The organism is Mesorhizobium sp. LMG 17147, from assembly GCF_024297145.1.
GTDB lineage: Bacteria > Pseudomonadota > Alphaproteobacteria > Rhizobiales > Rhizobiaceae > Mesorhizobium.
Window position 1 is genome coordinate 56,723 of sequence record NZ_JANCTC010000011.1, and the last position, 56,317, is coordinate 113,039.

Annotated in this window: 54 protein-coding genes, 1 tRNA gene and 7 pseudogenes (2 of these 62 cut by a window edge); 36 read left to right on the top strand and 26 right to left on the bottom strand. The window is 61.4% G+C overall.

Features of this window, described 5'->3' with window-relative positions; translation table 11 throughout:
- A protein-coding gene (locus NMG46_RS20020; RefSeq protein WP_254819320.1) for a DNA-3-methyladenine glycosylase I crosses the window boundary here: on the top strand, positions 1-24 show its end. Its footprint begins 612 nt before the window's first position; 24 of the gene's 636 nt are visible here — the last part of the coding sequence; its start codon lies off the left edge, out of view; it ends in the stop codon at positions 22-24.
- Positions 25-28: 4 nt separating this feature from the next.
- Here NMG46_RS20020 and NMG46_RS20025 read toward each other — a convergent pair whose 3' ends face one another.
- Complete coding sequence (locus NMG46_RS20025; protein ID WP_254819321.1) at positions 29-283, bottom strand: hypothetical protein; 255 nt, start codon at positions 281-283, stop codon at positions 29-31.
- 228 nt (positions 284-511) lie between these two features.
- On the opposite strand from NMG46_RS20025, the gene hisS reads away from it, so the two are divergent.
- The 6 genes from hisS (at position 512) to NMG46_RS20055 (ending at position 8,018) form a co-directional block, all read left to right on the top strand.
- Entirely contained in the window at positions 512-2,071 is a 1,560-nt protein-coding gene (gene hisS, locus NMG46_RS20030; RefSeq protein WP_254819322.1) for a histidine--tRNA ligase, read from the top strand.
- 171 nt (positions 2,072-2,242) lie between these two features.
- Positions 2,243-3,361, top strand: coding sequence for an ATP phosphoribosyltransferase regulatory subunit (locus NMG46_RS20035; protein WP_254819323.1), 1,119 nt, complete (start codon positions 2,243-2,245; stop codon positions 3,359-3,361).
- The gene (gene hisG / locus NMG46_RS20040) at positions 3,358-4,059 is read left to right on the top strand and encodes an ATP phosphoribosyltransferase (protein WP_254819324.1); all 702 of its coding nucleotides are present in this window, start codon (positions 3,358-3,360) and stop codon (positions 4,057-4,059) included. The genes NMG46_RS20035 and hisG overlap by 4 nt, the downstream gene beginning before the upstream one ends.
- 398 nt (positions 4,060-4,457) lie before the next feature.
- Entirely contained in the window at positions 4,458-6,224 is a 1,767-nt protein-coding gene (locus tag NMG46_RS20045; protein ID WP_254819325.1) for an AMP-binding protein, read from the top strand.
- 61 nt (positions 6,225-6,285) lie between these two features.
- Complete coding sequence (locus NMG46_RS20050; protein WP_254819326.1) at positions 6,286-6,507, top strand: cysteine rich repeat-containing protein; 222 nt, start codon at positions 6,286-6,288, stop codon at positions 6,505-6,507.
- 407 nt (positions 6,508-6,914) lie between these two features.
- On the top strand, positions 6,915-8,018 hold the full coding sequence (locus tag NMG46_RS20055; RefSeq protein WP_254819327.1) for a calcium:proton antiporter: 1,104 nt from the start codon (positions 6,915-6,917) through the stop codon (positions 8,016-8,018).
- Positions 8,019-8,114: 96 nt separating this feature from the next.
- Here NMG46_RS20055 and NMG46_RS20060 read toward each other — a convergent pair whose 3' ends face one another.
- Positions 8,115-8,819, bottom strand: a complete 705-nt coding sequence (locus NMG46_RS20060; RefSeq protein WP_254819328.1) for a hypothetical protein — start codon at positions 8,817-8,819, stop codon at positions 8,115-8,117.
- Positions 8,820-8,847: 28 nt separating this feature from the next.
- A complete protein-coding gene (locus NMG46_RS20065; RefSeq protein ID WP_254819329.1) occupies positions 8,848-9,984 on the bottom strand; it encodes a hypothetical protein in 1,137 nt (378 codons plus the stop codon).
- A gap of 613 nt (positions 9,985-10,597) precedes the next feature.
- Between NMG46_RS20065 and NMG46_RS20070 the strand changes: the two genes are divergently transcribed.
- Positions 10,598-11,200 (top strand): cupin domain-containing protein, encoded by a 603-nt coding sequence (locus NMG46_RS20070; protein ID WP_254819330.1) that lies wholly within the window; start codon positions 10,598-10,600, stop codon positions 11,198-11,200.
- Between the two features lie 64 nt (positions 11,201-11,264).
- Here the strand turns inward: NMG46_RS20070 and NMG46_RS20075 are convergent, their stop codons facing one another.
- A complete protein-coding gene (locus tag NMG46_RS20075; protein WP_254819331.1) occupies positions 11,265-12,173 on the bottom strand; it encodes a hydrogen peroxide-inducible genes activator in 909 nt (302 codons plus the stop codon).
- Between the two features lie 148 nt (positions 12,174-12,321).
- On the opposite strand from NMG46_RS20075, the gene katG reads away from it, so the two are divergent.
- Complete coding sequence (katG, locus tag NMG46_RS20080; RefSeq protein ID WP_254819332.1) at positions 12,322-14,520, top strand: catalase/peroxidase HPI; 2,199 nt, start codon at positions 12,322-12,324, stop codon at positions 14,518-14,520.
- An 80-nt stretch (positions 14,521-14,600) separates the two neighbouring features.
- On the opposite strand, the gene NMG46_RS20085 is transcribed toward katG, so the two are convergent.
- Positions 14,601-15,278 (bottom strand): MIP/aquaporin family protein, encoded by a 678-nt coding sequence (locus tag NMG46_RS20085; RefSeq protein ID WP_254819333.1) that lies wholly within the window; start codon positions 15,276-15,278, stop codon positions 14,601-14,603.
- A gap of 345 nt (positions 15,279-15,623) precedes the next feature.
- Between NMG46_RS20085 and NMG46_RS20090 the strand changes: the two genes are divergently transcribed.
- The 5 genes from NMG46_RS20090 (at position 15,624) to NMG46_RS20110 (ending at position 21,506) form a co-directional block, all read left to right on the top strand.
- Positions 15,624-16,913, top strand: coding sequence for an RsmB/NOP family class I SAM-dependent RNA methyltransferase (locus NMG46_RS20090; RefSeq protein ID WP_254819334.1), 1,290 nt, complete (start codon positions 15,624-15,626; stop codon positions 16,911-16,913).
- 126 nt (positions 16,914-17,039) lie between these two features.
- The gene (locus NMG46_RS20095) at positions 17,040-17,498 is read left to right on the top strand and encodes a PaaI family thioesterase (RefSeq protein WP_023677140.1); all 459 of its coding nucleotides are present in this window, start codon (positions 17,040-17,042) and stop codon (positions 17,496-17,498) included.
- A gap of 152 nt (positions 17,499-17,650) precedes the next feature.
- Positions 17,651-18,319: a 5'-methylthioadenosine/S-adenosylhomocysteine nucleosidase gene (locus NMG46_RS20100; RefSeq protein ID WP_254819335.1), complete on the top strand. Its 669-nt coding sequence runs from the start codon at positions 17,651-17,653 to the stop codon at positions 18,317-18,319.
- Positions 18,320-18,372: 53 nt separating this feature from the next.
- Positions 18,373-19,935 carry a glutamine-hydrolyzing GMP synthase gene (gene guaA / locus NMG46_RS20105; RefSeq protein ID WP_254819336.1) on the top strand — a complete coding sequence of 521 codons (1,563 nt, stop codon included), beginning with the start codon at positions 18,373-18,375 and terminating at the stop codon, positions 19,933-19,935.
- 317 nt (positions 19,936-20,252) lie between these two features.
- Positions 20,253-21,506, top strand: a complete 1,254-nt coding sequence (locus tag NMG46_RS20110) for a site-specific integrase (RefSeq protein WP_091595769.1) — start codon at positions 20,253-20,255, stop codon at positions 21,504-21,506.
- On the opposite strand, the gene NMG46_RS20115 is transcribed toward NMG46_RS20110, so the two are convergent.
- Complete coding sequence (locus NMG46_RS20115) at positions 21,487-21,741, bottom strand: AlpA family transcriptional regulator (RefSeq protein WP_091595894.1); 255 nt, start codon at positions 21,739-21,741, stop codon at positions 21,487-21,489. The genes NMG46_RS20110 and NMG46_RS20115 overlap by 20 nt on opposite strands.
- A 256-nt stretch (positions 21,742-21,997) precedes the next feature.
- On the opposite strand from NMG46_RS20115, the gene NMG46_RS20120 reads away from it, so the two are divergent.
- Positions 21,998-22,135 carry a hypothetical protein gene (locus tag NMG46_RS20120; RefSeq protein WP_164746654.1) on the top strand — a complete coding sequence of 46 codons (138 nt, stop codon included), beginning with the start codon at positions 21,998-22,000 and terminating at the stop codon, positions 22,133-22,135.
- A gap of 1,135 nt (positions 22,136-23,270) precedes the next feature.
- Here NMG46_RS20120 and NMG46_RS20125 read toward each other — a convergent pair.
- Positions 23,271-23,358: transfer RNA gene (locus tag NMG46_RS20125), tRNA-Ile, on the bottom strand.
- 22 nt (positions 23,359-23,380) lie between these two features.
- On the opposite strand from NMG46_RS20125, the pseudogene NMG46_RS20130 reads away from it, so the two are divergent.
- The 8 genes and pseudogenes from NMG46_RS20130 to NMG46_RS20165 all read left to right on the top strand — a co-directional run.
- Positions 23,381-23,575, top strand: a pseudogene (locus NMG46_RS20130) (transposase); the annotation flags it as partial.
- Positions 23,576-24,458: 883 nt separating this feature from the next.
- Complete coding sequence (locus NMG46_RS20135; RefSeq protein ID WP_254819337.1) at positions 24,459-25,019, top strand: hypothetical protein; 561 nt, start codon at positions 24,459-24,461, stop codon at positions 25,017-25,019.
- A gap of 457 nt (positions 25,020-25,476) precedes the next feature.
- Positions 25,477-26,505 (top strand): protein-L-isoaspartate O-methyltransferase, encoded by a 1,029-nt coding sequence (locus tag NMG46_RS20140; RefSeq protein WP_091595766.1) that lies wholly within the window; start codon positions 25,477-25,479, stop codon positions 26,503-26,505.
- Positions 26,506-26,762: 257 nt separating this feature from the next.
- The gene (locus tag NMG46_RS20145; RefSeq protein WP_254819338.1) at positions 26,763-27,440 is read left to right on the top strand and encodes a cupin-like domain-containing protein; all 678 of its coding nucleotides are present in this window, start codon (positions 26,763-26,765) and stop codon (positions 27,438-27,440) included.
- Positions 27,433-27,660, top strand: coding sequence for a hypothetical protein (locus tag NMG46_RS20150; RefSeq protein ID WP_091595762.1), 228 nt, complete (start codon positions 27,433-27,435; stop codon positions 27,658-27,660). Before NMG46_RS20145 ends, NMG46_RS20150 begins: the two co-directional genes overlap by 8 nt.
- 2 nt (positions 27,661-27,662) lie before the next feature.
- Positions 27,663-28,424: a hypothetical protein gene (locus NMG46_RS20155; RefSeq protein ID WP_091595760.1), complete on the top strand. Its 762-nt coding sequence runs from the start codon at positions 27,663-27,665 to the stop codon at positions 28,422-28,424.
- Positions 28,425-28,670: 246 nt separating this feature from the next.
- Positions 28,671-28,804: pseudogene (locus NMG46_RS20160) on the top strand (IS5/IS1182 family transposase); the annotation flags it as partial.
- A gap of 411 nt (positions 28,805-29,215) precedes the next feature.
- Positions 29,216-30,316 (top strand): DUF4238 domain-containing protein, encoded by a 1,101-nt coding sequence (locus NMG46_RS20165; RefSeq protein WP_091595756.1) that lies wholly within the window; start codon positions 29,216-29,218, stop codon positions 30,314-30,316.
- Positions 30,317-30,879: 563 nt separating this feature from the next.
- Here NMG46_RS20165 and NMG46_RS29725 read toward each other — a convergent pair.
- Positions 30,880-31,011: a hypothetical protein gene (locus NMG46_RS29725; protein WP_268929511.1), complete on the bottom strand. Its 132-nt coding sequence runs from the start codon at positions 31,009-31,011 to the stop codon at positions 30,880-30,882.
- Between the two features lie 297 nt (positions 31,012-31,308).
- Entirely contained in the window at positions 31,309-31,845 is a 537-nt protein-coding gene (locus NMG46_RS20170) for a hypothetical protein (protein WP_126043593.1), read from the bottom strand.
- A gap of 1,947 nt (positions 31,846-33,792) precedes the next feature.
- On the opposite strand from NMG46_RS20170, the pseudogene NMG46_RS20175 reads away from it, so the two are divergent.
- A pseudogene (locus NMG46_RS20175) lies at positions 33,793-33,954 on the top strand (LysR family transcriptional regulator); the annotation flags it as partial.
- On the opposite strand, the gene NMG46_RS20180 reads toward NMG46_RS20175, so the two are convergent.
- The gene (locus tag NMG46_RS20180) at positions 33,917-34,738 is read right to left on the bottom strand and encodes a helix-turn-helix transcriptional regulator (RefSeq protein ID WP_254819339.1); all 822 of its coding nucleotides are present in this window, start codon (positions 34,736-34,738) and stop codon (positions 33,917-33,919) included. The pseudogene NMG46_RS20175 and the gene NMG46_RS20180 sit on opposite strands and share 38 nt — an antisense overlap.
- Positions 34,739-34,842: 104 nt before the next feature.
- On the opposite strand from NMG46_RS20180, the gene NMG46_RS20185 reads away from it, so the two are divergent.
- From NMG46_RS20185 to NMG46_RS20215, 7 genes are all read left to right on the top strand, one after another.
- A complete protein-coding gene (locus tag NMG46_RS20185) occupies positions 34,843-36,405 on the top strand; it encodes an ABC transporter substrate-binding protein (RefSeq protein ID WP_254819340.1) in 1,563 nt (520 codons plus the stop codon).
- A 75-nt stretch (positions 36,406-36,480) separates the two neighbouring features.
- Positions 36,481-38,472, top strand: a complete 1,992-nt coding sequence (locus NMG46_RS20190; protein WP_254819341.1) for a CocE/NonD family hydrolase — start codon at positions 36,481-36,483, stop codon at positions 38,470-38,472.
- 3 nt (positions 38,473-38,475) lie between these two features.
- Complete coding sequence (locus NMG46_RS29945) at positions 38,476-38,559, top strand: AraC family transcriptional regulator (protein WP_254819395.1); 84 nt, start codon at positions 38,476-38,478, stop codon at positions 38,557-38,559.
- Positions 38,560-39,303: 744 nt separating this feature from the next.
- Complete coding sequence (locus NMG46_RS20200; protein ID WP_254819342.1) at positions 39,304-39,609, top strand: DUF982 domain-containing protein; 306 nt, start codon at positions 39,304-39,306, stop codon at positions 39,607-39,609.
- Positions 39,610-39,630: 21 nt separating this feature from the next.
- The gene (locus tag NMG46_RS20205; RefSeq protein WP_254819343.1) at positions 39,631-39,915 is read left to right on the top strand and encodes a DUF982 domain-containing protein; all 285 of its coding nucleotides are present in this window, start codon (positions 39,631-39,633) and stop codon (positions 39,913-39,915) included.
- A gap of 349 nt (positions 39,916-40,264) precedes the next feature.
- Positions 40,265-40,903 (top strand): DUF1326 domain-containing protein, encoded by a 639-nt coding sequence (locus tag NMG46_RS20210; protein WP_254819344.1) that lies wholly within the window; start codon positions 40,265-40,267, stop codon positions 40,901-40,903.
- Between the two features lie 4 nt (positions 40,904-40,907).
- Positions 40,908-41,780, top strand: coding sequence for a DUF2182 domain-containing protein (locus NMG46_RS20215; protein WP_254819345.1), 873 nt, complete (start codon positions 40,908-40,910; stop codon positions 41,778-41,780).
- On the opposite strand, the pseudogene NMG46_RS20220 reads toward NMG46_RS20215, so the two are convergent.
- The 3 genes and pseudogenes from NMG46_RS20220 to NMG46_RS29950 all read right to left on the bottom strand — a co-directional run.
- Positions 41,777-41,964 (bottom strand): annotated as a pseudogene (locus tag NMG46_RS20220) (multicopper oxidase domain-containing protein); the annotation flags it as partial. The gene NMG46_RS20215 and the pseudogene NMG46_RS20220 overlap by 4 nt on opposite strands.
- Before the next feature lie 124 nt (positions 41,965-42,088).
- A complete protein-coding gene (locus tag NMG46_RS20225) occupies positions 42,089-42,256 on the bottom strand; it encodes a TetR-like C-terminal domain-containing protein (protein WP_254819400.1) in 168 nt (55 codons plus the stop codon).
- A gap of 248 nt (positions 42,257-42,504) precedes the next feature.
- A pseudogene (locus NMG46_RS29950) lies at positions 42,505-42,843 on the bottom strand (TetR/AcrR family transcriptional regulator); the annotation flags it as partial.
- On the opposite strand from NMG46_RS29950, the gene NMG46_RS20230 reads away from it, so the two are divergent.
- Together NMG46_RS20230 and NMG46_RS20235 are read left to right on the top strand one after the other, a co-directional pair.
- The gene (locus NMG46_RS20230) at positions 42,812-42,988 is read left to right on the top strand and encodes a hypothetical protein (RefSeq protein ID WP_254819401.1); all 177 of its coding nucleotides are present in this window, start codon (positions 42,812-42,814) and stop codon (positions 42,986-42,988) included. The pseudogene NMG46_RS29950 and the gene NMG46_RS20230 overlap by 32 nt on opposite strands.
- Positions 42,989-43,717 carry a methyltransferase domain-containing protein gene (locus NMG46_RS20235; protein WP_254819346.1) on the top strand — a complete coding sequence of 243 codons (729 nt, stop codon included), beginning with the start codon at positions 42,989-42,991 and terminating at the stop codon, positions 43,715-43,717.
- 485 nt (positions 43,718-44,202) lie between these two features.
- Here the strand turns inward: NMG46_RS20235 and NMG46_RS20240 are convergent, their stop codons facing one another.
- The 8 genes and pseudogenes from NMG46_RS20240 to NMG46_RS20275 all read right to left on the bottom strand — a co-directional run bounded on the left by NMG46_RS20240 (position 44,203) and on the right by NMG46_RS20275 (position 50,120).
- Complete coding sequence (locus NMG46_RS20240) at positions 44,203-44,757, bottom strand: hypothetical protein (RefSeq protein ID WP_254819347.1); 555 nt, start codon at positions 44,755-44,757, stop codon at positions 44,203-44,205.
- Positions 44,754-45,542 carry a DsbA family protein gene (locus tag NMG46_RS20245; RefSeq protein ID WP_254819348.1) on the bottom strand — a complete coding sequence of 263 codons (789 nt, stop codon included), beginning with the start codon at positions 45,540-45,542 and terminating at the stop codon, positions 44,754-44,756. Before NMG46_RS20245 ends, NMG46_RS20240 begins: the two co-directional genes overlap by 4 nt.
- Positions 45,543-45,586: 44 nt before the next feature.
- On the bottom strand, positions 45,587-46,339 hold the full coding sequence (locus NMG46_RS20250; protein ID WP_254819349.1) for an SCO family protein: 753 nt from the start codon (positions 46,337-46,339) through the stop codon (positions 45,587-45,589).
- Complete coding sequence (locus NMG46_RS20255; protein WP_254819350.1) at positions 46,339-46,887, bottom strand: TlpA disulfide reductase family protein; 549 nt, start codon at positions 46,885-46,887, stop codon at positions 46,339-46,341. Before NMG46_RS20255 ends, NMG46_RS20250 begins: the two co-directional genes overlap by 1 nt.
- Before the next feature lie 7 nt (positions 46,888-46,894).
- Positions 46,895-47,335: a DUF411 domain-containing protein gene (locus tag NMG46_RS20260; RefSeq protein WP_254819351.1), complete on the bottom strand. Its 441-nt coding sequence runs from the start codon at positions 47,333-47,335 to the stop codon at positions 46,895-46,897.
- A gap of 27 nt (positions 47,336-47,362) precedes the next feature.
- Positions 47,363-48,788 (bottom strand): annotated as a pseudogene (locus NMG46_RS20265) (multicopper oxidase family protein).
- A gap of 139 nt (positions 48,789-48,927) precedes the next feature.
- Entirely contained in the window at positions 48,928-49,314 is a 387-nt protein-coding gene (locus NMG46_RS20270) for a hypothetical protein (protein WP_254819352.1), read from the bottom strand.
- Positions 49,315-49,451: 137 nt separating this feature from the next.
- Positions 49,452-50,120, bottom strand: a complete 669-nt coding sequence (locus NMG46_RS20275) for a metalloregulator ArsR/SmtB family transcription factor (protein ID WP_254819353.1) — start codon at positions 50,118-50,120, stop codon at positions 49,452-49,454.
- A gap of 70 nt (positions 50,121-50,190) precedes the next feature.
- On the opposite strand from NMG46_RS20275, the gene NMG46_RS20280 reads away from it, so the two are divergent.
- The gene (locus NMG46_RS20280; RefSeq protein WP_254819354.1) at positions 50,191-50,925 is read left to right on the top strand and encodes an MBL fold metallo-hydrolase; all 735 of its coding nucleotides are present in this window, start codon (positions 50,191-50,193) and stop codon (positions 50,923-50,925) included.
- A gap of 78 nt (positions 50,926-51,003) precedes the next feature.
- Positions 51,004-52,194, top strand: a complete 1,191-nt coding sequence (locus tag NMG46_RS20285; protein ID WP_254819355.1) for an MFS transporter — start codon at positions 51,004-51,006, stop codon at positions 52,192-52,194.
- Between the two features lie 56 nt (positions 52,195-52,250).
- Here the strand turns inward: NMG46_RS20285 and NMG46_RS20290 are convergent, their stop codons facing one another.
- A complete protein-coding gene (locus NMG46_RS20290; protein WP_254819356.1) occupies positions 52,251-52,445 on the bottom strand; it encodes a hypothetical protein in 195 nt (64 codons plus the stop codon).
- A gap of 161 nt (positions 52,446-52,606) precedes the next feature.
- Positions 52,607-52,863, bottom strand: a pseudogene (trkD, locus tag NMG46_RS20295) (potassium transporter Kup); the annotation flags it as partial.
- Between the two features lie 123 nt (positions 52,864-52,986).
- Between trkD and NMG46_RS20300 the strand changes: the two are divergent.
- The gene (locus NMG46_RS20300) at positions 52,987-53,631 is read left to right on the top strand and encodes a hypothetical protein (protein ID WP_254819357.1); all 645 of its coding nucleotides are present in this window, start codon (positions 52,987-52,989) and stop codon (positions 53,629-53,631) included.
- Positions 53,632-53,798: 167 nt separating this feature from the next.
- On the opposite strand, the gene NMG46_RS20305 is transcribed toward NMG46_RS20300, so the two are convergent.
- The 3 genes in view from NMG46_RS20305 to NMG46_RS20315 are tightly spaced (each overlapping or abutting the next) and all read right to left on the bottom strand, a layout consistent with a single transcriptional unit that may run on beyond the window.
- The gene (locus tag NMG46_RS20305) at positions 53,799-54,710 is read right to left on the bottom strand and encodes an ABC transporter permease (protein ID WP_254819358.1); all 912 of its coding nucleotides are present in this window, start codon (positions 54,708-54,710) and stop codon (positions 53,799-53,801) included.
- Positions 54,707-55,807, bottom strand: coding sequence for an ABC transporter permease (locus NMG46_RS20310; protein WP_254819359.1), 1,101 nt, complete (start codon positions 55,805-55,807; stop codon positions 54,707-54,709). The genes NMG46_RS20305 and NMG46_RS20310 overlap by 4 nt, the downstream gene beginning before the upstream one ends.
- Positions 55,804-56,317, bottom strand: the end of a protein-coding gene (locus NMG46_RS20315; protein ID WP_254819396.1) for an ABC transporter ATP-binding protein. The gene runs 1,010 nt beyond the window's last position; only the last 514 of its 1,524 coding nucleotides appear in the window; its start codon lies off the right edge, out of view; its stop codon occupies positions 55,804-55,806. The genes NMG46_RS20310 and NMG46_RS20315 overlap by 4 nt, the downstream gene beginning before the upstream one ends.

Below are 56,317 nucleotides of genomic sequence, written 5' to 3' on the forward strand. Positions count from 1 at the left end.
AAAGCCTTCAAGCGGCCGAAATAGCGGCTCAGGCGCCGCCGGCGCCGGCGAGGAAAAACCCGGCGAGGATGGCCGCCAGCGCGGCGAACACCGGATAGATCACCAGCAGGCCGGTTATCAGCACGTCGCGCATGGTCGGCCCGTTGCGCTGTTGCGCCGCGATCTCGAACGGTCCCGCGAATTGCTTCGTCGCCTTCGGCGAATGATTGTCGGCCGGCCGCAGCCGGACCGAGGCGTCGCGTGCGCCGCTATCGATGATGTCGAACTTCTGTAGCGTGGCCATGGGCCCGAACCCCTTGTTTCGGCGCGCTTATCGGCCCGGATTGTGTCTGCACGATGCCGCGCGCATGGCGCAATTGTTTCAGCTTCTTTTTCTTGCCTTCTCCCACAAGGGGGAAGGAGAAGTGCAAACCCTTGCCGCTCCCGGCTGCATCGGTTAGGACACCCGCGCCGTGGAAATCGGATATTTAACCGATCCCCGGAGCGCCACGAAACACCGAGTACCCATCCCATGGCCGACAAATCCGAAAAGATGAAAGCGCGGCTGCCGCGCGGCTTTGTCGACCGCAGCGCCGACGACCTGCGCGCCGTCGAGAAGATGATGGCGACGATCCGCTCGGTCTTCGAGCTCTACGGTTTCGAGCCGGTCGACCAGCCGCTCATCGAATATACCGACGCGCTCGGCAAATTTTTGCCAGACCAGGACCGGCCGAACGAGGGCGTGTTCTCGTTCCAGGACGACGACGACCAGTGGCTGTCGCTGCGCTACGATTTGACCGCGCCGATGGCGCGCTTCGTCGCCGAGAATTACGAGCGCCTGCCGAAACCCTATCGCAGCTATCGCTCCGGCTGGGTGTTCCGCAACGAGAAGCCCGGTCCCGGCCGCTTCCGCCAGTTCATGCAGTTCGACGCCGATACTGTGGGCACCCCGGGCGTTGCGGCCGATGCCGAGATGGCGATGATGATGGCGGACGTGATGGAGGCGCTCGGCATCAAGCGCGGCGACTACGTCATCCGTGTCAACAACCGAAAAGTGCTCGACGGCGTGCTGGAGGCGATCGGCCTCGGCGGTGACGAAAATGCCGGGCGCCGGTTGACGGTGCTGCGGGCGATCGACAAGCTGGACAAGCTCGGCGTCGAGGGCGTGCGCCTGCTTTTGGGCGCCGGGCGCAAGGACGAGAGCGGTGATTTCACCAAGGGCGCCGGGCTGGACAATACGCAAATCGACGTTGTCATCAGCTATTTCACAGTCATGGCGCAGCATGATCCCGAAAAAATTGTCCAGACACTGGGATCCATCAACCCCGGTGTCAGCAATCTTTTCGAGGAAAGGAAACTCGAACATCTGGGCATCACGAACGCCTCGTTTGTTGAGGGTCTTGCAGAGTTGGAGCAGATAAGAACCATGGTCGCACAAAGCGGCTACGGTGAGGATCGCATTCGCATCGACCCCTCCGTCGTGCGTGGCCTCGAATATTACACCGGCCCGGTCTACGAGGCCGAGCTGCTGGCCGAAATCCCCAATGAGGACGGCCAGATCGTGCGCTTCGGTTCGGTCGGCGGCGGCGGACGTTATGACGGTCTCGTCTCGCGCTTCCGTGGCGAGCCGGTGCCGGCGACAGGTTTTTCCATCGGCGTCTCACGGCTGATGACGGCGCTGAAGAACCTGGGCAAGCTCGATACTTCCGATGTCATCGCGCCGGTCGTCGTGCTGACCATGGACAAGGATACGGAAAGCCTCAGCCGCTACCAGAAGATGGTGGCCGAGCTGCGCGCCGCCGGCATCCGCTCGGAAATGTATCTCGGCGGCGCCGGCATGAAGGCGCAGCTGAAATACGCCGACCGCCGCGGCAGCCCCGTCGCTGTCATCCAGGGCGGCGACGAGCGCGCCAAGGGCGAGGTGCAGATCAAGGACCTGATCGAGGGCGCACGGATGTCGGCCGAGATCGCCGATAACGCCGAATGGCGCGCGGCACGGCCGGCGCAGGTGACGGTGGCGGAGAGTGAACTGGTTGCCGAAGTGAAGAAGATACTTGCGGCGCAGGCCGAGGAGCGGGCGCGTGGCAAGTAGGGCGCCACTCCCTTCTCCCCTTGTGGGAGAAGGTGGCCGAGCGAAGCTCGGTCGGATGAGGGGTGTTCCAGGGAACGCCGACGCCTCATTTCTTCCGGCACCCATCATCCGTCTTGGCGCTTCGCGCCAATCCACCTTCTCCCACAAGGGGAGAAGGGAAGGGCGCCTGCGATGACCTCCCGCCCCGCCATCGCATCCGACATCGCGACGCTCTTCGCCGCGCGCAACACCCATGCGGTCGAAGTCGCCGTGCTTCAGCCGGCCGACCCATTCCTCGACATGGCCGGCGAGGATTTGCGGCGTCGCATCTTTCTCACTGAAAGCGAGACCGGGCAGACGCTCTGCCTGCGGCCGGAATTCACCATTCCGGTCTGCCTCGACCATATTGCCAGCCAGGCCGGCACGCCGCGCCGCTATTCCTATCTCGGCGAGGTGTTTCGCCAGCGCCGCGAGGGCGGCAACGAATTCTTCCAGGCCGGTATAGAGGACCTCGGTGACCGCGACACGGCCGCCGCCGACGCCCGTTCGCTGGCCGATGCGCATGCGCTGCTCTCGTTGGTGCTGCCCGGCCGCGAGCTGGTGGTCACGCTCGGCGACCAGACCATTTTCGAGGCAGTGCTGGCAGCACTTGGCCTGCCGCGCGGCTGGCGCATGCGGCTGGCGCGCGCCTTCGGCTCGGCGGCGATGCTGGAGGCAGCCCTTGCCGACCTCGCCAATCCGCCGCGCAACAGCCAGCTCGCCGGCGCGGTCGCCGCCCTTGTCCTTGATGGCGATCTGGACGCTCTTTCGGCGCATATCGCCGGCGGCATGGAAGAGGCCGGCCTGTCGGCAACGGCCGGGCGTTCGCCCTCCGAAATCGCGCGGCGCCTGGTCGAGAAGGCCGAATTGCGCAGCGTGCGGCTGTCGAACGAGGCATTTGCGGCGCTGAAGGGGTTTCTGGCCATCGACGTGCCGCTCGATAGCGCCGCCGGGGCGCTCGAAAGCTTTGCCGCCGATGCCGGCCTTTCGCTGGGTGCCGCGCTGGACAATTTTGCCGCCCGCGCCGCGGCCATCGCAAGCCTCGGCCTGCCGATGTCTGAAATCCGCTACGACGCTGCCTTCGGCCGCCCGCTCGATTATTACACCGGCCTGGTCTTCGAGATCGCGGCGCAAGGCGGCGACCGGCCGCTCGCCGGTGGTGGCCGCTACGACCGGCTGCTGACGCTGCTCGGCGCAAAAACGCCGATCCCAGGCGTCGGTTTTTCCGTCTGGCTCGACCGCATCGAGGCGCTGCGGGAGAAGGCGCCATGATCACGCTGGCGCTGCCGTCGAAGGGCCGGCTCAAGGAGCAGGCGCTGGAGGTGCTGGCCAAGGCCGGGCTTGCCGTCAGCCTGCCCGGCGATGAGCGCAAATACCGCGCCCGTATCGATGGCATGGACGGCGTCGAGATAGCGTTCCTGTCGGCCTCCGAGATCGCGGGCGAAATCGGCCAGGGCTCGGTCGATCTCGGCATCACCGGCGAGGATCTGCTTCGCGAAAACCTTGCCGATTGCGAGGCGCGCGCCGAAATCATCGCCCGCCTCGGTTTCGGCAATGCCGATGTCGTCGTCGCCGTGCCCGACATCTGGCTCGATGTCGACACCATGGCGGACCTCGACGACGTCGCCGCCGACTTCCGCCAGCGCCATGGCCGGCGGCTCAGGATCGCCACCAAATACTGGCGCCTGACCCAGCAGTTCTTTTCGCAAAAGCACGGCATCCAGGTCTATCGCATCGTCGAAAGCCTGGGCGCCACCGAAGGCGCGCCGGCGGCCGGGTTGGCCGATATCGTCGTCGACATCACCACATCAGGCTCGACGCTGCGCGCCAACCATCTCAAGGTGCTGGCCGACGGTCTCATCCTGCGCTCGCAGGCCTGTCTCGTCGCATCGCGGAAGGCGCGGGCGGCGGCGGACGAGGCCGTGTTGCGCGATATTGCGGGCAGGATGGCGGCGGTGGAGACAGGCTGACGCCGCCGATCTCCCCCCTTGAGGGGGAGATGTCGCCGAAGGCGACAGAGGGGGTCGGTACGTCTTGACGCGACTCTCCTGACCGACAGAACAGGCTGGAGCTCCACGCGGGGCGACCCCTTCTGGCCTGCCGGGCATCTCCCCCTCGAGGGGGGAGATAGGCAGCTACGCCGACCCGAAGCAATTTCCTGACATACAGGAACTTTGTTCTTGCTTTGTGCCGGCAGCTATGCTACTAATCTCGCTATGGTGCTAATTGGCCCTGAAGACCCGCCCGCCAAGGCGGGTTTTTTGTTTTTGGCCCCGACAGGCGAGTTCCAGCGCAAGCCCCACCATCGACGGGATTTCCACCACCCCGCGGGGCTGATAGGCTCGGCTGGTCTGCGGAGGACACGGCGATGCCGATCAATCTCGACGAGTTGAAGAATGCCACCAGCCTGCGCGGCAAGCGCGACGGCGGCTCGTTCATTGCGCCGGTCGACGGCACGGCGCATGTCTCGGGCGAGCGCAGCGTGCCGCTGCTCAACCTGACGATCCCGGCGCTGTTTGCCGATACGGTCAGCAAATACGGCACGCTCGATGCCGCCGTCTTCGTCGAGCAGGACAAGCGCTTTACCTGGGAGGAACTCTCGGAGACCGTCGATGCGCTGGCCGCCGGCTTCCTGGCGCTCGGCCTCGAGAAAGGCGACCGCGTCGGCATCTGGTCGCCGAACCGCTGGGAATGGCTGGTGACGCAGTTCGCCACCGCCCGCATCGGCCTGATCCTGGTCAACATCAACCCGGCCTACCGGCTGGTCGAGCTGGAATATGCCTTGAACAAGGTGGCTTGCCGAGCGCTCGTCACCGCCGCCAAGTTCAAGAGCTCCGACTATCTCGGCATGATCGAAACGCTGGCGCCGGAGATCGCCACGGCCACCCCCGGCAAGCTCGACGCCAGCAAGCTGCCGGCGTTGAAGACCGTCATCCGCATGGACGAGGAGAGTTCGCCGGGCATGTTCAATTTCGCCGATGTGCTGGCGATGGCCGGGCGCGACGAGCATGACCGGCTCGACCGCATTTCCGACGGGCTGAAACCGGACGACGCCATCAATATCCAGTTTACCAGCGGCACGACCGGCGCGCCGAAGGGCGCGACGCTGACCCACAACAACATCGTCAACAACGGCAATTTCGTCACCGCGGCGATCCGGCTTACCGTCGACGACCTGCTGTGCATCCCGGTGCCGCTCTACCACTGCTTCGGCATGTCGATGGGCACGATGGGCTGCGTCACCAAGGGCGCGACCATGGTTTTCCCGAGCGAGGGGTTCGATGCCGGCGCTACGCTGAAGGCGGTGGCAACGGAACGCTGCACCGCGCTTTACGGGGTGCCGACAATGTTCGTCGGCCTGCTCGACCACCCGGAGTTCGCCTCCTTCGATCTCACCAGCCTGCGCACCGGCATCATGGCCGGCTCGCCATGCCCGATCGAGGTGATGAAGAAGGTGGTGTCGCTGATGCACATGGCTGAGGTGACTATTGCCTACGGCATGACCGAGACCAGCCCGGTGTCGTTCCAGAGCAGCGTCGACGACCCCTTGGAAAAGCGCGTCTCAACCGTCGGCCGCGTCCATCCGCATGTCGAGGTCAAGGCTATCGACGCCGAAGGCGCCACCGTCGCGGTCGGCGCGCCGGGCGAACTCTGCACGCGCGGCTATTCGGTGATGAAGGGCTATTGGGACGACGAGCAGAAGACCCGCGAGGCCATCGACGCAGAGGGCTGGATGCACACCGGCGACCTCGCCACCATCGACGCAGACGGCTATTGCAACATCGTCGGCCGGGTCAAGGACATGGTCATCCGCGGCGGCGAGAACGTCTATCCGCGCGAGGTCGAGGAGTTCCTCTATCGCCACCCCAAGGTCAAGGAGGTGCAGGTGTTCGGCATACCCGACCCGAAATATGGCGAGGAGCTGTGCGCCTGGATCGTGCTGAAGCCCGGCCAGATCACCACCGAGCAGGAGATCAAGGCCTTCTGCGCCGGCCAGATCGCCCATTTCAAGATCCCGCGCTACATCCGCTTCCGCACCGAATTGCCGATGACGGTGACCGGCAAGCCGCAGAAATTCCTGATGCGCCAGGCGATGATCGATGAACTGGGACTGGTGACGCAGAAGACGGCGTGAGAAGGCTTGCGTCTACGCGTGACGGAGGCGTTGTTTGGGCAACATATTGAGGGGGTGTTCCATGCGGATTGGGTTAGGCGTGCTTTTCCTGGCAACGCAGCTGGCAGCGACCGCGGCGCTGGCGCAGACGGCGGCCGAGCGTGAGGCCTGCCAGGCAGATTACCAGAGATTGTGCAAGGGCGTGCTGCCGGGCGGTGGCCGCGTCGTCAAATGCCTGGCCGGTCACATGAGCGAGCTGACGCCCGAATGCAGGAAGGTCGTCAAGGCCAACACGCCCGGCTAGCGTGTGAGCTTGCCTGCGGATGACATGATGTTTCGGACCAGGGGACAGGCGAGGTGTGCGGGGGCAGGAGGATTCTTGCGAAGAGGACCCCCACCCCTGACCCTCCCCACAAGGGGGAGGGGGACTTTCGGTGGCGCCGACCTTTGCAAAATTGCCTGCGTTTCGTCGCCAAAAGGAAAGCAAGGGCGCGCGGCAGCATTCCCGCCCCCTTGTGGGGAGAGGTTAGGGTGGGGGTCCATTTTCGCAAGACTCCAAATGCGATTGCCTTTCCCCCTTGAAGGGGTGGGGTACGCTGCGATTGAGCTCGTCATGACCTGTCATATGCGATTCCTCTGGATGGTCGCGGTGCGCAACAGTGGTTGCAAATCGCCCTTCCACGGGATTCGCGGGAAGGCAAAACGGTGACAATGAGTGGTTTCGCAAGATCGGCGATTTCCTACGGCATGCCGTTGGCCGCGCTGGCGATGGCTGTCGCGGTCAGGGTCAGCGGGGTGTCGGTGGACGAAGGGTCGCTGGGCACCAGGATATTTATCGGCGCGCTGTCGAGCGCGATCATGTTCATCACCATTTTCGTGGTGCTCGACCACGCCGAGGCGGTGGCCCGGCGGGTAGGCGAGCCGTACGGCACGTTGGTGCTGACCATCGCCGTGACGGCAATCGAAGTGTCGATCATCGTTTCCATCATGCTGCACGGCGCGAACAACCCGACGCTTGCACGCGAATCCGTGTTCTCGACGGTGATGATCACCTCCACCGGTGTTGTCGGCATGTGCCTGACGTTTGGCGGCTGGCGCCATCGCAAGCAGGCAATCGTGCGCCAAGGCACCAGCGCCTATCTAGCGGTTCTGGTCGCGCTCAGCGTCATGACGCTCATTCTGCCGACCTACACGCGAACCACCGATCCCGGCACGTTCTCGGCGGCTCAGCTTGGCTTCGTCAGCGTGCTTTCGGTGCTGCTGTATGCCGGTTTTCTGTTCGCGCAGACTGTCCGCCACCGCGACGATTTCATCGACGCACAAGCGCACGGCGCCGCAGTGCGAACCGAGGCCCACGAAAGCATCGCCGCCGGCGCTATTCTCCTGCTGATCGGGCTGATCGGCATTGTCATGCTGGCCGAACAAGTCGCGGCAAGCGTCGAAGATGCGCTCATTGCCTATGAGGTGCCGCAGGCCGATGCCATTATCGGCGCGATGATCGCCGGGCTGGTGTTGATGCCGGAGGCGATTTCGGCGGTCCGTGCCGCACTCAACAACGAGCTGCAGCGCGGCCTGAACGTCGCCATGGGTTCGGCCTGCGCGACGATCGGCCTGACAATACCGGGCATAGCCGCCGCCAGCCTGCTCACCGGAAGATGGCTGACCCTGGGGCTGCCGGCGACCGACACGGTGCTTTTGGTCCTGGCGCTTTTCATCTGCAATGTGAGCTTTAGCACGGAGAGAACGACGTTCCTGACCGGGCTGGTGCATCTGGTGGTGTTTTTTACCTGGGTGTTTTTGATATTTGTGCCGTGAAGGGTGGGAGGCGCAGATGGGCTAGAACGCCGCCTTGTAGATGGCGAAGCGGATCGTACCGCTGTCGGCGTGCAGCGCTGTCAATCAGGCTTGGTGCTATATTATTGCAGTGACCCTGCCCGACGCATCGAGGCGACAACTGACTTGCGCCTGCCGGACTTCGATGCCGCCTTCTCTTGCGTAGTCTATTCGCACCTCGATCGGCGCCGTGAGTGCGCCCCGACGTTGATGCAAGGCGCCTGCGCTTGCCGCGTGGACACGGACGGCGCCAAGCGGCGTCGCAGCGGCCGTGATCGCCGCGCGGCAGGCTCGCACGACCGCAATCGGCGTACCGGGTTTCGGTGTCAGTGGCCCCAGAGATCCAAACGGATACCCCTTGGTGAAGTCACCCTCACCGGCTTTGGAAGGCCTGAGGACGGGTGGCAGCACGATGGATTGCCTGACGGTCTTGGCAGAGGCAGGGGCCGTGGCTGCAATCGAACTGTCGGGTGCGGTAGCCGCCTCGTTTTCGGCGGACGGATCGTCGCCCACACTGGCACTTGTGCTTGTGTCACCAACGTTGCTGCTGGCACCAACGCCTGCGTCGACTGACCCGTCATCTGCACCGACCGAAGCTCCAACATTTGCTCCGCCGACGCCGTCAACGCTCGTGCCCGCCCCGACAGATACGCCTTGCGAACCGGCGCTCACTCCAGCACCGACTCCGACACCGCCGGCGCTACCGCCCACGCCTGCTTCAAGTGCCGAGGCAGGCCCAATTGTAGTCCCGATCGCCAATGCGGCTGCGACATACTTGTTCATAGTCGTCTCCCCTGCGGCCTTTCGCTCACTAGTCTTCACTCGCGCGGCTCGAGCTTTTTGATGGCCGTGTTGGAAGCAATGCTGCGGGAAGAGGTATGGTTGCCAGCAGAGCAGTTTGCGGCGACTTTTGGACCTTCACTCGCTGTTTTTCCGGCAAGCCCGGTTTACGGGCTGGTTTGGCGCCCGAACGCGATAACCTACTTGCAAGTGCACTCGCGGGGGTACGTGTTTTCGGCGCGCGCTCCACAGCCGCAGTCCGACGCTTACCCTTGACGGTATCAATTGCCTCACGCGCCGCACTGAGCCTGCGGGCTAGGCCGATAGCCCTTTCACGCTCTTGGTCGAGCGCCGCACTCAATGCTACCGAATTCTGCTTTAAAGCATCGCGTTCCTGGCGAACAATATCGAGGTCACGTACAGCTGAATCTGCTCGTTCGCGTCCCAGTTCGAGTCTTTCTCGAACCTGCTTTAGAGCGGCCTCGGCCACCTGTCGGTCCCTCATGGCGTTGGCCTGCTCGACGGCTGCCAGATTTGCGCCTGTCTTTAGCGCATCGATAGTTTGGCGAGCCGTGGCAAGTTCTTGTTCCAAGAGCTCAACCTTGTGCCGCTCGTCATCAAGCGCTCGCTTCGCAGCAAGCTGGGAGGCTTCCATAGAGGGGTGCGCGCCAAGCGCGGCGGCCTGCTCGCTGTTCCAGAGACTGGCTTCAGCCCTGTAGCTTTCGATAACGCGCTGCGCCGTCTCCAGATCGAGCGCGAGCGCTTCGTCTGTTCGCTGCTGCTCTTTTAGGGCTTGTGCTTGCTGAGCCACCGTGTCTGCCAGCACGTGTGCCTGGGCGCTTAGCTCACGTATGCTGCGCTGCATGACGTCTAGCTCCGCTCGTGCTGCGGCCAATTCGCGGCGTAAAGCCACTTCATGCTCGCCCAGGCGCGTTTGCGCACCCTCCTTGAGTGCCTGTGTTCCGCTGAGCACCAGCTCTCTAGATAGACAGGATCCGAGCGCGCTCGGTTGTGGCTTGCCCGGTTCTTTGTCGACCTTGGTATGTTCGGAAACCACGACCGACGAGCTGTCGTTAGCCATGGCAACCGCTGGCGCTTCGGGCGCCAACTGACCATTTGCCGGAGATGCCAACAGCAGAACGAGGCATAACGGAATGAGGGACGGCACGCCGTTACACCTCCTGCCGCTTATCTCGTGAGGTAAAATCAAGGGCCATCGTTTAATAAAGGGGAAGTCACAGCGGAGACATTTTGACCTGGTAGTCTGCACATGATTCATCACTGAACCTCAACGATCGCAGCCCTCACCGCTATTGTATTCTCCACTTACTGCACGCCGCGGCGCCGTGGATGCCGCACCAAAAAGATCAATGCTAGTGAATCACCCTCGGCAACGCCAAAGCACGGAATTGCGCGCAAAGGCTGTTTCCTATTTCCTTAGTTGTCATCATTCGAACAAACGGAACTTTCGGCTTTCGGGATGACCATCTTCTCTACCCAACGGCTGTGATGCGGCGCAAAGCAGCCATTCGGGCTGCGAAGGTCGACTTCGGGTCAACACCAAACCTTTCGCTGGATGGTACGGCGCGCCCGCCAGCACCGCCGCCTCCAACCCGCGGATGATCTTCGCCGGCTTGATACATTCGTCGTGCGGGACCTTGTCGCGACACGACGCTTGCAATGACCGCCGCACCGTTCGCAGCTCTCCGCCCCCGGCGGGAACCGACCGCCATCCAACCGGTTAATCGGCATGAAGCTTCCACCAACCCCAAGGGCGCACCATGAGCATTCTGCAAACCACGAAGAAAGCCGTCGAGCAGGTCACCGGTATCGCCAGACCGGACAGGCGAGAGGTTGCCGACCTCCTGAGGCCGCGCAAACCGAACGCGTTTCGGTTCAGCGATGATGGCCTGGTGCCCAACCATCCGTTCTGGCCGCTTGTCGTCTATCGCGGCGCTGTGAAGTTGCCCGAAGACTTCGATCCGGCGGCCGTCATGGAGGCGCTTTTCGAAGCAAATGGCTGGGGCGATAGCTGGCGCAATGGCATCTACGGCTACGTCCACTACCATTCGCGCATCCACGAGGTGCTGGGCGTTGCGCGCGGCACGGCCAAAGTCCGGTTTGGCGGCAGCAAGGGACGAACGCTGTCGCTGAAGGCCGGCGACGTCGCGGTGCTTCCGGCCGGCACCGGGCACCAGCGTCTTTCCGCATCCGACGATTTTCTGGTCGTCGGCGCCTATCCTCCATCCGGCACCTATGACCTGTGTACGACCGCTGCCGATCATGACAGGGCGGTCGTCACGATCCCCAGGGTCGGCCGGCCGCGCAAGGACCCTGTCCACGGAAGCAAAGGCCCGTTGCTCGCAGCCTGGCAAAAGGATTGAAGTCGTTTCACCCGAAGGGGCTGCGGGTTGGCTTCGGGGCTAACCGGACCCAACATGCGCCGCTCTACGCCGCCAGCACCGCCGCATCCAGCCCGCGGATGACCTTGGCCACTTCGACGCATTCGTCGTGGCGCACCTTGTTGCGCCGCCAAGCGAGGCAGATCGTGCGCTGCGGCATCGGCTCCTGGAACGGCACGATCTTCAGGTCGCGCATGGCGCTCGCCGGCCCTGCCGCCATTTCCGGGATGAGCGTGACGCCGAGCCCGTGCGCCACCATCTGTAAGAGCGTCGTCAGGCTGGTCGCGCCGTAGCTTGCCATCGCCACCGGCCGCACGCTGCCGCAGACGGCGAGCGCCTGTTCGCGCAGGCAATGGCCTTCCTCCAGCAGCATCAGCCTTTCCAGCGCGGGGCTTTCCGGCGGCACCGGCGGTGAGGCGAAGGCGGGGTCGCCGGCCGGCACGGCAAGGAAGAACCGGTCCGAGAAAAGTTCTTCGGTGACCAGGCCCGGGTAATCGAGGGGCAGTGCCGCGACGAAGGCGTCGAGCTTTCCCGAGCTGGTGTCGTCGACCAGCGACGCGGTAACCGCCTCGCGCAGTTCCAGCTGTAAGGCCGGGAAATGCCGTTTCAGCTCCGGCAGCACATGCGGCAGCAGATAGGGCGCCACCGTCGGGATGATGCCGAGCCGGAAGCGGCCTTCCAGCGCCGGGCGGCCGCGCCGGGCCGTCGCCTCGACGTCGCGGACGTCGGCAAGAATGCGCTCGATGCGCGGCAGCAAGCCCTGCGCCTCGTCGGTCATCCGTACCGCCTTGCCGCCGCGCTCGAACAGACGGCAATTCAGCCTCAGCTCCATCTCGGCGATCTGCGAAGACAGCGCCGGCTGGCTGACGCCGGCGAGCTTGGCGGCGCGGCCGAAATGCAGCGTCTGCGCCAGCGCCTCGAAATAATGCATCTGCCGGACGGTCAAACCGATCATAAGAAAAACCTATCAGAATAAACAGCAAAGGCAATTTGTCTTTATCGGCCGGGCAGGCTAGTCTGGAACCATTCCAGGATGGCGCGGCTCGCTGGCCCTGCCCGGAAAATCAACAAAATCCCGGAAAATCAACAAATCGGAGGCAAAGATGGACGCGAAAACCGATGACAACAGCGCCGGCAAATGCCCGGTCCCACATGGATCGGCCAGGAGGAGCAACCGTGACTGGTGGCCAAACCAGCTCGACCTTGGCGTCCTCCACCAGCAGTCCAGCCTCTCGGATCCGATGGACGAGGACTTCGACTACGCCAAGGAATTCAAGAGCCTCGATCTCGATGCGGTGATCAGGGATCTGCACCAGGTGATGACCGATTCGCAGGATTGGTGGCCGGCCGATTTCGGCCATTACGGCCCGCTCTTCATCCGCATGGCCTGGCACAGCGCCGGCACCTATCGCATCGGCGACGGCCGTGGCGGCGCCGGCGCCGGTCAGCAGCGTTTCGCGCCGCTCAACAGCTGGCCGGACAACGCCAATCTCGACAAGGCGCGCCGGCTGCTGTGGCCGGTCAAGCAGAAATACGGCAGGAAGATCTCCTGGGCCGACCTGTTGATCCTCACCGGCAACGTCGCGCTGGAATCGATGGGCTTCAAGACCTTCGGCTTCGCCGGCGGCCGCGCCGACGTCTGGGAGCCCGAGCAGGACGTGGACTGGGGATCGGAAACCAAGTGGCTCGCCGACGAGCGCTATTCCGGCGACCGCGAACTTCACGGTCATCTCGGCGCCGTGCAGATGGGGCTGATCTACGTCAACCCGGAAGGGCCGAACGGCACGCCCGATCCATTGGCTGCGGCGCGCGACATCCGCGAAACCTTCGCTCGCATGGCCATGAACGATGAGGAAACCGTGGCGCTCATCGCCGGCGGTCACACCTTCGGCAAGACCCACGGCGCCGGTGATGCATCGCTGGTCGGCCCGGAGCCGGAAGGCGCCGGCATCGAGGCGCAGGGCCTCGGCTGGTCGAGCAAGCACGCCACCGGCATTGCCGGTGACGCCATCACCTCGGGCCTCGAGGTGACCTGGACCACGACGCCGACCAAATGGAGCAACAACTTCTTCGACAATCTGTTCAACTACGAATGGGAGCTGACCAAGAGCCCGGCCGGCGCCCATCAGTGGACACCCAAGGGCGGCGCCGGTGCAGGCACCGTGCCGGACGCGCACGATCCGTCGAAGCGTCGCGCCCCGGCGATGCTGACCACCGACCTCGCTTTGCGCGTCGACCCGGCCTATGAGAAGATCTCGCGGCGCTTCCATCAGAATCCTGATCAGTTCGCCGATGCCTTCGCCCGCGCCTGGTTCAAGCTGACCCATCGCGACATGGGTCCGGCCGTCCGCTATCTCGGCCCGCTCGTGCCGAAGGAAGAGCTGATCTGGCAGGATCCGATACCGCCAGTCGACCACGAACTGGTCAGCGAGCAGGATATCGCCTCGCTGAAGGCGAAGATCCTGGCCTCCGGCCTGTCCGTCTCAGAACTGGTCTCGACCGCCTGGGCCTCGGCCTCGACTTTCCGCGGCTCCGACAAGCGTGGCGGCGCCAACGGCGCCCGCATCCGCCTGGCACCGCAGAAGGATTGGGAGGTCAACCAGCCGGCGCAACTGGCCAAGGTGCTCGAAAAGCTCGAAGGCATCCAGAGCGAGTTCAACGCAGCGCAGTTCGGCGGCAAGAAGATTTCGCTTGCCGACCTCATCGTTCTCGGCGGCGTAGCCGCGGTCGAGAAGGCGGCGAAAGACGGCGGCCACGACGTGGGGGTGCCGTTCACGCCAGGCCGCATGGACGCCTCGCAGGAACAGACCGATGTCCAGTCCTTCGCCGCGCTCGAGCCGAAAGTCGATGGCTTCCGCAATTATGTCAGGGGCAAGCCGCCGATGTCGGTCGAAGCGATGCTGGTCGATCGGGCGCAGCTGCTGACCTTGACGGCGCCGGAGATGACGGTGCTCGTTGGCGGGTTGCGGGTGCTCGGCGCCAACACCGGTCAGTCGAAGCACGGGGTGTTTACCGACAGGCCGGGCACGTTGACCAACGATTTCTTCGTCAACCTGCTCTCCATGAACACTGTCTGGGATCCGGCGGCCGGCTCCGATGAAGTCTACGAAGCGCGCGACCGCAAGACCAGGGCGGTCAAGTGGACCGGCACCCGCGCGGACCTGATCTTCGGCTCGCATGCGCAGCTGCGGGCGCTGGCCGAGGTCTACGGGTCGGCGGACGCCGGGCAGAAGTTCGTCAGGGATTTCGTCGCGGCGTGGACCAAGGTGATGAACGCCGACCGTTTTGACCTCGCGGCCTGATCCGGGCATACGAATTTCTCGACGCAACAAAAAAAGGCGCGGCCTCGACCCGCGCCTTTTTTCGTTGGGCTTCCGAAAAGTCAGTCCTTCTCGAAGATGCCGGCCTTGGCAACCACGCCGGCAATGGCGCCGCCGATCAGCGGCGCGACGATGAACAGCCACAGCTGGCCGATCGCCGCAGTTCCCGAAAACAGCGCCGGTCCGATCGAACGGGCCGGGTTGAGCGATGTGCCGGTCACCGGGATGATGGCGAAGTGCAGGCCGGCCAGCGTCAGGCCGATTACGAGGCCGGCGAACGCCGTGGTGTGCTTGGCGTTGGTGACGCCGAGGATCACCGTGACAAAGGTGAAAGTGCCGATCAGCTCCCACAGCAAGGCCGAGCTGACGCCCCATTTCGTCACATCCCAGCCATTGGCGCCGAAGCCGCCGGTGTGGCCGCCCACCTGTCCGGAGACGATGATCCACAGTGCCAGCGACGCGATGATGGCGCCGATGACCTGCGCGATCCAATAGGGAATGACATCCCTGGCGGGCATCCGCCCGGCGAGGAATACACCGAGCGTCACCGCCGGATTGAGGTGCGCGCCCGAAATCGGGCCGATCGCATAGGCCGCCGCGATCAGGCCGATGCCGAACGCCAGACCGATACCTTCCTGGCCAAGCGGCAGCGCGCCGCCGAAGCCGCCCGTCACCACCGAAGCCGTGCCGATGAACACCAATAGAAACGTGCCTAGAACTTCCGCCAGATAAGTCTTCATTGCCCTCTCCTCGTATCGACCCGCGGCTCCGCCTTTTCTGCGACGCGAATCACCGCGCAAAGAGTATTCGCAACCGGAAAACTTGGAAAGCAGAGCAGTTTCGCAAGCCGCTATGCTTGTGAGCGCCAGACATGCACATTAGAGACTTGTAATATATTGATCGAATTGTTTGGTTACGCATGCCGGCGCCCGCTTGGTGGCGGCGGCTCGCGATGCACCAACCCACACTCGTCACCCCTTGCATGGATTGTCTCGCCGTCGGGGAAACAGAACTGTTTCAATCAGGACACGAAAAGCTCTAAGAGCAGGGCCGGATTTTGTTTTGCTGAGTAATGGAAGACGACGATGAGACTGGGCGGGCGGCTGGCGGCAGCCATTGAAGTGCTTGACGACATTGGCCGGCGCCACCGGCCGGTGGCCGATGCGCTGAAGGACTGGGGCCTGTCGCACCGCTTCGCAGGTGGCGGCGACCGTGCCGCGATCGGCAACATCGTCTATGACGCGCTGCGCCGCAAGCGCTCGGCCGGCTGGCTGCTCGGCGAGGACACGCCGCGCGCCATCGGCTTCGGCGCGCTGCTGCTCGAATGGGGCCAGACGGCGCAGTCGCTGAACGAGGTGCTCGAGGGCGACAAGTTCGCGCCGCCGCTGCTTACCGCCGACGAACTGACAACGCTCGGCGGTCGCCGGCTCGCCGATGCGCCGCCGGCTGTCAGGGCAGATATCCCCGACTGGTGCATGCCGCTGTTCGAGCGCGCGTTCGGCACGGCCTGGGTGGAAGAGGGTGCCGCGCTGGCGACACGCCCGCCGCTCGACCTCAGGGTCAATACGCTCAAGGCCGATCGCGGCAAGGTGCTGGCCGAGTTGGCGGAGACCGGCGCCAAGCCTGCGCGGATCGCGCCGCACGGCATCCGCATCCCGCCGATCGAAGGCGACGGCAGGCACCCGAACGTGCAGGCCGAGCCGGCCTTCCAGAAAGGCTGGTTCGAGGTTCAGGACGAGGGTTCGCAGATTGCGGCCGAACTGGCCGGCGCCGAACCTGGAATGCAGGTGCTCGATTTTTGCGCCGGCGCCGGCGGCAAGACGCTGGCGCTGTCCGCGGCGATGGACAATCGCGGCCAGATCTTCGCCCACGACGCCGAGAAGGCCAGGCTGGCGCCGATCTTCGACCGCATCCGCCGCTCGGAAAACCGCAATGTGCAGATCGTCACCAGGCCAGCCGAACTCGCGCCGCTCGGCGGGCATATGGACATCGTCCTGATCGATGCGCCCTGCACCGGCAGCGGCACGTGGCGGCGCCGGCCGGATGCCAAATGGCGGCTGACACAGAGGCAACTCGACGCGCGTAAGGGCGAGCAGGAGACGATACTCGATGCCGCCAGCGACTTCGTCAAACCCGGCGGCCTGCTGGTCTACATCACCTGTTCGGTGTTCGACGAGGAAAATGGCGACCAGGTTTCGGCGTTCCGGGACCGCCATCCCGGTTTTGTCCCTGTCGATCACCGCCAGCTTTGGGACAGCCGTTTTGCGGGCCGCGAAGCGGCCATGCGGATAGGCGCTGCGGGCGGCATTTCGCTGTCACCGTTGCTGAGCGGCACCGACGGTTTCTATTTCTGTGCGCTGCGCCGCGCCGGCTGAACCATTGCCATGGACACAGAGCCGGGGCCGAATGCTGCAGTGCAGCATTTGCGATTGCCTGCCGCCCACCCCTCTGCGATAAATGACTGTGCAATAAGATTTGCCGAGAAATGAAGGGCGACGGCCATGGCAGCAAAGATCGTTCCTGCTCCCGATTATGAGGACCGCGTCAGGACGTCCTTTGCGCGCCAGAACGCGATGATGACGATTGGCGCCGAGCTGACGCTGGTGACGCCCGGCATCATCGAGATCGAAATGCCCTATTCGGCGGCTCTGACGCAGCAGCATGGCTTTCTCCATGCTGGCGTCATTTCGACGGCTCTCGACTCGGCCTGCGGCTATGCGGCATTCTCGCTGATGCCGGAAAATTCCGGCGTGCTGACCATCGAGTTCAAGGTCAATCTGCTGGCGCCGGGCAGGGGCGAGCGCTTTCTGTTCCGCGGCTCGGTAACCAAGCCTGGCCGCACCATCATCGTCGCCGACGGACAAGCCTATGCGTTCGCCGTCGATGGCGAGGCCAAGCTGATCGCCACGATGACCGGAACGATGATGACAGTGCTCGGCCGCGACGGCATCGAGGGATGAGGGGCGGTCCGCGCCGCCGACGAAAAGCCCCTAAATGGGCTTTTCGAGCGACGAACGCCCGGAGCCATAGCGAAGGGCCGGGGGTCGGTGAGGGCACGTCGCCCTTCTTACCTTCCGGCTCCGGTGGTAGGGCCAGAAAGGGGTAGATCGTCGTGACCGGTAAAGTGTCTCGCCTGTCCGGCAAGTCCGTTCTCTTCGTCATGGCGGCCGAAGCCGAATACGGTCCACACCTGCAGCGGCTGTTCACGCCGCTGATGACCGGCGTCGGACCGGTCGAGGCCGGCGTCGGACTTAGCGCCGAACTGTCCCGGCTGAAGACCGAAAAGGCGCTGCCCGATCTCGTCGTGTCGCTCGGGTCGGCGGGCAGCCGGACGCTGGAGCAGACGGAAATCTACCAGGCCGTTTCAGTCGCCTACCGCGACATGGACGCCTCGCCTCTGGGGTTCGAGAAGGGCGCCACGCCGTTCCTCGATCTGCCTGTCAGCGTGCCGCTGCCGTTCAGAATTCCTGGCATCAGGCAAGCGACGCTGTCGACCGGTGCGGCAATCGTCACCGGCGCCGCCTACGACGCGATCGCCGCCGACATGGTCGATATGGAGACCTTCGCCTGCCTGCGCGCCTGCCAACTGTTCGACGTGCCGCTTATCGGCCTGCGCGGCATTTCCGACGGGGCAGCCGATCTGAGGCATGTCGGCGACTGGACCGAATATCTGCACGTCATCGACGAGAAGCTGGCCGCGGCGGTGCAACTGCTGGAACAGGCGATCGCCTCCGGCGCAATCGAGTTTGATCTGTCGCGTGAAGATGCCGAATCGAAATGAGAGAGGCCTCGCAACCCATTGCGCCGACTCGTTTCTTTCTCTAAACGCTCGCCATGAAAACAGCCAATCATCCCGACACCGTCCTGATTGTCGATTTCGGCAGCCAGTTTACCCAGCTGATCGCCCGCCGCATCCGCGAGGCCGGCGTTTTTTCCGAGATCGTGCCCTTCCAGTCGGCCGAGGCGGCGTTCAAGCGCATCAATCCGAGGGCGGTGATCCTGTCCGGCGGCCCGGCCTCGACCGCCGACATCGGCAGTCCGCGCGCGCCGCAGATCGTCTTCGACGCCGGCGTGCCGGTGCTCGGCATCTGCTATGGCCAGATGGCGATGTGCGTGCAGATGGGCGGCGTCGCCGAAAGCTCCGATCATCGCGAATTCGGCCGCGCCTTCGTCGAGATCGCCAAGGACAGCCCGTTGTTCGAGGGCCTGTGGGCGCCCGGCCAGCGCCACCAGGTGTGGATGAGCCATGGCGACCGCGTCATCTCCCTGCCCAAGGGGTTCGAGGTGCTCGGAAAATCGGAGGGCTCGCCCTTCGCCATCTTCGGCAATGTCGAGCGCAAGATGTACGGCCTCATGTTCCACCCCGAAGTGGTGCATACGCCGGACGGCGCCAGACTGCTCCAAAACTTCGTCCACAACATCGCCGGTATTGAGGGCGATTGGACGATGCGCGCTTACCGCGAGCACGCGGTCGAGACGATCCGTAAGCAGGTCGGCAAGGGCAAGGTGATCTGCGCGCTTTCAGGCGGCGTCGATTCCTCTGTCGCAGCACTCCTGATCCATGAGGCGGTCGGCGACCAGCTTACCTGCATCCTCGTCGACCACGGGCTGATGCGCAAGGACGAGGCATCAGGCGTGGTGGAGATGTTTCGCCAGCATTACAATCTGCCGCTGATCCTGGTCGACGCTGCGGATCGTTTCATCGGCGCGCTCGAGGGCGAGTCGGATCCCGAGAAGAAACGCAAGACCATCGGGCGGCTGTTCATCGAGGTGTTCGAGGAGGAGGCCGAGAAGCTCGGCGGCGCCGATTTTCTGGCGCAAGGCACCCTCTATCCCGATGTCATCGAAAGCGTCTCTTTCAGCGGCGGACCGTCGGTGACGATCAAGTCGCACCATAATGTCGGCGGCTTGCCCGAACGCATGAACATGCAGCTGGTCGAGCCGCTGCGCGAATTGTTCAAGGACGAGGTGAGGGCGCTCGGCAAGGAGCTCGGCCTGCCCGACAGCTTCATCGGCCGGCATCCGTTCCCCGGTCCCGGTCTCGCCATCCGCTGCCCGGGCGGCATCACCCGCGAAAAGCTGGAGATCCTGCGCGAGGCCGACGCCATCTATCTCGACGAGATCCGCAAGGCCGGCCTCTACGACGCCATCTGGCAGGCTTTCGCCGTGCTGCTGCCGGTGCAGACCGTCGGCGTGATGGGCGACGGCCGCACCTACGAGTTCGTCTGCGCGCTGCGCGCCGTCACCTCGGTCGACGGCATGACAGCGGATTTCTACCACTACGACATGGCCTTCCTCGGTGCCGCCGCTACGCGCATCATCAACGAAGTGCGCGGCATCAACCGCGTCGTCTACGACGTGACGAGCAAGCCCCCAGGTACAATCGAGTGGGAATAAAGGTGCATCATTAGCTAGCTTTCGGTAAGTATCGATCAGAGTTGTATAAGCCTCTGAAATAAGTGTGTTTTCCTTACTGCATCTATCGCCATCTATCGCCTGGAAGCGGAATCATTTGGCGGTAAATTTGACGGCATGCGTTTCAGCGTTCTCTTTCCTGCCATGCAATACCGTCGTCCCGCCGATTGCAAGCGCACTCACTTCTTGCCCATCAAAGCATTGAAATACAATGATCGTTCCTAACAGTTGACGGTAAAATTAATGACGGTAAAATTGGCGGCCGAGAAACCCAAGTTGTGATCCGATCCTCTGTCATTATGTTAACAGATATTGCCCTTAAGCGGCTGAAACCGAAAGACAAAATGTACAAAGTTGCCGACCGTGACGGTATGTACGCTGCGGTGTCTCCGACTGGGCAGATTGCGTTTCGGTACGACTACCGGACCAATGGTCGGAGAGAGACTGTGACGCTGGGCCGATATGGGAACGGAGGTCTCACGCTGGCAGAGGCACGCGACCGCTGCCTTGCCGCGCGAAAAATGGTGGCAGCCGGAAAGTCGCCGGCGCAAGAAAAGCAGCGCGAGAAGCGTCGCCTGTCAGGCACGGCGAGCTTCGGGGATCAAGGCAAGCGCTGGTTAAAGGAAGCGAAGATGGCGGATAGCACCCGCTCGATGCGCAAGGCTATTTTCGATCGCGACATTTTGCCGATTTGGGAAAAAAGACTCCTAACCGAAATAACACCTGACGACTTGCGGGCGCTCTGCGCAAAGGTGAGGGATCGTGGTGCGCCGGCAACCGCCGTCCATATCCGCGATGTCGTGAAGCAGATCTATAGCTACGCCATTCTGCACGGCGAGAAGATCGCCAACCCTGCGGACGAGGTGGGACCAGCCTCAATTGCCACGTTCGAGGCGAAAGACCGCGCTCTGTCGCCTGCAGAAATCCGGATAATGCTGAAAGAGTTGGAAAACGTGCCGACGCTGCCGACGATTCGGGTCGGCCTAAAGTTCATCCTGCTCACGATGGTCCGAAAGAGTGAACTACTCGAGGCGACTTGGGACGAGGTCGATTTCGAGAACGCCGTCTGGAGCATCCCAAAAGAGCGAATGAAGCGGAAGAAGCCGCATAACGTCTACCTGTCACAGCAATCCCTCGATATCATGATCGCGCTCAAGACTTGTGCGGCGAACTCCCGATATGTGCTGCCGTCCCGCTACGATGCCGATGAGCCCATGTCGCGCGCGACGTTCAATCGGGTAACCGCGGCGATTGTCGAGCGGGCAAAGCAGCAAGACTTTCCGCTCGCGCCTTTCACAGTGCACGACCTTCGGCGCACCGGCTCAACACTCCTGAACGAGATCGGATTTAATCGCGACTGGATTGAGAAATGCCTTGCCCACGACGACAGGCGGTCCTCTCGAGGTGTCTACAACAGAGCTGAATATGAGCCGCAGCGTCGTCATATGCTGCAGGAATGGGCGGACATGGTCGATGCGTGGGCGGCAGGCAAAAAGCACACGCCCAGACTCCAGCCGCCTGCAGAGGCAGCGGTTATCCTTGATCCGATTTGACGGGTCTTGCCTTTCGTAGTCTTACGTCAGGCGCAGGCTTGGTCTTGATTTTTCCGACAGATGACGCATTCCGCCGCTCCTCGATCCACGCTTCGACTTCTGCCAAGTCCCAAACAACACAGCGGGCGGTGAGATTGAAGCGTCGTGGGAACTCGCCACGCTGTTCCATCTCATAGACGGTCGTATCAGACAGGGGAACGATTTCTCGCAGCTGCGACCGGCGAACAGTTCGCACTACTCGACGCGACGCGATGTGTGGTAGAACCAGAAGTGGATCCGGCTGCCCAATTTCGATGCCCTTGAATTTATCGACCTCGGAAGACTGCTGCCGTTTGACCATTTGCGTGACCGGGATGGATTGCCTTACTGGCCAACAATCGCGCAACTTTTCGAGGTTTCGTACAGCCCTCAATTGCGACCACGTATCCTCGCCTACTGACGTGAAGACTCAAGGGCATTTCACTGCGGATTATGTCAGGACCGCACCACCAATGGGATCCATCGAGCAGGCGCTGCATAAGGTCCGACAGGCGATCCTTGCTGCAGGCTTCTCGATGCTCGAATATCTCAAGCTGCGCGCTGACAATGACCTTGCGCCAATTGACGCGTTAATCGGCCGGCGCGGCTAGATCGCGGCGGAGGCGAAGCGCCGCGAGATCACGCTCACAGCCGAGGACGCGAAGCGCCGCCGGCTTCGCAGTTACGCCGTCGCCGATCTCACCAATCATGAGAGATTGCCGACATGGACAGCGAGACTTGGTCTTTGGTTAAACGGCAGCAGGCTCGGCGGTCGCAACGGCTACCTTGTCAAATACTGTGATGAGAAACGTTGCATCGCCAACATCTTCATCGAAGATGTGCTCGCATATTTCGAATTCCTGCGTGCCTTAGCGTGGCTGATCACGGAGGACGGCAGAACAGCCGATGCCGACCGACAAAAGGTGAAAGGCAATGAAGGCGAGCATAGTTCCTGCTCCGCTTGGTTGTTTGCGGAACCGGACCGAGTGTTGGAAAATGAAAGTTGGGGACAGTGCTCTCCGGCAGTTGATTGCAGACGCATCACAATGCGTATTACTCCGACTCAACCGCGCGGGGAAAACCAATGGCGAAGAAACCCAATGAGACTACGAGCAAGAAAGTTGCTTCGACGGCATCCAAGTTGCTTCGTTCTAACAGCTCCTCAAAGGCAGTCAAATCGGTCGCGGGATCCGCTCTTACGCAAAGGGTGAAAAAAAAGAAATAGCGCCGGTTTGACAGACATGAAGCAGTTTTGGCCTCATTCAGAAGAGCGCCAAGGAGTTTGGTTTCCGGCGAACTGGTTGTGTCCGAAAAGGTGGACTGCACGTTGGCGTCGACGCCATCCACAAACTGGAGAGCGCAGAGATTGGCGTTTTGGTTTGCCTTGATCCACCAACGGCACCGATGCTGAGAGAGGCTGCATCCGAGGGTGAGGTCGGCCCGCGCTCAAAGCAAGTTCCTAAAGTCCAGATTTAGAAGACGCCCGTCGAACGCCTGGGGGATGATAGATCTTCCGGAAGTAGGAAGACAGCCGGCTGTTTCGCCACAAAAGCTTGGCCGCAAGCGGGTTGAGGGTCAATCGGAAATGATGTTTCCAATGTCTTCAAACAGCAGAATGTCGAAGGGCCAAAACGCAAGGGAAATGGGCCCATCCGGACGGTCGACATCGAAGTGACCCGCGGACCATAGCCGAAAACAAAATAGCCTTTAAGGGCCCGCTCGACTGAATCCAGGAGCGGGCTTTTCTAATTCAGGGCGGGGTTCGAACCCACGAGACCGATGAAGGTCCACCTCCTTATCAGGGATGCGCAATCGACCGCTCTGCCACCTAACCACAACGTTGGTTCGATTGATCGATCTTCAAGCCCCGAGACATTCTCGGTGCGAATACGGCGGACTTTTGCCGCAAGCACGGCATTTCGGCAGCGACCTTCTATAAGTTCAAGGCGAAGTTTGGCGGGATGGAATTGTCCGACGCCCGTCCCCTGACGGCGCTGGAGGACGAGAACGCGCGGCTCAAGAAGCTGCCGGCGGAGCGGATGCTCGACAATGGATCTTGAAGGATGCTGCCGCAAAAATGTATGGTCCGCCCCGTCCGGGCAAGGTGTCGCGAGATCGCGAATGACCTATGGAAGGGCCGATACCCTCGAAGAGCGGCTTGGGTTGAAGCCGCTGGTTGGCCAGCGCATTGCGCCGATCATCATCTTCGCCGCCAGCATCGAACATCACCTGGAGCGGCGTTGTGGAAGCTCAAGGGCGTCAATCCAAAGGGCATTCGACCCGAGACCGACGCGAAGATGATCTCTGATTTGATCGGGATGCTTGAAACATTCGCGTCAACCGCTGCCAGCGGGAGACGAGCGCACCCTTCTTCAGACATGGTCCAATGCGGCCAGTCTTGCATTTGCGATCAGGAATGACATCGCTCATGGCGTGCCACCAACTTGGGCGAGAACGCGCAAGAGACCGTCCAGCGACTATTGGGCCGACGATCACTCTCTCGATCTCGTTCGTCACGCCTTCGCGGTTCTACTGCGCGTCACTGTTGGCGTTTCGACAGAGAAGATGCCGTTGATCGAGCTTGCGAACCCATCTTTGCTACGTGCCCTCCGCCGCGAATTATTCTGAGCGAGATGGCCTGCAAAGACTATAATCCGACCTTCAGAAATACTAAATCGGCAGCGATGGCTTCCTATTTCCCCGCGAGCGCTACACTGGTCACTTCAAGAATGGCGGCACCGTACCGCGGGCGCGCAGGCCAGGATGTCCAGTTCGACGTCACGGAAGGCCAATCGAAGACACGATCGAGGCATTCAACAATCTTGGATTTAACGATCGCACGATGACGATCAATCGTACGGCTACTCGGGCTATATCGCTCGAACTTGGACCGATTGCCCTTGGCCGCTTCCAGGTCGCATTGGTTTCGAGGTTGTGCCGGCATTCAACGAAGCTTTCTACGGCGCGCTCCACGTCGATCATATCGATCACAGCTGGAATGAGAATGACGGCCTCGCTTTTCGCATTCAAAATACACTTGGCCTTGCCGGCTTAGTGGTCGGCGGCAAAGTAGAGTTCTGCAAGATAAGCGGCACCATTCCAATCGGCGGCGCGCTGGTTACCTTGGGCGCGAAGTCGGCGACGGGGTCGACATCGCTTGATACGCCCAATGGCGACAGCACAACCTACCATGTGCGGCTCACGCAGACGATCTACATGCTCGCCCATGTCGTCACGCCGGTGTTTTCAGGTACGGTCCCCCTGTGGTTCAAGTTGGAACTGACCAAGGGCAAGATCCCTACAACGCTGGGACAGAAGGGGTCGATCCAGATCACACCGACAGGACAGCGCCGTGACTACGTCCTTGTCGTTAGGCTCGATCAGGCCGCCTTTCTCCCGCAAGGGCTGACCGCGTCGGGCAAAGTCGACGTTAATTGGCAGGCACCGACCACGCTGCCGCCGACCGCGGCCGGCATCACGATGCCGCACCAGTAGCGAATTTCTCGCTGTAGCCGGGTTTGAGCGCAGCAAGCGATCTATTCGTCGCACTGCAATCGGCCTATGGCGAACTGAGTGCGAGGCCCTTTTGGAGGGCTTTTCCGTGTTGGCCGAAACGGTAGCTTTGGGTCAGGTCACGACTATGCCTAGCGGGGTGCCTCAACGTTCGTTTCCGACTATTTGTGCCTTAAAACTGCCAACCTGCAACGGCCCAACGCCGCCTGGCAGCTTTTGCGCCTCGTGTCGGCCATAGAGGCGAACTTTACCTCTGCCCGGAAGCAGACATTTCGGTTGACAACGCGCGCCGTCGCGGTCGCGCCATGAACAGGCATGGAATGTGGGTTCAACTGAAATGGATAGCTGGAGACTAGTATTGGCAAAAGTGCTTGCATCGCGGTGCGAACTGACGCTCTCTATTAGCTTAAGGTAAGATCAATTAGCTAAACCTAGTGCCATGGGCGATACTGACATCAACGCCGCTTTCGCGGGGGTGGACATAGCGCGATTTGCCCCGAGGGGGCATGAGCGTTTTGATGGTCCTATTCGAACGTTCTCAGACGCAGATGGGACAACTCTCTCAGCAATATCGGATCGAACGTTTCTTAGGTGGATAATCAGAGAACTCGGCGATCTGAGGGGGAAGCGCATATACGAAATTGGAACAGGAACTGGTTATCTGGTGTCAGTACTCTCCTTGCTAGCCGGCAGGGAAGGAGACGTCCCACTGATATTTGGTTGCGAGATTATTCCCGACCTCTTCGATCAATCACAGCGCGCCCTCATCGGCACTTCTGGTGTGCGCGTGCAATTAGGTGATTGGGTCGATCGACTACCCGAGCTGGGTCTCTTCGACGTCATAATAGCCACTTCTGCGTTTCGTGGCATCCCGCGACTGCTTCGCGAGGCGTTGCGGGTGCCGGGAGGCATGCTCGCTATGCCTGTAGCGATTCCGGGTGGCGGGGACTGCTTTACGATCTTCCTAGCAACCGAGAAAGGACTACTCACGGTCGGCGCTAGGATGTCCGTGTCCGTCCCTACAACCGGTTCCATTGCAGATGAGGACACATGGTACATCCCGCTTGAAAAGCTTATTGATCCGCGACCGAAGTCCTTCTTGCATATTGAAAAGGGCCGAGGCTTTGGTCACCCTGTTTTGGATTCTTTGGCATTCCGGAGCTACCTTTTTGGCGCTGAACCGAATTTCCGCGCTGTGAACCTAGGCGTCGAGCGTACATTCGACCTCACACACTACTCTTTCGGTCTCATCGATAGCGAGCGCCGCTCGGGCGCGCTTTATCACGGCCGCGACATAGTCGTGTTCGGTGATCTGGGCCTCGAATTTGCCGGCACCTTGGCAGCCCATCGGGAACGATGGCAAGCAAATGGGCAGTCGGATCTTAGCCGAGTGCACTATCATATCCCTTGGACCGCGTTCGATGCTGACCAGTTGCCAAGCGGATATGTTGCTGCCCTTGGAGGCTGAGGATGTTGCAGACGGCTCCTCCAGACTTGTCATACGTTTGTCCCGATGTGAGATTTCGGGAAATAGGTTGCATCCCCATCATCGGAATGAAGTGCGCAGCAGAGCTGATGGAAACTCCCTGGGTGTCGCGAGACGTTTCCGCTCTGGATGAACTTGCTGCCCTCCTCACACCCCAGCGTATCGCGGCACGGCATGGGACGCGCTTGGTCACGCTCGAGCATAAGGAACGATGGCGGAACCTCCGGGCGCAACAGAGATTGGGCGATTATCTCGCTGGTCTCGACACAACTGAATTTTATCTCAGGCAGAGTGACGCGTCCTTCGTCGACATCGCGCATCGATTGCCTGTTTCACCTCGATCACGCGAGCCGGCATACTTCGACAACATATGGATCGGTCCGCCAGGAACGGTGCAAACCTTTCATCAAGATAACCACAACGACTACGTCACGAACCATAATTACTTCATTCAGTTGTTTGGGTGGAAATATGTTGCAGTCTGCCACCCACGGGATACCTTCGCGCTCACGGACGGCGCCACAGTGCGAGGGCACCATTGCGATGCCTCGCCGACGGACCCCAATGTCTGGCAACGCGTGCCGTCGTTACGTCATGCAATCGTCGGTCCATGCGACCTCCTGCATATCCCTCCCAGTTACTGGCATTACGTCCAATCCCTCTCAGTTAGCATGTCGGTGTCGCGTTGGTGGTTCGATAACCACTTGGCAGAGATCATTTACAGCGTTGGGCAAGAGCGTTGGGAGCGTCCTGCAATCGTTGTGGCGGATACTAGGACATTCTTGGCTGACCTTGAAGAGTTTGGCGGCGCTTCTGCTTTGAAGCGTGTCCTTTTGCAATTGTCTCCCATCGCAAGATTTGCAATTATAACGGCGTTCAGTGAATTCTATGGCAAAGGAGTTTTCGACTATGTCTGAAGCACCGCTTTCCTTCGAACTGAGTGAAGATCAAGCTAAGGCCCTCAGGTCCCTCGCTGGAGGTAAAGGCATACGCATTTCCGGTTATGTCGATGGGACAACCCTGAAGGTCGACAACATTGCCATCAACGCAGGGATAATCGGTATCAGCAGTTCACCCTTCAAGGACGGCATGGCCCCTTTTATCGCTTGCAATGGCCCGCTCGAAGTTGAAAAATGACAATGGACTACGTCGCGCGTTTTGTTGAAACTGCCCTTGACGAACAAGGCGACATAGCAACGCGCGACTACCTTCGGCTGTTTGGCGACGCTGTTGCACGTCACGTGCCGCCATACTTCCTCGCCGACTACGGCAACAGTTTTAGGTCGCATATTGAGAACCCGGTATGGGTGCTGCAGTCGCTTGTCTCGAATGCGATCAAAGAGGGCGAGGGTTCCCGCGACTTAGCGAAGATTGCCAACGCTTGCACAAGTGCCGGGCTTGTTGACGATCTGAGCCAGCATGTCGAGGATGAGGCAGGTCATTGCCGAATGTACCTTCGTCTCGCCGATCTGGTATTTCCAGACGCATTGCCAGATAATGTGCGCGGGGCCGTTGAGACCCAGTTTCCCCCCATGCAGCACAGCCAGGTCGAGGCCGCTAGCCTCGAAACCTGGAGGGTGCTCGACTATTTGATTCAGGTGAACCTCGGTGAGGTGAGGACCCGCATTCACCAGAAGTTGTTGGAGCCCGTGCTCGAGGCATATTGCCCGCACCGTAACCTAGACATGCTGGGTCGAACGCTATGCAAGTTAAGTGGCGACGAGTGTAGCCACATCCGCTACACTGCAAGACGCATCGGAGAACTGTCCAAAGAATTTGCCTCGACTCGGGTTGAAGAACTCTTTTGGCAGAGATTGCTACAGTTCACCGCATACACAGAGCGCGAATTGGGTAGCCAGAGGGCTGGAGGGTTTGCGACGTCCCTAGTTAGGGATCGGTGATTGCTCCGTGGGGATCGTGTTGGCAGGCACGCTCTTATTCAGGTCGCCTTCGCCGTTGACCCGCGCCGTTAGATCTGTCGACCTCCTGGATGAAAATTCGCTTGCGAACCGCGGGGAGTCAACCGGACAGTTCTCAGGACGGCTGTTGGCGCCAAGCGGTCCGCGCTATGCTGGACGTGTTAGTCCGTTTCTAGACCGGCCAACCCGAAAACAAATAGTCCGCTTGCGGCCCAGAAGCCGACGCATCTGGCCGCCGACAGCGCCTACGGATCGGCAGCGAACCTCGCCTGGTTGGTCAAGGAACGGGAGATCGCGCAGCATATCCCCGTGTTCGATAAAACCGCACGGATGGCACTTTCTCGCGCGCCGACTTCATGTTCAGCGGAACTACTGGTTCGCCCTGAGCGAGGATCGACCGCTATTCTTTTTCGCCGGCCTTCGGACGCCTTGGCATGGTATCGGAAGGTTACTCGGGTCTAGCCGGCGCGGCCGTCTTGTCCCGTTCCTGCCCGCTCCTTCGCTGCGCTCCCGTGTTGGGGACAAGCCAGCCCTGCACGCCGTCTCCTTTGGAGCCGTCCTCCCGGGACAGCGCGTCGGCCGCATCCAAGTCTGACGCTTCGTGAAACGAACGCCACCCTGCGACGGCGTTCGTCACGTCTCTTCGATTGAGTGCCAGGAAGGGCGGGCCTGAGACGTACATTCCCGCTGGAAGCTCTGTGTGATAGCAACGGCTTGGCGCGGGTGTTTGAGCGCCCCCACGGCAGTGCCGGAATGGCGGATCGCTCAATTGCATGGCGGAGAACAAGAACCAGCACTTTGTTCCCCGGGTACATCTATCGCCCTTCAGCGTGTGTGCCGAAGGCAAAGCCATTCACCTGTTTAACCTTGATCGCAACCAATCATTCTTCGATGCCCCGGTGAAGAATCAGTGTTCCAGGGATTACTTCTACGGGCAGGACCCAAGGCTCGAAACCGCAATCCAGACCGTCGAGGGACACTATGGCGACTGCGTTTCGTCGTTGCTCAAGCCACGTGCGGTCATCAAGGATCTTCATGCCACAATCCTCAGGCGTTTCGCCTACCTGCAGCATGTCCGCACAGAAGCCGCCGCGCGTCGATCCGCGGAGTTTGCTTTCGCTGCCACGTCAGTCAAAGGTGCGGACTTCGAACAACCGTCTTTCAAGGAGGCCGTCAAAAGTGCGGTGATCTCGGCGATGCATCACTACGCCAAAACGATGAGCGTCGTAGACGATCTAAAGGTGCGGGTTGTTCGCAACCTTACCTCGGTGCCGTTTCTCACATCAGATGACCCTGCTGCTCTCGCCAACCGCTGGCATCAACAGCACAGGCATGCGCAGCACAGATCTTTTGGAATCTCCAGCGCAGGTGCGCTTCTCTTCCTGCCGCTTTCGCCAACGCTGTTGGCTGTTCTCCTGGATGGCGACGTCTATCAAGCCGAGCACGTCGGTGGCTGGATCGATGTGTCAAATACGGCGGACATTCTTGCGTGCAACCACCAGCAGGTACTGAACTGCGCGGCAAATCTGTACTTTGGCGAGCGTAGCTCTGGGGATGATGTGCAAGCTATAGCGATCTCAGTTGCGCATCTGCGACCCCCGAGTCGGTTTGACGTGGTTATGGCGGTAGCCGACGGCAGAACCGAAACTCATACTCACTACGCAGTCGTAGATGCCCCCGACGCTCGGGAGCATGACGACGTGCTTATCCACGTGAGAACTGTCAGGCCGGTTCCGCCAACGTGGCCCTCGTTCCTGAAGTTTCGAAACAATCGTTTCGTCTTCACCAACGATACGGGCGCAGGCTTCCGCCGTCGGAGGACTGCGACGTCAAGTCTTTGGGGTAGTCCGCCTTGGCGGAAGGTTCGAGGCTAAGGAGACCAATGCTATTCTGGCGCTTCGCCATCATTCTCACCTGGCGGCGTTTTCGGGTTGTTCGGTTTCATCGAAGACCAAGAAGAGGGTGTCGTCATCCTCGTTCATGGCCCTTTCCGCCAATCCTTTTGCCAATCGCAAAGGCAACGCGTTGGCCGATGGCGGGATGCTGGTCCCCGAGTGGGTCATAGAACGGAGGTACGGCGTCGGCTTTGACTTTACAGCTTAGCGTGTGAAGCACGAAGAGCAGCCGCTATCGTTTGCGGGAGTGGCGTCCCATGCGAACTGGGACAGATTGGTTAGGTTAGTCTCCTACGGGCTAAGCCCACCCGACGTCGTCCTTTCTGGAAAGTCTCAAAAACAGATCGAACCAGAATCGATATTCGGCATCTTCACGATTGCCAGACACTTCCAAGGGACACTAGGCGACCGACGTGGTAGCGTCCTTGCCGTGCCTTCGATCTCGGCTTCCATCGCCTCGTCGTCGGATAGGAGTGCCCAATCTTTAACAATGTCATACTGGCTTCGCACATCGATGCCCTCCGTCTTGCCGAGAAGCAGCCTTAGGTACCCCGACGCCTCCCGACCTTCAACACAATGACAATGGCCATCACCAGCCCCGACGCGGCCAAGACGCCGTAAAACCCTTCGGCCGTTATTGCAAAGCCCCAGAAGTCGATTGTGATCTTGTCCATTGGTTCGGTTGCCTTCACCAGATTCCAGGTTCAAACGACAGACTGAACCGTCTGCGCTCGTGTTGCGTTTTACGGCGCAAGCATGAGGCACCCTTGCAGGCGTCAATTGCAAAAGCGCCATCTTAGAAAATTATACCTACAAAATGCGTCGTTTCAGTCCCGGCTGGGGCCGAAATCTGTCCTTCGCGAACCGGTCGCGCGCTGCCTTGGCGTCAATTGCCGTTATTGGGCAGTTTTTGTAGCCTCAACCCCATTTTTTCAGCTCGGCAAGGAAGCGATCCTGCTCCTCCAAGGCTTTCAGCATCGTTCCATGACAGTGGAATCCGTCATGCGCCGCAATTCTCGCTGAATGGACGATTCGTGAAGACCCAGCGCCGTCCTCAGCGCCAGTGAGTCTAAAACACCATGTACCTCTTTCCTGAGGGGCGTATCGAGGTATCCAGCCGCGGCCTTTTGGAGAGCAGATGCTTCCGAAAAATTGTACATACTCGCCGTCTCTTTGGCTTTCCGCATAAGGTACTCGCTAGCCGAGTCGGAGATCGATGACGTCGTGCGCGAGGGCGCTCTCGCCGTCCTTGCAGCTCTCGTTGCCGCCGCTTCGTTCATGAATTTCTGTCTGTTCAGCTTCCAGCGCCCCTGCCATCGACGGATCAAGGTAACGTCTGTCTCCCTCCGCGAGCTGGACATATCATTGAGGACCCGCCTCATGGCTGAAGTCGCCTTCATGGAAGGATTATCCAGCAAGATACTTGCGACCTTGGCAAGGGCCTGATCGTTGTTCTTGACGCCGCTGCCAATTGGGCGGCCGACGCGGCGCTTCTGAATCTCTTCCATTGCTTTGCCTCCAGTTGGTGTCGGTCTGCCCCGTGCGCTCTTTGATATTGTAGCAACGGATGGATTCTCAAGCGATTTAAATAGCTCCGATCAGTTTAAAAGCGCGGAAAATTCCCGCTCGTGAATCCAAAAGCGCGGAAAATTCAGCGACACGTAATTTTCCGCGCTTTTACGGCTTACGGAGAGGCTGAGCGCGAAAAATTCCAGCCGGTGCGGCGTTTGGCAATCGGCGTTTTCATCCGAAAACGGCCCCGCATTATTCCTCTAAAGCTTAGAACTGCCGGCCATAGCGCGGGCGAGCGGCACTGCTGAGGTAAGCAACTCAGCTCCCACCTTGCAGGACCTGGATGACGGACTGCCCGCAGGTGCTGCCCCATCTGCTTTGGACCGCATCTGCGAAATTCTCACGTATCCTGCCTGTGCGCATGTAAGCATAGGGTAGCGCCTGGGCTCGATTGGCCACCACACTAAGAACCACCGTCGGCATGGCGACCGCAGGCTGATGTCCCAAACGCCACTCCAAAAGGATCATCCTCTCATGGATCCCAATGCCATCATTGCGTCCCTGCCAGTCGCCGGGGCTGATCGATCTGTGCTCATCGAAGTCGCTAATGCCGCGTTCGAGCCCGTCATTGAGCGGATTGAACCGAATATTAGGAACGACCCGAAGCCTTTGGGATGCTGATAACTACATCGACAATAGCCTTCTCGGCGTCTCTCCCACAAGTCCGTGGGAAACGGCTCAGGAATTCTTTGCGGCTCTCGCACGCAAGGAAACCTTGTTCACCCATACTTGGCAGCTGGTCGGCAGAGAAGCTCCCCTTGCTGAAGCCTTGGAAGCACACAAGAATCCGGACGTTGGCGTGACGCTGGTAACGGGGTCTGGCGGCGGCGGCAAATCTCGAGCTCCAAGCCATTCTGGACCAAATCGCCGCCGATCAGTCTGCGACTAGGATCAGGCTTGTCTCACCGACAATGGAGATCACCAAGGTGTCTCTAGAAGAGCTTGGTTCCGGTGACCTGCTCCTCGTCGTCGATGATGCTCATGACAGCGACAAGTCTCCAGCCATTGTTCAATTACGCCGCGGCCAACGTGGGTCGTGTAAAATTGCTCATTGTCTTCCGACGATATGGAGTTGAGCATATCCGGGCCCAGGCAAGCAGCTATTCCTTTTCTGGAGACCGTCTGAGCGTCATCGACGTACCGCCTCTTTCCAAGGAGGAGTCGGAGTCGCTTGCCCGCCAGGTGCTTGAACACCTAGGTGGACCTATGGAGCTTGCGGCCAGCATTGCTCATCTCACCCAAGATTGCTCGCTCGCCACAGTGGTCGGGGGCTCAGACCTGCATGAAGCCCCATCTTGTGCAGCGTCCTTTGCTTAGGCGCGGAACCATACGGAGCGATACGGGAAGATTTCTGATTTTGGCCCACGAGAAAGCCAATGAAATCAACGGTCCCGGCACATCCTCCGGGCCCACCATTATCGTTACTTATCAATGGCTTAGCGGATTTTTGGCCTTCGGTTAGCCAATTGTATCTGGCGAACCTCATTGCATCGCTATGATATTATTGACTTATGGTGGGCTGCCGACAACGGCTGCTGCCACCGGAACTCAACGTCATCGAGATAGCCTGCCAGGATCCGAACAAGCTCCTGCTGACCGGCCACGTCAACGAGACGGGAACGCACACGACAGTGGGGCGCGACGCCCTATGTCGCGGATACCGCGGGGTTCCACACATGCGGGGTGCTGGGGACGGAAGACGAACTGCTCTGGTATTTCGACAACGTCGAAGTCGCGCGCGCCACAGATGGTGGGCGGCACCGACAGACCGTCGACATGGATTCAGGTATCGTCCGAGATCGGTTTGTTGCTCCGTCCTGATGTGGCGCAGCCTGAAATCGCGCCGGACGCCACGAACTCCATTGATCTTTGCGCGAAGCGCCCTGCGTGACATCGCCCTGAACCTGTTCACCACCCTCGACATCCTGCTCCAGGAACGCAGCGCGACAAGGGTTGCGCCCAGGCGCCGGCGAAGCACCTCGGCGATGAGCCGCACCCTGTCGCGGCTCAGGGAGGCGCTCGGCGATCCGGTCTTGGTGCCTGCACAGGCGCGGCGGCAACCGGCTGGGCCTCGGTCAGGAAAGACAGCACGGCCGGGGGTAGCGCTGCGGAATTGGGCGCATAGATGCCGCAACGCGATATAAGACTCCTCTTGTTGACGCGTTTCCCCAGATAGTGCCAGACGGTGCGGGTGGCGTAGGGGAGATTGTTGGCTCGCCACGATATGCCCATAGTAATGCCCCGCAGGTAACGCCGCTGGTACGTTTCGAACGGCATGAGGATCGTCTGTCCAAACGTAGGGGCCTCGCCGCGCGTCAGTTCCGTCAAAAATATGCGCTGGTGCCGATACGCCGCGAGCCCAGTATAGCGTGAACGCTGTACGATGCCGTTTTCGGCATCTTCGATGCGCTCAAGCGAGGAAACCAGAACTTGTCCGCCATTCTCGCGCAAGTGAGCGCAGGCGCAGACGATCCGGTCAGGCCAGGACAGCGACGTGTGCCACGCCTGGTAGAATCCGAGATAGGGTTCGAGTGCATGCAGGTCGCCCGGAAAGGCATCCGCTAGCGGGCCTGTAAGGTCGGCGTGTCGGCGCCGCTCGCCCAATTTGCTGCGGAACACGCCCGGAGGAAGGTCGAAATCGGCTGGTTCGAGGCCAAAGGCTGCCGCGATCGTCAGGAGATTATGGGCGGAAGGAAGGGTTCCTGCATTGAGGTAGCGGTTGAACTGCTGCCGGTTGATACCGATGGTGCGGCACAAATCGGATACCGATCTGTGGGTGCTGCAGGCAAGTTTCAGGTTGCTGCTGAAATTGGCCCATGGCTTGCTCATGGAGGCAGTATAAACTCGCTTAAAAACGCTTCAAGCGACGAAATTGCGTTGCCAAGACCTCGGCCTAGTATCGGCCACAAGGCTTCAGTCCAAAAGGGAACCCAATGAGCGCTTCCAGCAGGTTATCGAGTCTCTCACGCCGTGATCTTCTTCAAGCGGGGGTGGCTCTAGGCCTTGTCGCAGCCGCAGGCTCGCTGGCGTCACCGGCCGCGGCACAAACGCCAGTGCGCGGTGGACAGTTGCGGCTGGGGCTCGATGGCGGCGCCTCCGCCGATACGCTTGACCCGGCCTTAGCGTCCGCCAGCGTCAACTTTGTGATCGCGCATTGCTGGGGCGATACGCTGGTCGAATCCGATCCCAACACGGGCGCGGCGGTTCCCTCGCTGGCCGAATCCTGGTCCCCGTCGGCCGACGCCAAGGAGTGGACTTTCAAGATACGCAAAGACGTTCGCTTCCACGATGGCAAGGCATTTGCTGTTAGCGATGCAGTCGAGACCTTGCGCCGCCACGCCGGAAAGAAATCGCAATCGGGCGCACTCGGCCTGCTGTCCGGGATAGACCGCATCGAGGAACGGTCGGGCGACATGGTGGTGACGCTGAAGGAAGCCAATGCTGACTTGCCGCTGATATTTACCGATTATCATCTTCAGATGCAGCCGGGCGGCGGCATGGAAAAGCCGACAGCTGCCATCGGCACTGGCCCCTATAAGCTGGTTGCGTTCGAGCCGGGCATTCGCGCCGCTTTCGAGAAAAACACTGACGACTGGCGCCAGGACCGGGGCTACGTCGACAGCGTGCTTATTACCGTGATGAACGACCTGACCGCGCGGACCAGCGCCTTGCGGTCCGGTCAGGTCGATTTCATCAGCACCGTCGAACCCAAGATCGTGCCGTTGCTGAAGCAGGTTCCGGGCGTCGAAATTCTTCGTACCTCCGGCAAGGGGTTCTATTCCTTCCTGATGCATTGCGACACCGCGCCCTTCGACAACAATGATCTGCGTCTGGCGCTCAAATATGCGATAGACCGCGAGGCTATCCTCAAGCGGGTTCTGGGTGGGTTCGGCACCATTGGCAATGATTACCCGATCAACGCCAACTATGCGCTCGCGCCTACCGATATAGAGCAGCGCAATTACGATCCCGACAAGGCTGCTTTCCACTTCAAGAAGTCTGGCCTTCAAGATCCAATTCTGCTGCGCACCTCGGAAGCGGCGTTCCCCGGTGCGGTCGATGCGGCCCAGCTTTTCCAATTGAGCGCGGAAAAGGCCGGGATCAAGATCAATGTGCAGCGCGAGCCGAGTGACGGCTACTGGTCGGAAGTCTGGAACGTCAAGCCGTTCTGCACCTCCTTTTGGGGTGGTCGTCCGACGCAGGACGCGCGCTATTCCACCTCCTACGTTTCCAACGCGGAGTGGAACGACACCCGCTTCAAGCGGCCCGACTTCGACAAGATGGTGGTGCAGGCGCGCGGTGAACTGGATGAGACCAAGCGGCGCGTACTTTACCGTGACATGGCGCTGATGGTGCGAGGTGAGGGCGGCTTGATACTGCCGGTATTCAACGACTTCATCAACGCCTGCACGAGCCATCTCAAGGGTTTTGTTCCCGATATTGGCAATGACTTTTCCAATGGCCGCATAGCCAGCCGGGTCTGGCTGGAGGCTTGAACCGGGAATTGATCGTACCTGTCCGGCGGTGGGATCGCGTGCTTGCCACCGAGTGGAGCTTTGGTGGTTGATCGCATGACGAACAGGAATTTCCGTGTCATTGAAAACGAGTGGATCGTCCTGAAAGACGGCACCCGGCTCGCCGCGCGCATCTGGATGCCCGAAGCGGTTCCCGGCGGGGTGCCAGCGGTGCTCGAATTCCTGCCTTATCGCAAACGCAACGGTACCGCCGCGCGTGACGAATCCACCTGTCCGGTCTTCGCGGCGGCCGGCATCGCGGGCGTGCGTGTCGACATTCGCGGTTGCGGAGAATCCGACGGCGTGATCGACGGCGAATATACCGCGCGCGAGCTTGCCGATGCCGTCGAGGTTATCGAGTGGATCGCTGCGCAGGACTGGTCGAATGGCAATGTCGGCATGATGGGAATTTCCTGGGGCGGGTTCAACGCGCTTCAGGTCGCGGCTCTCAAACCACCAGCTCTCAAGGCCGTGATTTCCCTGTCGTCCACCGTCGACCGCTACAATGACGACATCCACTACAAGAATGGCGCGCATTTGTCGGCGCAACTGTCGTGGGCGGCGACGATGAGTGCCTACCAGTCGCGATCCCCTGACCCCGATCTTGTCGGAGAACGCTGGCGCGACATGTGGCTCGAGCGCCTGGAAGGCGAGCCGTTCTTCATGGAGGAGTGGCTCTCCCACCAGCGCCGCGACGACTTCTGGCGCCACGGTTCGATCTGCGAGGATTTTGACGGTTTTTCCGTTCCCGCATTGGTGATTGCCGGATGGGCCGACGGCTACCGCAACACGCCCTTGAAGGCGGTTGCCGGGATGCCGGAGATGGCCTGGGGCCTGATCGGTCCATGGGTTCACAAGTATCCGCATTTTGCTGATCCGAAGCCCCGCGCCGATTTCCATGCCGAGGCAATTTCATGGTGGCGGCATTGGTTGTGCGCAGAAGACAACAAGGTGGAGAATACGCCGAGGCTGCGTGCTTATATCCTGGACGGGCCGCGACCCGGCCGCCGGCGCGAGACCGACCCGGGCTATTGGGTTGCCATGGACAGATGGGACGTTCCCGACATACTCGTCCTTAGCCTGGACGCTTGGGGCAGGCTCGCTCGGAGCACTTCATCGCATGCTGAAGAAAAAATCCTCCTGCACTCTCCTCAGGATACAGGCACCGCTGCGGGAGATTTCTTCCCGCGGAGGCCGGATTCGGAAATGGCCGGCGACCAGCGTGTTGACGATGCTGGATCAATCACCTTCGACAGCGCCGTCCTTGCTGAGGAATGCGTCGTGTTTGGCCAGCCGCTCGCAAAGCTGTCGCTTTCCAGTGATGCCAACTTTGCCAACCTTGCCGTCAGGCTCGTCGACGTTCATCCCGACGGTGCGGCGATGCGCGTCAGCTACGGTGTGCTCAATCTAGCGCATCGCAGCGGCAATGCCGCCCCGCAGCCTCTGAAGCCGGGCGAGACGGTCGAGATCGAGTTGATGCTCGATGCATGCGGCTACCGTTTTGCGCCCGGCCACCGTCTGCGTCTGTCCTTGTCGAGCGCCTATTGGCCGACGATCCTGCCCCAGCCCTGCGACGCAACGCTGACGATCGATCTCGCCACGCTGCGATTGGAACTGCCGCTGCTTGGCGAGCATCGAAGGGTCGAAATCCCGCAGCCATCCAATCCCGATCCTCTGCCCCGTTACGAAGTCCTGACAGACGGATCGTCGGACCGCTCTGTTGAACGCGATCTGCAAAATGGCGTGACGCGCTATCGGGTGCACGAGGACACAGGTCTTAGCCGCCATCCGGGCAACGGCTTGTGCACGCGCGACATCCGGCAGGAGGTATGGTCGATAGCGCCCGATAACCCGCTGTCGCTGACGGCAGAGATCCGCTGGACGTGCCGTGCCGAGCGGGAAGGCTGGCGAACGCAGAGCCATTGCACCACGCATCTCTCCTGCACGGCGACCGAGTGGGTGGTTTCGCAACGAATCGAAGCACTGGAGGACGGCCGCAAGGTGTTTGAGCGCGAGCGCAATTCCCGCATCCCGCGTGACCACATGTAATAGATCGCCTATCGCTGCGGCTGCGGCAATGCCGGGCATTTCAGCCGGGTGTTTCGCCAGCACACCGGCATCACCCCGACCCAGTAAGGCATCCGAACCGATGCGCAAGCGGCTCTACCAATGCGTGAACTAATGCGTGACGTGAGTTCGTAACCGGATGGAGCTGCGCCAAGTCCGATTTCTGCTCGATACTCCCGAAATCCGAGATGCTGCTATATCCCTAAGCCAGGAATTAATCTCGTTCATCGTCCTTAGTTTCGCCAGCCCATACGAGAGAATACGAGGGAAACGGGTTGGCGAACCACCCGCTAACGTATTGATTTCCTGTGGGGAACTTTGTCCCTCCGCGCCCACCATTGGCTCCTGCTGCCATTGCCCGCCGGTGCGCAGGAAAGCTCGGCCTGAGCTCCGGCAGCAGCGGCAATTCGACCACAACCGGCTGGCTGCGCACCTTGTTTTTGTCTGTCTTGCCCGACTTGATCCGGATCCACTTCTCCACGGGTCGGACTGCCCAGTAAGGCAAAGGGCGGCTGCGGGTGAAAATAGGACAGGAGAAGAGGCCGATCTCGTCCGCGTTCTGCGCAGAGGGTGAGCGTGTGCCATAGACCAGGCGAGTGACGTTCGTTCAACCCACCGGCTGGACCGAGCGGGCCGTCGCCTGAGTAGCACTCGCCGTGTCCGTCGTAACCGACGGCTTTTGTCGGATAGCGCACTGGCTTCATGCGGTCTTGACGTCGAAAATCGGCCTTCACATATTTTCCGCAGGTCGCTGCCGATTGCTGGGGCGACCATCCTCAACCACCTGAAATCGTTCAAAAATTGGAGGTTTCGATGAGCGAGAGAACATTTGAGAGTCCCGTGTTCGTGAGAGCCGCGGAAGGTCTCATTCAAGAGATCGCCTGTCTTGAGGATGCTTTCGATTTTCTCAACGAATGGCCGAAGCATCGGCGAGGCGTGATCTACGAAACGGCAAAGCGCGCGTGTCACCGCGCCTACGACGGTCTCATACCGTTAAAAGTTGCGCGGGATGCGTTCGCCGGCTTTGCCCGCTCCGTGAAGATCCTCGAGGACGTCGCAACGGCGATGCCTTGGGTGGCGGCCGCAAAGTCGGGCGAGACGGGCGGCGTTGCCGCCTGACCGTTTCGGAGGGAGGAAATCATGCTTTCTCAGCCCTTCGAAAAGCCCGTTCGCGTCTGGGTCGGACTCGGGTTCCCGAGGCAGCTGAATTCGATCGTGGATGCCTACCAGTTCGTCACTGACTGGTGCGGGAACAGCCCTGAACAAAGGGCTGCGATCCGCGCCTGTAAAGCCGCATTGGCCGGCGAGATCGACGCGGAGACGGCGCGCGGCGTTCTCGTGCAGTTCGCCAGGAAGAAAGACATCCTGGTCGAAGACGGAATGATGCCGCTGGTCACTACTACCGGGCAGGTTCTGCAAGCTTGATCCGCGGGCGGTTTCAGAGGCGGTGGCCATCGGGCCGCCGCCCAAAAGGTGCGCCGTGCGAAAACGCGCGCGTCGATGCGCCGGCAGAGTTTGCTGGCGGTTTCTATGTGCACCGCACTCCACTGGGCGGTGAGCAAGGTTAAGGTCACAAGCTGTCAGACGTTGCGCCCGTTTCGCTGACTAGATGGGGTAACGGACCGCCAAGCAGGCCGCGAGCGGAGCGCGCCACTCAAGCGCCGTCGCAAAGTGAGCCGCCCGCTTAGCGGCCCATTACCCCGCCTAGGTAAGACGTGGCGCCGCGAGCGCCAATGGAGTAATCTTGCCCCATCAGTTCTCGGGAGTAAGAGCCATGAACGCAGTTCCTCGATGGCGGCTCGCAGGCGACTGGTTCGACATCTGCAGCTGCGACATCCCTTGTCCTTGCGAATTTGCACAGCGGCCGACCGGCAATCACTGCCAGGGCGTGCTCGCCTGGCACGTGCGTGAGGGCCAATACGGCGACGTGAAGCTCGACGGCCTGACGCTGGTGGCGCTCGGAGAGTTCGAAGGCAATCTCTGGGCCGGCGAGGCAAAGGCCGTCATGGGCATGTACCTTGATGAGAAGGCCAACGAGAAGCAGCGCGAGGCGCTGCAGACCATCTTCGGCGGGCAGGCCGGCGGCTGGCCGGCGGGCTTTGCCGCCAACATTGGCGAAATGCGCGGCATGGAGTTTGTGCCGATCGCCTTCGAGGTGGCGGGCGACCTCGCCACCTGGCGGGTCGAGATCCCTGGCCGCGTCGTCGGGCGTGCGGAAGCGCTTTCGGGGCCGACTACCCCACCCGGCAAGCGCGTGCAGACGATCTACCCACCGGGCTCCGAGGTCGGTCCCGGCCAGGTTGCCACCTGGGGCCGTTCCGTCGAGGTCAGCACCAAGGGCTTCGGCCTCGACTGGACGGGCACTGCCCGCTCGAGCAAGCACATACCGTTCGAGTGGACCGGCCCGAGCTAAGGCGGTGGCAGACCCACGCGCCATCGGCCGGTTCTCCTTGCCGCCGCTTGTCAGAAGGCTGGGCGGCGTGCCACTCGGCCTGCTTGCTTCCCTCGCGCTGCTGACGGCGGCAGCCTGGGCGGTCACGCTCTACCAAACCCTCAGCATGAACATGCCGATGGGCATTACCGTGCGCGGCCGGATGGAAGGCGTGGAGGGTATGGCCGGCATGGCGATGGGCGGCATCGCCGCCGAGCCTTGGTCGATCGGCAACGCCGCCGTGTTTCTCGCGGTATGGACCGTGATGATGGCGGCGATGATGCTGCCTGCTGCTGTGCCGATGATCTTCATGTTCGCGTCGGCACAGTCAAGGCGCGAACGCCGCGTTGCAGTTCCGACCTGGATCTTCGTCGCCGGCTATATCCTCGTCTGGGCTGGGGCCGGCTTTCTAGTGTATGCGCTGGTCCAGCTCGGCAGCGATATCGCGATGAGCTTCGATCCGCCTCAGCGTTCGCGTTGGGCGCCGCTCGCGCTCGGCGCCACGCTCGCAGCGGCTGGGCTCTACCAGTTCACGGCGGCCAAGCACATCTGCCTCGGGCACTGCCGCTCGCCACTGGCCTTCATTGCCGAGCACTGGCGCGACGGGCGGATCGGCGCCCTTCGCATGGGGCTGCGGCACGGCCTTTACTGTCTCGGCTGCTGCTGGGCGCTGTTTGCCGTTCTGGTCGCGGCCGGTGTCATGAGCCTCGCCTGGATGCTGCTTTTGACGCTGGTCGTCTTCGTCGAGAAGCTGTTGCCGCGCGGCCGCCGCTTCGAGGCGACGGTGGGGATTGCGTTGCTCGTGCTCGGTATCGCGGTGGCGAGCGGCGCGGTGGCGATGCCATGGATGGCAGGGTAGCGCCGACGACGGCTCGGCCCGACATTAACGGCGTCGGCAAGGAAGCGGGCCGAAGGGAAATGGTCTCTCCGTCGCGGGCGACCACCTCGAAGGGTCCGCCATGGATGTGCATGGGTGGATGAAGCCGTTCGGTGCCGATGAAACGCACTTTCAGGGTCTCGCCGACCTTCACGCGGATCCTCTCTGGCGCGAGCCGCTGGAGTGGAGCTTCTCGCCATCGGCACTTCGGCAAGTCCAGCCCGATAAGTAAGTACTCCTGGCGGCCGCTATCAGGCGCCACGTCTGCCGCCGCCAAGGCCAATCCCGTTCTACGAATGGGAGCCTGATCTTTCCCAACCGCCGACACCGTTTCCCGCAATCCCCTGGAAGAGATCATCCGCTTGCGCCGGCGAAAGGTTCGTGTCGGTGGCGACCCACCAGGTGAGGACCGCAAGAAATGCGCCCGCGATGAACTGGACGGCGAATTCGACGGGCACTCCACCTCCACCGACCCGCTTTTCGACAAGTTCTGCTCGAACGGCGCGCGCCGGATACGCTCGCGCAATTCGTCATAGATCGTGTCGCCGCTACTCGCAAGCAGCGCGTGGTGAAGCGACCGGAACGCAAGTGCGTGTTCGAACATGGGCAGGCTAAACGCAAACAGGCGAGCACCAATCTCCTGACCTGCCGACATGCGCCCACGGCTTAGCGACCCCAGATGCGCCTCGATGGTCGCGCTGCGTAGAGCATCCTTGTCTGCGTAGTGGGTATAGAAGGTCGACCTGCCGACATTTGCTCTCTGGCAAATGTCGTCGACCGTGATGGCCGCATATGCGTGCTCCGGGATCAGGGCAATAAGCGCATCCTGCAGCAGCGCGCGCTTCCGCGCGACGCGGCGATCGATGGTGTTTGAGTCGCTCGTCCGGTCGATTCTTATGGTCATCGCCACTTTCGGCGCCTGCTTCTGGACATTCAAAGGTCTGGCGTCCGGAATCTCATGCTGGACATTGTGTCCAGTATGATACGCCAAGTCCAGAAGCTCAAATCGTATATTGGACGGGCCGCAACGGAAGATCGCCGACATGCACTTATCTGGTCACGGCGCCGGCAACGGACGGCATTCGCGCGACGGCGTGATCGCGATGGCCCTGCTTGCCAAACTGTCGCTCGTCGCCGGCTTCCTCTTTCTGGCCAATTTTGGCATGGGCTACATCGGCGCCGGCGCCTAGGTGGCGGCATTCCACGGCCTTATTCTAGCGGCAGTCGCGATCGTATTGCTGTGGGGCTTCCTTTCTCGCATAGGCCTCGGCGGAAAAGGCACGCATGGCGCGAGCGACAGGGGGATCGGCATCGTCCTGCATCGGGCGGCGGGCTATGACTGGCTTGCGCGCGTTCTGACCTTCGGCTGCGAGGGGCGGTTTCGCGAGCACATGCTTCGCTTGGCGAAGCTCCGGCCCGGCGAAGCGGTGCTTGATGTCGCCTGCGGAACGGGAACCCTTGCGATTGCCGCGAAGCGGCTAGTGGGTTCTGATGGAAGCGTCACGGGCGTCGATGCATCGGCTGAAATGATCGAGAGGGCGCGCGCCAAGGCCAAAAGGTCTGGCCTCGATCTGACTTTCGTCAACGGGACGGCGCAGAAGCTTCCCTTCAAGGACGCGCAGTTCGACATTGTGATCGGCACGCTGATGCTGCATCATCTGTCGAAGCCCGTTCGATCGGCCTTCGTCCGCGAGGCAGCACGCGTCTTGAAGCCCACTGGCCGGCTGTTGCTTATCGATTTCGGCAGGCCGGTACGCAAGTCCAGATTGCCGAGACTTCATCGACATGGTCACGTGGACATGAATGGGATCGCCTCGTTGTTGACCGAGAGCGGATTCAAGGTCGGCGACATCGGCGCCGTCGGAACCAAGAACCTGAACTATGTTCGCGCGACGACGGACAAGGTCCGATCAGCGTGACCGAGGCATGCGACAGCCGCCAGACTTAAGCGTCGCCCCGAAAAGTCACGCGACATGGAGCCCGGGACTCGAAGGCATTGCAGTCTGGCGGGTCGTGCGAACTGAGCGCCGGCCTTGCCGACTCGTGGCAGGGTCGTCGACGTGGGTCGTGACGGCAAGCCCCTGATCCGCATGTCCTTGCTGATCTCGGCCGAAGCCCGCCGCGGCGGCCAACGCCTCGGCGCTTCAATCGGTCAGTGTTGTAGATGTTTGACAAGCGCCGCGATCGCGAGCACGAGGGCGACCAACGCCAGGATCCAGATGAGGCCCATCCCGCCCATCAACCACATGCCCTCTGACCCATCCATCATGGAAATGATCCTCTGGCGCGAAGGCTGAGTTCGCCGCCCACGATTGGCGAGTGCTAAGTTAAGTCGCCGGCAACCTCCGCCAAGACAACGGTGATTCCGGTTACAGAACGGGGAAAGATGCATACTCCGGCAATTCTACATTCCCCCGCCGCAGCCGTCGGACAAGTCCCATACGTTCACAATTTGCCTGCCGTCAAAGCCGTGTTCGTGGATCAGGTATTTCGCCAGTCCGCCATACACTCTCCAGCGCCAGCACGGGCAGCAGCAGGGGCCCTTCTCCTCGGAATTGGCCATCGCGTAATCGTATGCCTTCTGCTCGTCCCCGGTGAGCTTCAGATCGTAGTAAGGCAGCATCTGCTGCGCGGTCGCCGCCGGTATGTCGTACGGGTCGCTGGGGATCATCGGGATGGCGCGATATTGGGTAAGCCCATTTACCTGCTCGCGATAGCGTTTCAGTTCCATCGGGCTGCAGCACGAGCCCTTGATGCGCGCCATCGCGGGCATGGTCGCGATCGACTCGGTAAACTTGGCCGAGCAGGTGCTGTTGCCGCTCTCGCTGAGATCTTTGAAACGTTTGGTCAATTCGGGATCGTCGGCAGCGATTGCCAAATCCGGTCCGAGAAAGCCTGCAGCCGTGGCGGCGCCGAAGACGCCGAGAATGACCGTGCGTCGATTTGGGGTCCTTGTCATTTGCCGCTCCTCGCCTGCTCGATGAGCTTCTTCAGCGTCGCAAGATCGGTGGCGCCGGGAAAAATCTGGTCGCCGGCGATAAATCCCGGCGTTCCCCTTATTCTCAGCGCCTGGGCCAGTTCCATGTTGCGGTCGATCAGCGCCTGGATGTCCGACTGCCGCATATCGCCCTTCATGCGCTCGATGTCCAGCCCGGCCTGGGCGGCGATCTTGAGGACGGCCGCCTCGGTCACCCTTGTCTTGGACCCATAGAGCGCCTTGTGAAACGCTGTGTATTTGCCCTGCTTGTCGGCGGCGAGTGCCGCCTTGGCCGCGAACACCGAATCTGGGCCGAGGATGGGGAATTCCTTGTAGACGATCCGGAGTTGCGGATCGTCGGCCGCAGCCTGTTCCATGACCGGCGCCATCTGCCTGCAATAGGGGCAATTATAGTCGAAGAACTCGACCAGGGTAACGTTGCCCTCGGCGTTGCCGCCGACTGGACTTTGCTTGTCACGGAAGATGTCGTCCGCGCGCGCCTTGAGCACCTGCCTGGCCTGGGCTGCATCTGCTTCACGCTGGCGCTGGTCCAGGCTTTTCAGCGCCTGCACGAGAACCTCCGGATGCGCCAGGATATAGTCGTGTATCCGCTGGTCGAACTGATCCTGGGACATTTCGCCTGCAGCATTCGCCTGTATGGCTTGAAAGCCCTGATTGAGCAGGAACCATCCTGTCAGGCCGGCAAAGAGCAGGGCGCGGGCGATGCCGCTGCAATACCTGGCTGCATCTCTTGGCTTGGTGAACATGCGCGTCTCCCTTTCTTGTCGTCGAGAATGTCGGTGCCTCTCCGTCAAAAGAGGCTCTTCAATTTTGCCAGCCAGCCTTCGTCCCGTTCGTGGTGCGTGCGCTCGACATTGTTGGTGAGCGCGTTGACGAAGGTGACGAGATTGACGGGCGCGAAGTTCAGGCCGTGGAAATTCGCCCGCCAGCGGCCCTCCTTGTCGATCACATGCGTGACGATCCCGTGCATCTGGTAGCCATCATTGGCCAGGCTGAATTTGTGACCGAAGGCTTCCGCCAGATTGCGGGTCATATCCTCCGGCTGGCCCGGGGCAGTGGTCAGGAACAGCCAGTTGACAGGGTCGAGCCCATGTGCCGGTCCATAGGCATTGAGCACATCGGGCTTGTCCTTTGTGGGATCGGTGGTGATCGTCACGAAGGTGACCTGATCCTTCATCGGCGTGCTATTCACCATCTTCTGGATCTCGGCGATCTTCTCGGCATGCAGCGGGCAGACGTCCGGGCACGATGTGTAGATGAAATGGAGGACGACGACCTTGCCGATGAGGTCGGCCGGCCGCACGATGCGACCGTCGGCGGTGCGCAGCGTGAAATCGGGCGTTGGCCTGTCGATCAGCTGGAAATATTTCTCGTCGTTCTGCAGCATGGCGTCGACTTCGTCCATTGAATGCGCCCGCGCTCCATGCGTGAAGCCGGCGATCAGCGCGGTGAAGACGATCAGGCCGCACAACAGACGCCTCCATTCGTTCCAGGCGGATGAAACGTCCCGAACCGCCGGCTCGTCCCGGTTTCTGGCAAGCATCAGCCTTTTCCTTTCGGGCTAGCGGCAATACGGCTGCGGATGAAATCGACCATGTCGGGAGAATCCCATTCAGCCGGCCCGATCAGCCGGCCGATCTCCTTGCCGTCGCGGTTGATAAGCACGGTCATCGGCAGGCCCACCGCGCCGAGCGTGAACATGACTTTGGCCGAGGTATCGATGTTCAGCGCAAGGTGTGTAACGCCGGTCTCGGCGAAGAATTTCTTCACGGCGTCGGGACCCTTCCGGTCCATCGACAGCGCGACGACCTCGAAATCCGGTCCGCCGAGCTTGGCCTGCAGCCGATCAAGCGTCGGCATTTCTTTGCGGCAGGGCGCGCACCATGTCGCCCAGATGTTGAGCAGAACCACCTTACCGGAGAAATCGGCGAGCGTTTTCGGCTTGCCGGTGCCGTCCTCGAAGCTGATTTCCGGGACGGCGGCGGGCGTATCGAGCAGTGTGAAGTTCTCAGATGCCCCCGCCGCCACGGAGGGCGGCGGAAACGCCAGCAGCGAGCAGACAAGGAAGATAGCCCATTTGCACTTGATCATGGTGCGCTCACTCGGTCGCATAGACGGTCGGCGCCTTGCCGTCCTTGGTGAAGGCGTAGATCGTCCAGGTCTCGGACTTCTCGCCGCCCATGCCGGGCGCGCCTGCCGGCATGCCGGCCAGCGTGATGCCGCTGATAGCTGGCCGCTCGGTCAACAGCTTCTTGACGATTTCGACTGGCACAAGGCCGTCGACGACATAGCCGTCGACCATCAGTGTATGGCAGCCCTCAAGGTCCGCCGGCACGCCGGCATCGCTGCTGATTTGAGAGAGATTGTTGACCGGCTTGATATCGACCTTGAAGCCATTGTGCTCAAGATAGTTGGCGTAGGATTCACAGCAGCTGCATTGCGGGTTCTTGTACATGACGGCGTTGATCGTTGCGGCGAAGGCGGGCAGCGGCATTGCGATCAGCAGGGACAGTGCGGCAAGGCGGTAGGTCAGTTTCATTGCAGTTCTCCTTGGTTGGATAAACTTTCAGGTCACGTGGAACACTGTCATCAGGCCGGCCATCTGGTGATCGGCGACATGGCAGTGCAGCATCCAGTCACCGGGATTGTCGGCAACGAAGGCGCATTCGATCGTGTCCTTGGGGGCGAGCAGCACCGTGTCCTGCCATTGCCGGTGCGGTACCGGCAAGCCGTTGCGCGAAAGCACCGACAGGCTGAAGCCGTGAACGTGCATGGGGTGCCACCAGGCGGTTTCGTTGCGCACAGTGAGGTGGCAAGTCACGCCGCGTTTGAGCGTAAACTGCGGCGCCATGCCGGCATCGCCATCGCCGGTCATCGACATGCCGTTGATTGCCCAGGCGGCGGCGCCGTTCATGCCGGGCATCGCCATGCCCATCATGCCGCCGACGCCGGCCAGCTTGCCGCCGCCCATCATGCCGCCTTGCAGGACGATCTCATGCCGTTCAGCCTTGGCCAGGTCGGGGGCCGGCAGCGGATTGGCGGGCAGGCGACGCGGAGCATCGAGAAGATGGTGGCGCAGCGGCGGCGCCTTGTCATAGGCAAGCGTTGTCAGCGTGTAGACGAGGCCGTCATAGAAGTCGTCGACCACCGCGTGCCTGCTGCCGGGACCACCCTGCATGTCGAGCATAATGTCGATGCGCATGGCCGGTGCCAGCACCAGGCGGCCGTCTTCCGGTTCATGCGGGTCGCAGGGCTGGCCGTCGACCGCGACGATCACCGGACGGTGACCCTCGAAGCGCAGCCCCACCATGCGCATTGGCGAGCCGCAGTCTGACGCGCTCACCTGCCGTCACGCTCAGGTCGGCCGGCGCCGCGCCGTTGATGGTGACGGCATTGCCGACGCGGCCCGACATCGACGCATCCATCATGCTGCCGAAGCCGCCGGCGATCTGGCCGTCACTGGTGAGCCGCCAGTCCTGCAGCAGCCAGAGGAGATCGCGGTCGGCGGCGACGGGCTCACGTTCCTCAACGATCAGCGGGCCGGCGAGTCCACGGCCGATCTGCACCAGGCTGTCGGCATGCGAATGGTACCAGAAGGTGCCGGCATCTGGCGGCGTGAACTCATAGACGAAGTTCTCGCCCGGTCCGATCGGCCTCTGGGTCAGGCCCGGCACGCCGTCCATGGCGTTCGGCAAACGGATGCCATGCCAATGGACGGTCGTGTCTTCGTCTAGTCCGTTCTCGACAGTGATGCGGACCGGCTGGCCCTGCCGCAGGCGCAATGTTGGGCCGGGGGTGGTGCCGCTATAGGTCCAAACTGCGGTAGACGGACCGTCGGCGCCATTGAGCAGCGCCTGGCCCGGGCCGACCTTGATCCGGCGCTCGTCCTCGGTCGAGGCGCGTGCAGGACGCAGCGAGCAGGACACGGCAGCGCCCGCCGCCGCCGCAAAAAACCCGCGGCGCGATATCGAATGACTGAAATCGTATCTCACCCTGCTAGCCCTTTGCGATCTCGATCGATGGCGAGCCACTCGGCATCGAACTGGAATGCTGTATGCGCCCGCGCGCGCAACGATGCGCAACACAGGCGATCACGCGCCGGGAATCAGCCGCGTCACGGCTGAAACGGCGTCAAGCGCTGAGTCGGGGAGGGTATGGGTCGGGTAGGGAACTTCGTCCCTGCAGCAACGGGGCAGCTTGCGTCGATGGCTGCTGCACGTGGAGAACTGCCGTCACCGCGAGGTCTTGCGGCAGCACCGCCAGCACCGGTGCGATGCAGGTCGGCGGACAATGCATCGGGTTGCCACTGTCGCCGATCTCTTTGAGGCACGCCTTGCAGTCGCCGTTCATGGAAGCACCGGCCAAAGTGCCTGTGGTGGCACCGGTGGGCATCGCCATAGCGTTCGCCATCTTGGCCGACATGACGCTGGCCTGAGTGGCAGACAGGCTGAACCCGGCGGTCAGGAAGACCGCTATTAGCATGACGAGGAGATGTTTTGGCGACAGCCGTGCCATCATCCGCCTAGGCTGGCCGCAAAATGCAGCTTTTGCAAGTCCCCGATGCTGCGACATCAAGACTTGCGCGATAAGCAGCGGTGATCGCGGAACTGGTGGCGTCATGTTGTTCGACCGAAAACTTTTGGCTGCGGGACCACTCAGGCCGCTGCCTCAATTGGAAGGCCTGCGGCCTTCCAATCGGGATACCCGTCCTCGAGCCGGTGAGCGACATACCCTCGCGCCCGCAGTGCCGCGACAGCCTCGAACGAGAGAACGCAATAAGGGCCGCGGCAATAGGCAATGACCTCCCGTTTCGCGGGAAGTTCCGCCAGCCGGTTTTCAAGTTCAGCGAACGGGATGTTGAGCGCTCCCGGTAGATGTCCGAGCGCGAATTCGTCCTCCGACCGGACATCGAGAACCGTGACAAGGCCATCACGCAACCTTGAGACAAGCTCTTCACGCGACACAGCTTCCAAGGCGTCGCGAGCCTGGAAATAGTCGGTCATGACGCGGTTGACCTCGGCGACGTTCCGCTCGCCCACGCGCCCCAGAGCCTTCATTAATTCAACCACCAGAACATCTCCTGAGAGGCGATAGAGCATATGCTTGCCATGCCGCTCGGCCTCGACAAGTCGCGCGCGTCGAAGGATTTGAAGGTGGCGCGAGGCGTTGGCAAAGTTGAGGCCGGCCCGAGCCGCCAGTCCTTCGACGCTGCGTTCACCCTGTGCGAGGTGCTCCAGCAATTCCAGCCGGTGCGCATGCCCGAGCGCCTGAGCCACCTCGGCAAGGCTGGCGAAAATCGCCTGTTTTGGTCCAATGCTTGACACGACTGTTCCTCGGTGAAACATTCAGCAGAATAATTGAATATTACCGCAGGCGAGGTAGGGAGCGCAAGCCATGATCCTCCGTCAATTCCTCCAATCCGATCCCGTCGCCGCATCCTACCTGTTCGGATGTGGTGGAAAATCGGCCGCTGCGGTGGTCGATCCGGTCGGTGACATTGCGCCTTACCTTAGGGTCGCCGAGGCGACGGGCATGCGCATCTATGTGGTCGACACGCACATCCATGCCGACCACATTTCCGTCGGGCGGGCGCTCGCTGCAGCGTCCGGCGCGGAATACCTGCTCTTCGAAGGCGCGGAGGCCGGGTTCCCGTTTCTGCACGCCAAGGACGGTGACGTGCTCGAACTCGGCAATGTGATGATGGCCGTCATGCACACGCCCGGGCATACGCCGGAGCACATTTCGCTCTTGGTCACCGATCGGACACGCGCGAGCGAGCCGTGGTTCGTGCTGACAGGCCACACGCTGATGGTTGGCGATCTCGGGCGAACCGAACTGGCAACCGACGCCGAGGCCGGCGCGCGGACGCTGTTTTCCAGCGTGCGCCGTCTCAAGCAACTGCCGGATCACGTCGAGGTGCTGCCCGGCGCATATTCCGGCTCGGTCTGCGGGCGCTCGCTCAGCGGCAAGCCGACATCGACGATTGGCTTCGAGAAGCGCTTCAACAAAGCATTCCGCATTGAGGACGAGGGCACCTTCGTCGCCACGATGGTCGCCGACATACCACCCCCGCCGCCGGATGCGGCGCGCAACCGAGCCACCAATGCCGGGTTGGTCGCCGCGGCCTGACCGATGGGCGTTTCGCGGTCAGCAGGCTCGACTGTCAGACTTGGGCTTAGGGAAAACTGGCGGCAGTTTGCTCTCCTGATGCTGGTGAATGCTTTTGTCGGCGGCATGGTCGGGATCGAGCGAACGGTCGTGCCGCTCATCGGATCGGAAGAGTTCGGCATCACGTCAACGACACTTGTCGTCTCCTTCATCGCGAGCTTCGGCGTGGTCAAGGCGCTTGCCAATCTCGTCTCCGGCCAACTCGCCGATAGCTGGGGGCGCAAGCGCGTTCTCGTCCTCGGCTGGCTTGTCGGCTTGCCAGTTCCTTTCATGATCATCTGGGCTCCGAGCTGGGGATGGGTGATTGCGGCCAATGCACTGCTCGGCATCAATCAGGGACTGGCCTGGTCGATGACTGTGGTCATGAAGGTCGATCTCGTCGGTCCGAAATCACGTGGCCTTGCAGTCGGCCTCAATGAATTTGCCGGCTATCTCGCCGTCGGCGTAACGGCATTCCTCACGGGCTATCTCGCTTCGCGATACGGCCTGCGCCCGGTGCCCATCTATCTCGGGATCGGCTACGCCATCGTCGGCACCGTATTGTCGGTGCTGCTAATCCGTGACACGCGCGACCACCTCCGGTTGGAAACATCCGCTCACGCAATGCAATCCGTGCCGATCAGTTTCCGGGAGGTGTTTGCGCTGACCTCGTTCCGGAATCGCAATCTGTTCGCGGCTTCGCAAGCCGGCCTCGTCAACAACCTCAACGACGGCATGAGCTGGGGTATTTTCCCATTGTTCTTCGTGTCCTTCGGACTTGGCATCGAGCGCATCGGCATCCTGAAGGCGGTCTATCCCGCAACATGGGGAATCCTGCAGGTCGTCACCGGCCCCTTGAGCGATCGCTGGGGCCGCAAGGGCCTGATCGTCGCCGGGATGTGGACCCAGGCCGGCGGTCTGTTTCTTACCGCCGCCACGGGCCGGTTCGAATGGTGGCTCATCGGCAGTCTTCTGCTCGGCCTTGGAACGGCAATGGTCTATCCAAGCCTGATCGCTGCCGTTTCCGACGCCTCGCATCCCAGCTGGCGCGCCCGCTCGCTCAGCGTCTATCGGTTCTGGCGCGATCTCGGCTACGCGATCGGCGCGCTCTCAGCAGGTCTCATCGCCGATCGCTTCGGGCTCTCGTCGGCGATAACATCGATTGCCGCATTGACGTTTGTCTCTGGCGCAATTGTTGCCATCGTGATGCAGGAGGCCGCCAAAGGTTCGCGCCAACCTTCCCGCAGATAGTCGATCGGGTATCGGCCTGATATCCGATGGCACTCACGGACTCGCTCACGCTCATCCTACGGTACATTGGTGTTGCGCAACTGGCCATCATTGCCGGCCTGGCCGTTCGTGATCTGCGCTTCAGTCTCGTCAGCTATCTCGTTGCGGTGTTCTGCTTTGGGGTCGCCTCCAGCACCAGATTGCGAGCCTGCCGGCTCGGCAATCCTTAGCGTGTAGTATTCGATCGGAACGCCTCTCGTACCGACGCGCATCAGCTTGTTCCTCGCTAAAGGAACGTGTTCAGGCAGTATGCTCGCATGGGTTGGACAAATCCATATGATGTCGACGTGAGCCAATGCGCCTGTGGGCTCACGTTGGGTTGACGGATGGGCAGGTGCCAAGTCGGACCAGCGCCTACTGTATATGCAGAAGCTTAGACAGCCACCTGGGTTCCGATCTCGACCACACGTCCGGTCGGAATCTTGCAATATTCAGTCGCATCAGCCGCCGTGCGCGCCAGCCCGGTGAACAGCTTGTCCTGCCAGACCGGCATGCCGGAATTGGGCGATGTCTTGAGCGAGCGCCGCGACGGGAAGAAGGATCTCGTGATGTCGAACTTCCAGCCTTCTTGCGGCAGATCGCCAGCGCGCGGGGGATGTTGGGCTGCCCCATATAGCCGAAGGTCAGCGTCCCGAAAAAACCTTGGTCAAGCAACGGGGTAGAGCCCTCCAATTTCTGGAGCAGGGAACTTGCTTCTTCACGGGAAACACCGGAGGAATGATGATCAACTGAGAATTGATTCGGAGCTTGTGCATGCGCGGGGTGCAAGCGGCTTTGGCTGCGCTGATTCTGACCGGTTCCTTCACTTCCGCCCTCGCCGACAACAGTTCTCCCTTCATCTATTTTGCAACCGAAGATCCTTTCGCTGCCGGTCAACCGACGAAGAACGACGTCTATGTTTTTGGGGGCGTCTTTGTGACCGGGTCCTTCGGGGACACTATCAACGTCTTCGGGGCCGACTATACGAACAATTACATGATCGGAGCTGCTTACGGCCGTGATTTCGCCGATGTTGGCGCCGGTTTTGTCCTTGGCGGTGTGACTGGGGCTGCCATAAGGTTTGGCGAGGACGACGATACATCCGGAGAGCTTTGGGCCGGGATGCGGCTTCGCCACCAGGGCCTTGTCATCGGCGATCTGGCGATTGCGCCAGCGCTGACGGCCGGTGTCAGTGCCGTTACAGGCGTCACTGAGATCGAGCACGCCCGCGAAATCCATTACGATGGCGATGCATCCTTCCTTGGTTTTATCGGCGCGGAGCTTTCTTTCAGACTAAGGCAAGCTCCCAACGTCGAGCTTGTCTATCAACTCCATCACAGATCCGGCGCCGGAGGCACGTTTGGAAACATGGGAGAGGGTTCCAACGCGAATACTGTCGGAGTGCGTTATCGCTTTTAGCTCACGCCTGAATGCTTCGAGTCGGGGCTGACATTCTGTGAAGGTGCGCCGGTTGCCGCGGCCCGTAGGCGACGAGCGGGGCCGAGTCGGCGCGCTGGATGGCGTCAGAGCGCGGGGCGCAATCCACCATTCTTCATGGGATCCTTGGAGGGCCGTACCAAGCGACACTATCGTTCGAAAGGTTCTCCCAGCGAAGCCACGCCGTTGAGCTTGAGCAGACGCCGGTTCGAAGAGATGATGCCGAGCACGATCACGGTCACGAGATAAGGCAAGCTCGATAGAAGTTGCGAGGAAACGTCCAGCCCTGTCGCCTGGGCCGCGAGGCTTGCGAGGGACACGGCGCCGAAGAGGCACGCACCGAGGAAGATACGGCTGGCAAGCCAAGTGCCGAAGACGACGAGCGCAATCGCAATCCAGCCGCGCCCGGCGATCATGCCATCGGCCCAGAGCGGAGTGTAGACCACGGATGCGTAGGCACCGGCGAAACCTGCCAACGCGCCGCCGAAGGCGACCGCGGCGAAGCGCACGGCGATCACCGGATAGCCGAGCGCACGGGCCGCCTTGGGGTTCTCGCCGACGGCGCGGACGACGAGGCCGGTCTTGGTGTAGGCGAACATCGCCCAGATGGCGACGGTCGCGGCAAGCGAAAGCCACACGACAACGTCTTGGGCGAACAAGCCGCCGATCACCGGTATATCCGAAAGCCCGGGCAATGAAAGCTTCGGAAGCCCCTTAACCGTGAGGCTCTCATAGCTCTTGCCGAATAGTGCCGAGAGGCCTTGGCCGAGGATGCCTATGGCAAGGCCTACCGCAACCTGGTTTGCGCGAAATCCCAGCGCGATGACGGCAAAGACCAGGGAAAGAGCCGCGCTGGCGAGGCCCGCGGCGAGGAAACCGAGGAGATGCCCGCCGCCTTGATAGACGATAATGAAGGCGATGACGGCGCCGAGGGCCATCAGTCCCTCCACCCCGAGATTGAGGACGCCAGCCCGCTCGGCCACCAGTTCGCCGAGCGCCGCCAGGAGAAACGGCGTAGCCGCCGCCAACATCCCGGCGATGATGAACTCGACGGCGTTCATGACGTGCTTCCGTGGGCGGCATGGCGCCATTCGAGCCGGTAGCGGACGAAGGCGATGGCGACGAGATAGGCGAGCAGCAGGCTGCCCTGGAAAACCCTGACCGCAGCGACCGGCAGATTTGCCGAGACCATGGCGTTATCGCCGCCGATATAGAGGGCCGCCATGAGCAACGCGGAAAAGGCGATGCCGACCGGGTGAAGGCCACCGAGATAGGCCACGATGATGGCGGCATAGCCGTAGCCGGTCGAGATGGAGCGCTGCAGCTGGCCGAGCGGCCCGGCCACCTCGGCCGCTCCGGCGAGGCCTGCCGCGAAACCGCCGATGAGCAGGGAAAGCCAGATCGCCCGTCCTTCGTTGAAGCCGGCATATCCGGCCGCGCGCGGCGCAAGGCCGCCGACCTGCAGCTTGAAGCCGGCGAAACTCCTCTGCATGAAGATCCAGGCCGCAAGGGAGAGCGCGCAGGCGACAAGCAGCGAGACGTTGACGCGGGTGCCGGGGATCAGGATCGGCACCATCGCGTCGGACTGGAACATCACCGATTGCGGGAAGTTGAAGCCGTTTGGGTCCTTCCAGGGGCCGAGAAGCAGGTAGTTGAGCAGTTGCGCGGCAACGAGCGCCAGCATGAGCGATACGAGAATCTCGTTTGCATTGAGCTTCACGCGCCAGAAGGCCGTGAGCGACGCCCACAGAGCGCCGCCCAGCGCACCGATGACAAGCATGGAGGGCCAGATCCATTGGCCCGTTGCCTCTGGGAACCAGATGGGAATGGCCGATGCGAAGATCGCGCCGAGGATGAACTGGCCCTCGGCGCCGATGTTGAAGACCTTTGCGCGAAAGCCGATCGCGAGCCCCTGCGCGATCAGCAGTAGCGGCGCGGTCTTAAGCAGAACTTCCGAGAAAGAGGCCCAGGACAGGAAGGGCTCCAGAAGCATCGCGTGGAAAACGGCTACCGGATCGCGGCCCATAAGGAGGTAGAGCCCGAGATTGAGAAGCGTCGCCAAGGCGAGCGCGACGGGCGGGGCGATCAGTTTGACGGGAAGCGAGGCATGCTCCCGGCGAACGAGAACAGGAAGGAGCGGCGCGGACAGAGCGCTCATGCAGGGACCTTTTTGGCCGTCGAATGCGCGCCGATCATGTAGCGGCCGATCTCCTCGGGTCTCGTGTCGCGCGTCACCAGCGGCGGGCTCAGCCGGCCTTGATGGAGCACCTGGATCGAATCGCAGAGTTCGAACAGTTCCTCCAGTTCCTCCGAGATGACGAGGATACCCATGCCTTGGTTGCGCAGGGCAACGAGGCGCCGGCGGATGGCGGACGCGGCGCCGATGTCGACGCCCCAGGTGGGTTGCGCCACGAACAGCAATTGCGGGGACAGCATGATCTCTCGGCCGACGATGAACTTTTGCAGATTGCCGCCCGAAAGCGAGCCGGCCTCCGCTTCCGAACCGGGCGTGCGCACGTCGTATTGCCGGATGCAGTCCTCGGTGAAAGCCTTCACATGGTTCGTGTCGACGAGGCCGCGTTTCAACAGGCCGAACGGATGGGCGGTCAGAAGGCTGTTGAGGACAAGCGACATTTCCGGCACGGCGCCGCGGCCGAGCCGTTCCTCG

Coding starts and splice junctions, on each gene's coding strand:
- NMG46_RS20280 (WP_254819354.1), top strand. CDS start 50,191: ATGATCCTCCGTCAATTCCTCCAATCCGATCCCGTCGCCGCATCCTAC.
- hisG (WP_254819324.1), top strand. CDS start 3,358: ATGATCACGCTGGCGCTGCCGTCGAAGGGCCGGCTCAAGGAGCAGGCG.
- NMG46_RS20310 (WP_254819359.1), bottom strand. CDS start 55,807: ATGAGCGCTCTGTCCGCGCCGCTCCTTCCTGTTCTCGTTCGCCGGGAG.
- NMG46_RS20150 (WP_091595762.1), top strand. CDS start 27,433: ATGTCTGAAGCACCGCTTTCCTTCGAACTGAGTGAAGATCAAGCTAAG.
- NMG46_RS20250 (WP_254819349.1), bottom strand. CDS start 46,339: ATGCTTGCCAGAAACCGGGACGAGCCGGCGGTTCGGGACGTTTCATCC.
- NMG46_RS20070 (WP_254819330.1), top strand. CDS start 10,598: ATGAGCATTCTGCAAACCACGAAGAAAGCCGTCGAGCAGGTCACCGGT.
- NMG46_RS20140 (WP_091595766.1), top strand. CDS start 25,477: ATGGGCGATACTGACATCAACGCCGCTTTCGCGGGGGTGGACATAGCG.
- NMG46_RS20190 (WP_254819341.1), top strand. CDS start 36,481: ATGACGAACAGGAATTTCCGTGTCATTGAAAACGAGTGGATCGTCCTG.
- NMG46_RS20035 (WP_254819323.1), top strand. CDS start 2,243: ATGACCTCCCGCCCCGCCATCGCATCCGACATCGCGACGCTCTTCGCC.
- NMG46_RS20245 (WP_254819348.1), bottom strand. CDS start 45,542: ATGTTCACCAAGCCAAGAGATGCAGCCAGGTATTGCAGCGGCATCGCC.
- NMG46_RS20055 (WP_254819327.1), top strand. CDS start 6,915: ATGAGTGGTTTCGCAAGATCGGCGATTTCCTACGGCATGCCGTTGGCC.
- NMG46_RS20210 (WP_254819344.1), top strand. CDS start 40,265: ATGAACGCAGTTCCTCGATGGCGGCTCGCAGGCGACTGGTTCGACATC.
- NMG46_RS20085 (WP_254819333.1), bottom strand. CDS start 15,278: ATGAAGACTTATCTGGCGGAAGTTCTAGGCACGTTTCTATTGGTGTTC.
- NMG46_RS20290 (WP_254819356.1), bottom strand. CDS start 52,445: ATGCGCGTCGGTACGAGAGGCGTTCCGATCGAATACTACACGCTAAGG.
- NMG46_RS20060 (WP_254819328.1), bottom strand. CDS start 8,819: ATGAACAAGTATGTCGCAGCCGCATTGGCGATCGGGACTACAATTGGG.
- NMG46_RS20025 (WP_254819321.1), bottom strand. CDS start 283: ATGGCCACGCTACAGAAGTTCGACATCATCGATAGCGGCGCACGCGAC.
- NMG46_RS20090 (WP_254819334.1), top strand. CDS start 15,624: ATGAGACTGGGCGGGCGGCTGGCGGCAGCCATTGAAGTGCTTGACGAC.
- NMG46_RS20305 (WP_254819358.1), bottom strand. CDS start 54,710: ATGAACGCCGTCGAGTTCATCATCGCCGGGATGTTGGCGGCGGCTACG.
- NMG46_RS20200 (WP_254819342.1), top strand. CDS start 39,304: ATGAGCGAGAGAACATTTGAGAGTCCCGTGTTCGTGAGAGCCGCGGAA.
- NMG46_RS20300 (WP_254819357.1), top strand. CDS start 52,987: ATGCGCGGGGTGCAAGCGGCTTTGGCTGCGCTGATTCTGACCGGTTCC.
- NMG46_RS20120 (WP_164746654.1), top strand. CDS start 21,998: ATGGGATCCATCGAGCAGGCGCTGCATAAGGTCCGACAGGCGATCCTT.
- NMG46_RS20185 (WP_254819340.1), top strand. CDS start 34,843: ATGAGCGCTTCCAGCAGGTTATCGAGTCTCTCACGCCGTGATCTTCTT.
- NMG46_RS29725 (WP_268929511.1), bottom strand. CDS start 31,011: ATGGACAAGATCACAATCGACTTCTGGGGCTTTGCAATAACGGCCGAA.
- NMG46_RS20180 (WP_254819339.1), bottom strand. CDS start 34,738: ATGAGCAAGCCATGGGCCAATTTCAGCAGCAACCTGAAACTTGCCTGC.
- NMG46_RS20205 (WP_254819343.1), top strand. CDS start 39,631: ATGCTTTCTCAGCCCTTCGAAAAGCCCGTTCGCGTCTGGGTCGGACTC.
- NMG46_RS20045 (WP_254819325.1), top strand. CDS start 4,458: ATGCCGATCAATCTCGACGAGTTGAAGAATGCCACCAGCCTGCGCGGC.
- katG (WP_254819332.1), top strand. CDS start 12,322: ATGGACGCGAAAACCGATGACAACAGCGCCGGCAAATGCCCGGTCCCA.
- NMG46_RS20075 (WP_254819331.1), bottom strand. CDS start 12,173: ATGATCGGTTTGACCGTCCGGCAGATGCATTATTTCGAGGCGCTGGCG.
- NMG46_RS20170 (WP_126043593.1), bottom strand. CDS start 31,845: ATGGAAGAGATTCAGAAGCGCCGCGTCGGCCGCCCAATTGGCAGCGGC.
- NMG46_RS20270 (WP_254819352.1), bottom strand. CDS start 49,314: ATGATGGCACGGCTGTCGCCAAAACATCTCCTCGTCATGCTAATAGCG.
- NMG46_RS20255 (WP_254819350.1), bottom strand. CDS start 46,887: ATGATCAAGTGCAAATGGGCTATCTTCCTTGTCTGCTCGCTGCTGGCG.
- hisS (WP_254819322.1), top strand. CDS start 512: ATGGCCGACAAATCCGAAAAGATGAAAGCGCGGCTGCCGCGCGGCTTT.
- NMG46_RS20095 (WP_023677140.1), top strand. CDS start 17,040: ATGGCAGCAAAGATCGTTCCTGCTCCCGATTATGAGGACCGCGTCAGG.
- guaA (WP_254819336.1), top strand. CDS start 18,373: ATGAAAACAGCCAATCATCCCGACACCGTCCTGATTGTCGATTTCGGC.
- NMG46_RS20165 (WP_091595756.1), top strand. CDS start 29,216: ATGGCGGAGAACAAGAACCAGCACTTTGTTCCCCGGGTACATCTATCG.
- NMG46_RS20155 (WP_091595760.1), top strand. CDS start 27,663: ATGGACTACGTCGCGCGTTTTGTTGAAACTGCCCTTGACGAACAAGGC.
- NMG46_RS20260 (WP_254819351.1), bottom strand. CDS start 47,335: ATGAAACTGACCTACCGCCTTGCCGCACTGTCCCTGCTGATCGCAATG.
- NMG46_RS20240 (WP_254819347.1), bottom strand. CDS start 44,757: ATGACAAGGACCCCAAATCGACGCACGGTCATTCTCGGCGTCTTCGGC.
- NMG46_RS20050 (WP_254819326.1), top strand. CDS start 6,286: ATGCGGATTGGGTTAGGCGTGCTTTTCCTGGCAACGCAGCTGGCAGCG.
- NMG46_RS20110 (WP_091595769.1), top strand. CDS start 20,253: ATGTTAACAGATATTGCCCTTAAGCGGCTGAAACCGAAAGACAAAATG.
- NMG46_RS20285 (WP_254819355.1), top strand. CDS start 51,004: ATGCTGGTGAATGCTTTTGTCGGCGGCATGGTCGGGATCGAGCGAACG.